Below are 57,671 nucleotides of genomic sequence, written 5' to 3' on the forward strand. Positions count from 1 at the left end.
GGTGGTGCTGTCCGGCTTCGCGGCCATCGCGGCCGCGTTCTGCATCATGCTGCCGGTCGACCGCCCCGCGCGGGAGGCGGTCGCCCCGGCCGAATGACGGTACCGGATCAGGCCAGTGCCTGATCCAGGTCGGCGATGATGTCCATCACGTTCTCGATGCCGATCGACAGGCGCACGACGTCGTCGCCGGCGCCGGCCGCCGCGCGCTGCTCCGGCGTAAGCTGCTTGTGGGTGGTCGAGGCCGGGTGGATGACGAGGCTGCGCACGTCGCCGATATTGGCGAGGTGGGAGAACAGCTTCACGTTCTGGACCAGCTTCACGCCGGCGTCATAGCCGCCCTTCAGGCCGAAGGTGAAGACGGCGCCGGCGCCCTTGGGCGCGTATTTCTCCTGCAGCGCGTGGTACTTGTCGCCCTCGAGCCCGGCATAGGAAACCCAGGCGACCTTGTCGTGCTGGGCCAGATGGCGCGCGACGGCCAGCGTATTGGCGCATTGCCGTTCCATGCGCAGCGCCAGGGTCTCCATGCCGGTCAGGATCATGAAGGCGTTCATGGGCGCGAGCGCCGGCCCGAGATCGCGCAGCCCCAGCACGCGGGCGGCGATGGCGAAGGTGATGTTGCCGAAGGTCTTGCCCAGTTCGAGCCCGGCATAGGACGGGTTGGGCTTCGAGATCAGCGGATATTTGTCGTCCGCCAGCCAGTCGAAATTGCCGCCGTCGACGATCAGGCCGCCGATCGAATTGCCGTGGCCGCCCAGAAACTTGGTCGCCGAATGGACGATCAGGTTGGCGCCGTGCTCGAACGGGCGGACCAGATAGGGCGTCGCCAGGGTGTTGTCGACGATCAGGGGCACATGGTGCTTCCTGGCGATTTCGCCGATCGGGTCGAGATCGGTGATCACGCCGCCCGGATTGGCGATCGATTCGACGAAGATCGCTTTCACGCCCGGCACGAAGGCTCGGTCGAAATTCCGCGGATCCTCGGGATCGACCCAGATCACTTCCCAGCCGAAGGACTTGAAGCTTTCGCCGAACTGATTGATCGAGCCGCCGTAGAGCTTCCGCGAGGCGAGGAACTTGTCGCCCGGCGACAACAGGGTGTGGAACACGAGGAATTGCGCGGCATGGCCCGAGGCGACGGCGAGCGCGGCGGTGCCGCCCTCGAGATCTGCGATGCGCCCTTCGAGCACCGCATTGGTCGGGTTCATGATGCGCGAATAGATGTTGCCGAAGGCCTGAAGCCCGAACAGCGACGCCGCGTGATCGACATCGTCGAACACATAGGAGGCGGTCTGATAGATCGGCGTCACCCGGGCCTTGGTCGCCGGGTCCGGGGCGGCACCGGCGTGGACGGTGCGCGTTTCGAAGGCTGCCTTATGCTCGCTCATTCCTGGTCTCCACCGATAGGACGGGTTTTCTTTTGGGAAGGGCTTCCTGAAGGACGGGCATTCTGGCGAGCCATCGCCGCACCGTCCAGCATTCGCGCGAATGCCGTGCTCAGGAATTTCCTTTACGAAAATTCGGCGTTCAAAGACCGAGGCGGTAGATCTCGATCTTGGGGCAGCGGTCCATCACCACTTCGAGGCCGGCGGCCTCCGCCTTGGCCCGCGCGGCGTCGTCGGCGAGGCCGAGCTGCATCCAGACCGCCTTGGCCTTGATGGCGATCGCTTCGTCCACCACGCCCGCGACGGCGCTCTGCTCGCGGAAGATGTCGACGATGTCGACCGGTTCCGGGATGTCGGCCAGACTGGCATAGACCTTCTGGTCCAGGATGGTCTTGCCGGCCTGGCCCGGATTGACCGGGATCACCCGATAGCCGTGCCGCAGCATGAAGGCCATGACCTCGTTGGACGGACGGTCCGGGTTGGTGCTGGCGCCGACCAGGGCGATGGTGCGCATCTCGGTCAGCAGGCGGCGGATGACGGCATCGTCGTTCGGATAGGGCATGGCGGTCTGGACCTCAGCAGGCGTCGGTGCAGGTCTTGCGGGCCTCGTCCACCAGCTTCTGGAGGGTGGCGAGGTCGACCACGCCGGGCACCAGCGTGTCGCCGATGATGAAGCCGGGCGTGCCGTTGATGCCGAGATCCTGTGCCAGGGCCTTCACGTCGTCGATGTGGCCGGCGATGGCGGGCGAGGCCATGTCCTTCTTCAGACGATCGGTGTCGAGACCGACGGATCCGGCGATGGCCATGATCTTGTCCTCGGGCAGGGCCCCGCGCGAGGCGATCAGCGCCTCGTGGAATTCGCGGTATTTGTCCTGGCCGACGGCGGCGAGGGCGGCATGGCTGGCGAGCACCGAATCCGGGCCGAGAATGGGGAATTCCTTGAGGACGACGCGGACCTTGGGATCGGCCTTGATCAGTTCCATGACGATCGGCTGGGCCTGTTTGCAATAGCCGCAGCGATAGTCGAAGAATTCGACCAGGGTGACGTCGCCGACCGGATTGCCGATCACCGGATCGCGGGCGTCGCGCAGGATCTTGTCCCGCAGTTCGGCGATCTGGCCCTTGGCGTGTTCGGCCTCGGCCGCTTCCTGTCGATCCTGGAGGACCTGGATCGCTTCGACGATCACTTCGGGATGTTCGAGCAGATAGGCGCGGACGATGTCCCGGATTTCCTGCTGCTGGCCGGCATCGAAGCTTTCCGCGTGGGCGGGGGCCAGACCCTGGATCATCATGGCGGCGGCCAGGCCGACGGCGGCGAGGGTGGAACGCATGGCTCGATACTCCATCGGAGGGGCCGCGCGGCGGCCCGTATTCCTATTTCTGGTCGCGCCAGAGGCGCAGGGAGAGGTCGCGGATATCGGCGGCACGCAGCGCGCCGGGCGAGCCGACGGGCAGGGCCGCCTCCGCCCGCTGGGCCTGCTGATAGGCGTCCTCGAGCTTGCCGGTCAGCATGAAGCGCTCCGCCGAGGCCAGCGCCGCCATGCCGATATTGTCCTGCCGGCCATAGGCGATGGCGAGCTGATACCAGGCCATGGAATTGTCCGGATCCTCGCGCGTGGCGATTTCGAGATCGCGGATGGCGGCCGCGGTCTGTTGCGGATCTTCCGTCGCGATCATGGCGCTGGCGAGGCCGACGCGGATCAGCGGTTCCTTCGGCGCCGCGCGGACCGCGAGGCGATAGGGTTCGATGGACTCGGCGATGCGGCCGTTCTCCAGCAGGCCCTGGCCCTTGAGCTCGAGGAAATAGGCATCGTTCGGATAGGACTGAAGCAGAAGATCGACCTCGTGGACGAAGCGCGGCACGTCCGGCTTGCGATAGAGCGCCACCACGCGGGCATAGCGGTCGGCGACGCTGGTCGAGGACGGGGGAATGGCGCGCAGCGTCGTCTCCGGATTGTCGATATAGCCGCGCAGCTTGCCCTGAATGCGCGCCAGCATCTCGACGAAGACGGGCGAGGCGGCGGAATCGCGATAGGGCGATTGTTCGACCCTGGTCGTCAGCGCCGAAATGCGCTCCGGCGTCAGCGGGTGCGTATAGACATAGGGGTTCAGGTCGGAACGGATGCGGAGCGCGTCGCGCTCGATGATCGACAGGAATTCCGCCAGGCCGCGCGCCGTGATGTGGAGCTTGTCGAGAAAGGTGATGGCGGCCTGATCCGCCGCCGATTCCTGGGTCCGCGAATACTTCAGGAAGCTGCGCTGCGCGACCTGGGACCCGCCCATCATGATGGCGGCGCCGGCGTCGCCACCGCCGCCGATCACCGCGATGGCGCCGAGCACGGTCGCGATGATCTGCTGGATCGAGGCATTGCGCAGGGCCTCGGTGCTGCGCACCAGGTGGCCGCCGGCGATATGGCCGGTCTCGTGGGCGATGACGCCCAGCAATTGTTCGGGGGTTTCCACGGCGCGCAACAGGCCTGTGTTCAGGAACAGGTTCTGGCCGCCGGCGACGAAGGCGTTGAGGGTCGGATCCTGGATCAGGATCACGCGCACGGCCGAGGCGTCGAGTCCGGCGGCCTGGAAGATCGGTTCCGCCATGGCGCGGATATAGGCCTCGGTCTCGGCGTCGCGGATCAGGGACAGGGAACGGCCCTGGGCGGCGGCCGACAGCGGCCAGAATCCGGCTGCGGCGGTCGCCAGCGCAGCCATGAGTGCGATCGCGGTCCGCAGGGCCCGTGCGGCCCGAAAGATTCCCGCCCGACGGTCTCGGGTGGGGGCAGACATCGACGTCAAAATGCAGTTCTCCGAATTGTCCGCCCTAGCCCCGGGGGGAAGCTAGCACAAAGAAAAGGGGCGGCCCATGGCGCAATTATGACGCCCTGGACCGCCCCCGGATCGTTGCCGATCTGACGCCGCGCGGCGCCCGCCTCAGGAGTCGAAGCGGCGCTGCCACCAGCCCCGGCGCGGCGCGCGGGGGGCTTCCGTCGCCGGCGCGGTGCCGGCGACGATGGTCTCGACGGGCTTGTTCACAGGCTCTTCCTCGGCCGGCGCGGCGGCGCCATCCGCCTCGACCTCGGGGCTGACGGTCTCGGGGAACAGCGTGTCGGCCGTGGCCGCCGGTTCGGGCGACGGCGATTCCTTGGCCATGGCCGGCTCCGCCGCCGGAATATCCAGCGGGGGTTCCGCCGGCGCTTCCGGAACGGGTTCGGGGGCCGGGGCCTCGGCCACGGTTTCGGCCACGTCGACTTCGGCGGCGACGGCTTCCGCCGCCACCGGCGCGTCGTCCACCCGGGCGGCGGACAGGGCGGCCTCGATGGCGTCCGCGGTCAGGGCGTCGCCCTCGTCGATGATCGGGATATGGGTGACCAGGACGGTCGGATCCTCGGCCTCGGCCTCGGCGTCCGCGTCGGTGCCGGAAGCCGCTGCCTCGTCGCCATCGGTCCGGCGGCGGCGGCCACCACGGCGGCCCCTGCGACGGCGGCGGCGGTTGCCGTCCTCGCCCGTCTCGCCATTGTCGGCGTCGGTCTCGGCGTCACCGTCCGAGCCGTCCTCGCCCTCGGCGCCGCCGGCTTCGCTCTCGCTCTCCGCGTCGCCTTCGGCCGCCTCCTGGGCGCCTTCACCGTTTTCCTTGTCCTTGCCGCGACGACGGCGGCGGCGACGGCGGCGCTTGCTGCCGTCGCCGTTCTCTGCATCGCCGCTGCCCTCGGTCGCGCCTTCGCTCTCGGCTTCGGCGTCCTCCGCCTCGACGTCGTCCTCGACCGGGTCCTCGTCCTCGAGGTCGGGCATGGGGAAGGTGCCGGAGCGGATCGCCAGCACCGCCTCGGGCACCGGGGTGCTGCGGTTGGCCAGGCGCTCGATGCGGAATTCGGGCGCGATCAGGCTCTCGTCGATCTCGATGTAGATCTTGAAGTCGTAGCGTTCCTCGAGGGAGCGCAGCGCCTCGCGCTTGTGGTTGAAGATGTAGAGGGCGATCGCCTCCGGCACCTTGACCGCGATCTTCGAGGCGCGCTCGCGCATGCCTTCGTCCTCGATGCCGCGCAGCACGTGGAGCGCGGTCGATTCCGTCGACCGCACGAGGCCGATGCCCCGGCAATGCGGGCAGGTGACGGTCGAGGCTTCGAGCAGCGACGGGCGCAGGCGCTGGCGCGACATCTCGAGAAGGCCGAAGGGCGAGATGCGGCCGATCTGGATGCGGGCGCGATCCGACTTCAGGCAGTCCTTCATCTTGCGTTCGACCGCGCGGGCATTGCGCTGGTCTTCCATGTCGATGAAGTCGACGACGACGAGGCCGGCGAGATCGCGCAGGCGAAGCTGGCGGGCGATTTCCTCCGCCGCTTCCAGATTGGTCTTGGTCGCCGTCTCCTCGATGTTGTGCTCACGCGTGGCGCGGCCCGAGTTGACGTCGATCGAGACCAGCGCCTCGGTCGGGTTGATGACGATGTAGCCGCCCGAGCGCAGGTGCACCGTCGGGTTGAACATCTGGTCGAGCTGGTTCTCGATCTGGGCGCGGTGGAACAGGGGCACCCGGTCGCGATAGAGCTGCACGTGCTTGGCGTGGCTCGGGATCAGCATGCGCATGAAATCCTTGGCCTGGCGGTAGCCTTCCTCGCCGTCGACCTGGATTTCGTCGATATCCTTCGAATAGAGATCGCGGATCGCGCGCTTGATCAGATTGCCTTCCTCGTAGACGAGGGCGGGGGCCGCCGACTTCAGGGTCAGCTCGCGCACCGAATCCCACATGCGCAGCAGATATTCGTAGTCGCGCTTGATCTCGGGCTTGGAACGGTTCAGGCCGGCCGTGCGCATGATCACGCTCATGCCCTTCGGCACCTCGAGTTCCGAGGTGATCGACTTCAGGCGCTTGCGGTCGGCCGGGTTCTGGATCTTGCGCGAAATGCCGCCGCCGCGCGGCGAATTCGGCATCAGCACGCAATAGCGCCCGGCGAGCGAGAGATAGGTGGTCAGCGCGGCGCCCTTGTTGCCGCGCTCCTCCTTCACGACCTGCACCAGCATGATCTGCCGGCGCTTGATCACTTCCTGGATCTTGTAGGAGCGGCGCGGGCGGAAGCGCGGACGCGCCGGCTGTTCGGCCGCCGTCTCGTCGGCCGTGGCGCTCTCGCCATCCTCGTCGTCGCCGGCCGGGAACACGGGCATGGGATCGAAGGCGGTCGTCTCTTCGGTCTGCGCCGCGTCGTCGGTCCTGGCTTCGACCGGCTCGGCTTCGGCGGGCTCGGCTTCGGTCGTTTCGGCCTGGGGGGCCTCGGCCTGCGGTTCTTCGGCCTGGGCTGCGTCGGCCTGAGCTGTTTCGGCCTGAACTGCTTCGGGCGCCTCGGCGTCCGCCGGCATCTCGATCACGGCTTCGGCTTCCGTTTCGGCCGGGGCCTCGGCGGCGTCTTCCTTCGGCTTGGCGGCGGCGGGGGCAGGGGCCTCGGTGTCGGGCGCATCGCCGTCGGCGGGCATGCCTTCGAGGATGGGGTCCTCGAATTCCGCGTCGGCGGCCATGCGGGAATCGTCGTCTTCGTCGTCGCCGCCGTTCTGATCGTCGTCGTCGTCATCGTCGGCGCCGACCAGCTCGGTCTCGGTGTCGACCTCGACTTCCTCGATCAGGCCATCGTCGTCGCCGTCCTCGTCGTCCGACGATGCTTCGGCGGCGCCTTCACCCTCGGCGCCTTCGTCCTCGTCGTCGTCCTCATCCTCGTCGGCATGGGCGGCGGCTTCCTCCTCGAGGAGGGCCTGCCGGTCCGCGACCGGGATCTGGTAGTAGTCCGGGTGGATTTCGGAGAAGGCCAGGAAGCCGTGGCGGTTGCCGCCATACTCGACGAAGGCCGCCTGGAGCGAGGGCTCCACGCGGGTGACCTTGGCCAGATAGATATTGCCCTTGAGCTGCTTCTTGTTCGCGGACTCGAAGTCGAATTCTTCAAGCCGGTTGCCGCGCACCACGACGACCCGGGTTTCCTCCGGATGCGTGGCGTCGATGAGCATGCGGGTTGCCATCAGGTGACTCTCCTCGACCCCGGACGGACGGCGGATGAGACGCCGGAACCTGTCGCGGGGCGGGTTGGGCACAGACAGCCTTGCACGTGGTCGTCCCCGGGCACGTGGTCGTTCCCGGAACCCGGGCGTTGCGCACGGGTTCGGTCATGAAGCGCGGGGATCGGCAGCCACCGAAGCTACGGCGGCGGGCATGCACGATGCGCAGACCCTGGGCGCTACCGGCAACGGCCCGTCCGGCGGGAGCGCCGGGGCGATTTGCTTCGGAAAGGGCCAACTCTAGGTCTGACGACACGGGCGAAAACTTGTCTGTGCGGGTGAAATTTCGGGATTGAAAGAGCGTTGTCGTAAAGGCGCCTGCCGCCGTCGTTTCCCGACTTCGCCGATCCAGCCCCCCGGACTTCCCAGCCCCAGGGATGCTTTCGCGGTCGGTACGCGACGAATCTTGTCCACTGCGCCAACCGATGAACTGCGGAGTCCCGCGCGGCGGGACCTTACAAGACGGATTCGATTGGCGGATTTCGACCGGTGCCTTAATCGCGACGGCAACAATATGACGCGCGAAACAATACGGCAACGTTTATTCGCGCGCCGGCAGGCGCGCCGGGGCGGGTAAGAGGATAGGGGCGCGGTGCCTCGATGGTGATGCAGCCATGCCACAGCCCCGCCATATTCCTGGACGAAGGTCCGCAATCATCATCAATGGGATATAAGACGGCGCAGACGGGTCCATGCAACGGCGATACATGCGCTTCCTCGGTCTGATTTTCGGAGCTTTCGCGATCCTCGCGGTGGTCGCTCTTCTGGGCGGCCTCTGGGTGGTCCACCACTATTCGCGCGATCTGCCCGACTATCGCCAGCTCGCGGTCTACGAACCGCCGGTCACGACCCGCCTCCACACGGGCGACGGCTCCCTGCTGGCCGAATACGCCCGCGAACGGCGCCTCTTCGTGCCCATTGCGCAGATCCCGCCCCGGGTCATCGGCGCCTTCCTCTCGGCCGAGGACAAGGACTTCTACAGCCACGGCGGCATCGACTTCACCGGCGTGATCCGGGCGATCTTCACCAATCTGCGCAACATCGGCAGCGACCGCCGCCCGGTCGGCGCCTCCACCATCACCCAGCAGGTGGCGAAGAACTTCCTCCTCGGCAATGAAGTCTCCTACGGCCGCAAGATCCGCGAGGCGATTCTGACCTTCCGGATCGAACGCGCCTTCTCCAAGGACCGGATCCTCGAGCTCTATCTGAACGAGATCTATCTCGGCATGGGCTCCTATGGCGTCGCCGCCGCCTCGCTGAATTATTTCGGCAAGGCGCTCGACGAATTGAGCGTGGCCGAGATCGCCTATCTGGCGGCGCTGCCCAAGGCGCCGTCGAACTATCACCCCGTGCGCCGGCGCGAAGCCGCGACGGCCCGGCGCAACTGGGTTCTCGACCGCATGTACGAGGATGGCCGCATCACCCGCACCGAATGGGAAGAGGCGAAGGCGACCCCCCTCGAGACGACCGAGGGGCACCGAGGCAATACCACCAGTGCCGAATATTTCGCCGAGGAAGTGCGCCGCGAGATCGTCTCCCTCTATGGCGAGGACTCGCTCTATGAAGGCGGTCTCAGCGTCCGCACCAGTCTCGATCCCAAGATGCAGGCCATGGCCGACAAGGCCCTGCACGAGGGCATGATCGACTACGACCGGCGCCATGGCTGGCGCGGCCCGATCACCCGCATCAAGCGCGCGGAAGGCACCGACTGGGCGACCGCCCTGGTCGAGGTGCCGGCGCCCGCCGGCCTATCGGCCCCCGGCATCGGGTCCTGGCGCCTCGCCGTCGTCACCGGCGTCGACGGCAATGCCGCCGCCATCACCCTCGCCGACGGCGAGACGGGCCGCGTGCCCATGGCCGAAATGAAATGGGCCCGGGCCGCGACCACGGGCCAGCATGTCGGCCCCGCGCCGCAGAAACCCGCCGACGTGGTCCGCGCCGGCGACGTGATCGCGGTCGAGGCGCTCCAAAAGGCGGGCGACTACGGCCTGCGGCAGATTCCGAACGTCGGCGCCGCCCTTGTCGCCCTCGATCCCCATACCGGCCGCGTGCTCGCCATGGCCGGCGGCTGGTCCTTCGGCGAAAGCCAGTTCAACCGCGCCACCCAGGCCAAGCGCCAGCCCGGTTCGACCTTCAAGTCCTTCGTCTTCGCGACGGCGCTCGAATCCGGCCTCACGCCCTCGACCCTGGTCATGGACGGGCCCTTCACCGCCGACCAGGGCCCCGGCCTGCCGCCGTGGCGCCCGTCGAACTATGCCCATGATTTCCTCGGCCCGATCACGCTCCGGGTCGCGCTCGAGAAGTCGCGCAACCTGGTGACCGCGCGGCTCGCCTACTACCTCGGCATGGACCGGGTGAAGGCGCTGGCCGAGCGTTTCGGCGTGGTCACCGACATGCCGCCCTATCTGGCCATGTCGCTCGGCGCGGGCGAGACCACCTTGCTGCGCATGACCGCCGCCTACGGCGAATTCGTGAACGGCGGCAAGAAGATCACGCCCAGCCTGATCGACCGCATCCAGGACCGGCGCGGCCGCACGATCTTCAAGCACGACATGCGGCCCTGCGACGGCTGCATCGCCGCCAGCTACAACGGCCAGCCGCCGCCGAGCATCCCCGATACGCGGCCCGAGGTGATCGATCCCGGCACCGCCTATCAGATGGTCTCCATCCTTCAGGGTGTCGTCGAGCGCGGCACGGGCGGGCGCGTGCGCGCCGTCGGCAAGCCCCTGGCGGGCAAGACCGGCACGTCCAACGACTACAAGGATGCCTGGTTCATCGGCTTTTCGCCCGATCTCGTGGCCGGCGTCTTCTTCGGCTTCGACCAGCCCCGCTCCCTCGGCCGGGGCGAGGCGGGCGGTTCGGTCGCCGCGCCGGTGTTCCGCGATTTCATGAAACAGGCCCTGGCCGACAAGCCGGCCCTGCCGTTCCGCATTCCGCCGGGGTTGCGCCTTGTGCGCGTCAACCCCAGGACCGGCGCGCCGGCCGCACCCGGCGAGCGCGCCATCTTCGAAGCCTTCAAGCCGGGCACCGAACCCTTCGGCCCGCGCCCCGTGCTGGACGGTTCCGAGGAGGCGGGCTTCCACGGCGGCGGCCTGTTCGACGATCCGCTGGCGAACGACTACATGGGCGCGGGCGGTGTGCCGCCGGTGCTGCCGGGCGCCGTCTCCTCGCCCGCCTCGGCCGGCGATACCTCGACCGGCGGCCTCTATTGAAGTCGGCCGGGTTGTCGGCCGGGGCATAAACCGCTATACCGGCCGCCTTCATTTTTCACGTGTTGGAACCATGCGCGCCGACGTCGAATCCCTGAACGCCGAAATCAAGCAGTCCCTGGAACTGCTGAGGAGGCATCTTTGACTGGGACGTTGCCAACGTCCGTCTCGAAGAACTGAACGCCCGGGTCGAGGATCCGGATCTCTGGAACGATCCCGCGGAAGCGCAGAAGATCATGCGCGAACGCACCCGCCTGGACGACGCCATCGGCGCCTATCGCCGGCTGGAAGCCGAATTGGGCGACACCCTCGAACTCGCCGAAATGGCGGAGGGCGAGGGGGACGAAGCCCTGGTGGACGAAGCCGTCGCCAACCTGAAGCGACTCCGTGACGAGGCCGGCGAGGCCGAGGTCAAGGCCCTGCTCTCGGGCGAGGCGGACGGCAACGACACCTATCTCGAAGTGAACGCCGGCGCCGGCGGCACCGAAGCCCAGGACTGGGCCGAGATGCTGCTGCGCATGTACACCCGCTGGGCCGAGCGCCGAGGCTACAAGGTCGAACTGATCGAGGACAGCCCGGGCGAACAGGCTGGCCTGAAGAGCGCGACCATCCTGGTCAAGGGCCTGAACGCCTATGGCTGGATGAAGACGGAATCGGGCGTGCACCGCCTGGTCCGGATCTCGCCCTTCGATTCCAACGCAAGGCGCCAGACAAGCTTCGCCTCGGTCTGGGTCTATCCGGTCGTGGACGACACGATCGAGGTGGAGATCCTGGACAAGGATCTGCGGGTCGATACCTATCGCGCCTCGGGCGCGGGCGGCCAGCACGTCAACAAGACGGATTCGGCCATCCGCATCACTCACATGCCGACCGGCATCGTCGTCGCCTGCCAGAACGACCGTTCGCAGCACAAGAACCGCTCGACCGCCATGGCCATGCTGAAGGCGCGCCTCTACGAGCGCGAGCTGCAGATCCGCGAGGCGGCGGCACAGGCCCAGGAGGAGACCAAGACGGCGATCGGCTGGGGCCACCAGATCCGCTCCTACGTCCTGCAGCCCTATCAGATGGTCAAGGACCTGCGTACCGGTGTCGAGACGTCGGACACCCAGGGCGTGCTGAACGGCGACCTCGACCGTTACATGGCGGCAGCACTCGCCGCCCGCGTCGAAGGCGGCGGGGCGGAGATCAGCGACCTCGACTGATCGGGACCGTCGGAAAGAAGGCGCCGCCCGTGAGCGGCGCCTTTTTCTGTTTCAGGGATTGCCGGTGACGACGAGGGCGGGTTTCGCGCCCTCAGGCGGCTTGGCCGCTTCCGTCTTCGGCTCGGCCGACTGGTCCTTGGGGGCCGAGCGCGGCTTCAAGTGGCCGTCGATGCGGGCACCGGATTCGACGCCCAGGGTGTCGTGCAGGATGTCGCCGGTGATCACCGCCGTGGCGGCCAGTTCGACCACGGCGGCGACGATCCGGCCGTCGATCCGGCCACGGACGTGAACCGTCTCGGCCTTCACTTCGCCCTTCACCGTGCCGTCCTCGCCCAGCGTCAGGGTCCGGCAGGCGATGTCGCCCTTGACCGTGCCGTCGACCTGAAGGTCTCCGCTGGACGCGAGATTGCCTTCGATCGTCAGATTCTCCGCCAGGACGGAAGGCCGCTGCACCGCGTCAGGGCGCCGGTTCCGGCTTGGCTTCGACTGCTGCTTGCTGCTCTCGCTCTTCTTGAACATGGCGGCCTGCCTCGATGAAGCGGAGGGGGTCACGGGGCACGTCGTCGAACCGTACCTCGTAGTGGAGATGCGGACCGGTGGAGCGGCCCGAATTGCCGAGCTTGCCGACGGTATCGCCGACCTCGACCTTGTCGCCCACCTTCACCGACACGCGGCTGAGATGGGCATAGGTGGTTTCGATGCCGAAGGCGTGGCGCACGCGTACCATGCGGCCATAGGCGCCGGCCCAGCCGGCGCGGATCACTTCGCCCGGCGCGGTGACATGGACCGGCGTGCCGACGGGGCCCCGGAAATCGGTGCCGGCGTGGAAGGCCAGGCGGCCGTTGATCGGGTCGCGGCGATTGCCGAAGCGCGAGCTGATGTCGACCTCGTCGACCGGCTCCGCCAGGGGCATGACCGGCAGGGCGGCGCGCAGCGCGTCGAGGCGCTGGATGCCGGTGGCGAGCGCGGTCAGGCGCGCGTCGACGATCGTCGGACGTTCGTTGTCGGTGAGCGCGATGAAGGGCCCGCCGACTTCCGCGTCGTCCCCGCTGACGAGACGTTCGATGTCGATGCCGATGGCGCCGAGGTGGCCTTCGAGCCGCGCGAGCTGATTGTTGGTGACCGGGGCAAGACGGGCCACGAGCTCGCCCTGGATGAGTTCGAGCGTGGCGATCCTGTCCTTGAGCACCGTCGCCTGACGGTCGCTCGACGCCGCCCTGTCGCGCAGCAGCCCGCCCTGTTCCTCGAGGGCGGCGATGCGGTCTTCCGCGACCTGCAGGCTTTCCTCGACGCGCCAGCGCTTGAGGTAGCTGGTCGCCAATTCGTTCTCCAGCGTCATCGCGACGTCCGAGGTGGCGATGCGGCTCTCCTCGCTGTTCTCGACGATGGTCTGGAGGCGGGACGCGGCGGCCAGGGCCTCGTCGCGTTCCCGCACCCGGCGGGTCAATTCCTTGTCGAGCGAATTGCGGGCGAGAATGGCGCGGTCACGCTCGTCCTGCAGGGCGGCGATGGTGCGCTCTAGGCGTTCCACTTCATCCGACTGCGCGTCGTTGCGGGTCTCGAGGCGCGCGATGGTGGCGTCGCGCGCGGCGATAATGTCCTGTTCGGCGAGGGTGCGATAGGAGGCATGGACGAACCAGCCGAAGGCTGCGAGTCCGACCGCGAGCACGGAGACCTGCGCCCCGCGCGAAACCCTGACCCATCTGACGCCCCAGGGATCGCGGACGGCGATGTCACGCGGCGCGAACCAACCGGTGCGTGAGGGAAGCGTCTTCGGAATCCTGGCGTCGTTCGACATCGACGTCTGTACCTGCCCCTTCTGCACGAGGGGACATAGGCAACAGATTACGTCGCGGATGTCAACGAATGCGGGATTTCTGACGCTAAAACAGGCCGGATTCGCCTGGATTCAGAGGGCGCGGGCCGCCTCCAGCACGGCTTCGGCATGACCCTTCACCTTCACCTTGCGCCACACCCGGGCGATGCGACCCGTGGCATCGATCAGGAAAGTCGCGCGCTCGATGCCCATGTAGGTCTTGCCGTAATTCATCTTCTCGACCCAGACGCCGTAAGCCTCGGTCACCGTGCCGTCGGTGTCGGCGCCGAGCACCACCGACAGCTCGTGTTTCCGGGTGAACTTGTCATGGGCGGCGATACTGTCGCGCGAGACGCCGACGACGGTGGTGCCGGCGGCCTCGAAGTCGGCGGCCATCGCGGTGAAATCCTTCGCCTCGGTGGTGCAGCCCGGCGTGTCGTCCTTCGGGTAGAAATAGAGGACGACCTTCCGGCCCGACAGTCCGGCCAGGGAGACCTCGCCGCCGCCGCCGGTCGGCAGGGTGAAGTCGGGCGCCATGTCGCCCGCGACGGGACCTGTGCTCATGATCAATTCTCCATCGGTCGAAGGCCGCCGGTGCCGGCGCCGCTGTTCGGAACATAGGCGGCGTCGGGATCGCCGACCAGGGCAATGAAACAGGCCCGGGTGCGCGCCTGCAGGTCGTCCAGCGCCGCTTCCAGGGCCGCGAAATCGGCGACCTGGGCGTGACGGACCAGAAGCGCCTGCAAGGGCGCCGGCGCGCCGTCGACGTCGGAGCCGTCGCCCGCCGTCAGGCGCAGCACGGCGGACAGGCCCGCCTGCAGGGCGAGGGCGCGGCGCAACAGGTCGCGCTCGCCGAGCGCCAGCAGGCCCTGCGCGGCCAGGAGTTCGATCATCGCCGCCGTCGCCGTCGGCAGGGGGGCGGGTCCGAGGTCGGGCGCGGCCGCCAGGAACAGGGTCTGGACGATGAATTCGATGTCGATCAGGCCGCCCGGACGCAGCTTCAGGTCCCATCGCCCGCGCGCCGGCCGGTCCTTTTCCATCCGCCCGCGCATCGCTGCCATGTCGAGGCGCAGCCGCTCGGGATCGCGGCGGCGGCGCTTCAGGCCGTCGATCATGCTCTCCGCCTCGGCGGCGAAATCCGCACTGGTGGCGGCGATCAGGCGGGCCCGGCTGAGGGCCAGGTGTTCCCAGGTCCAGGCCTCGCCCTCGTAATATTGCGCGAAGGCGGAGAGACCGGCGACCAGCGGGCCGTGGCTGCCGGCCGGGCGTAGCGCGACGTCGACCTCGTAGAGGCTGCCTTCGGCGGTCAGGGCCGAGAGGGCCGAGATCAGGCGCTGGCCGAGGCGCGTGTAATAGATCCCGGGCGACAGCGGCTTCGGGCCGTCCGATCCCTGGGTGCCGGCCGGCACATGGCACAGGAAGACGAGGTCGAGGTCCGAGGTCAGGGTCATCTCCCGCCCGCCCAGCTTGCCGAAGCCGACGACGGCGAAACTGCCGCCCGGCACGACGCCATGGGCCGCGGCGAACTGGAGGGCCGTGGCGGCGACGAGGCGCTCGATCACAAGATCGGCGACCAGGGAGAGGGCGGCGCCGGCCTCGTCCTGATTGGTCAGGCCGCGCAGCAACTGGATGCCGACGGCGAAGCGCTTGTCGGCGGTCCAGCGGCGCACGGAGTCCAGCAGGTCCTGGTAATCGAGGACATCGCAGAGTGCGGTATCGAAATCGCGGCGGAGATCCGCCGCCGCGTCGGTCAGGGGCCGCAGCGCCTCGCCGGCGGCGACGGAATCGAGCAGGCCGGGCCGGCGCGACAGCACGTCGGCCAGATAGGGCGCCGCGCCCATGATTTCGGCCAGGAGGTCGAGGAGGGCGCGATTGGCGTCGAGCAGGGAGAAGAGCTGGACCCCGGCGGGCTGGCGCGACAGGAACTGATCGAAGCGCAGCAGCGCGAGATCGGGCTCGGCCGATTTTGCCAGCGCCTCGACGATGACCGGCGTCAGGCCGTCGGCCAGCGCCCGCGCCCGTTCGTGGCGGAAGCAGCGATAGCGCCCGACGCGCCAGCCGTGGACGAGGCCGGCGGCCTTCACCGGTTCGCGAAAGCCGAGGTCGGCGAGATGGGCGGCCAGGGCCTCTTCCCCCGGCGGCAGAACCGCTTCCTCGGCGTCGCGGGCGGCATCGGCATCGCCGGCGAAGAGGGCGCCGAAACGGCTCTCGATCGCCGCGAGATGGCCAAGCAGGGCGGCGCGGAAATCCGCCACGTCGTCATAGCCCATGAAACGCCCGATGCGGGCGATGCCGGCGGCGTCGGTCGGCATGCTGTGGGTCTGGGCGTCGTCCACCATCTGCAGGCGGTGTTCGAGGTGGCGCAGGAAGCAGTAGCCGGCGACCAGGACATCGTGATCCTCCGCCGTCAGGCGCTCCATCTCGCGCAGCCGGTCGAGCATGGCGAGTGTGCCGGCCTGGCGCAGTGCCGGCTCGCGCCCGCCGGAGATGAGCTGCTGGATCTGGACGAAGAATTCGACCTCGCGGATGCCGCCGGGGCCGAGTTTCACGTCCTGGCCCTCGACCGCGATTTCGCCGTGGCCGTGGTGGTCGCGGATCCGCTCCTTCATGCGCTGGATGTCGCGGACGGCGGCGAAGTCGAGATGGCGGCGCCAGACGAAGGGGCGGATACCGGCGAGGAAGGCATGGCCGGCCGCCTTGTCGCCCGCGACCGGCTTCGCCTTGATCATGGCCGAACGTTCCCAGTTCTGGCCGAGGCTCTGGTAGTAGATCTCGGCGGCGTCGGTCGAGATCGCCACCGGCATGGCGCCGGGATCGGGGCGGAGCGCCAGATCGACGCGGAAGACGTAGCCGTCCTTCGTGCGCTCCTGCAGGATCTTCACCATTGTCTTGGTGACGCGGACATAGGTTTCCGTCGGCCCGCGCTTCTGGGTGGGGCGCGCGACCTCGCTGTCGTAGAAGACGATGAGGTCGATGTCGGACGAATAATTCAACTCGCCCGCGCCCAGCTTGCCCATGCCGAGGATGACGAGGCCCGATTCCCGCTCCGGATCGTCGTCATGGGCGAGGGTCAGTTCGCCCAGCCGGGCGCCGAGGCGCAGGGCATGGGCGGCCGCGGCCGAAAGGGCCCGTTCGGCGAAGTCGGACAGCGCAATCGTGGTGCGCATCACCGGCCAGCCCTCGACCAGATCGCCATGGGCCGCCGCCAGGGCCAACCGGGCCTTGGCCCGGCGCAGATGGCGCATCAGCGATTCGATGTCGAGGGGGGCGGTCAGGGCGGGCGACATATCGTCCCGCACCCGCGCCAGCAGGGCGTCGGCGCCGCCGTCCGCCAGGATCGCCAGGGCTTCGGGATCGCGCCGCACGATCCCCGTCAGATAGGGGCTGTAGGCGCCGAAGAGGCGCAGAACCGCTTGGAGTCCGGGATGTCCGCCGAGGTCGGGGACGGCGCCTGTCGCGGCGAAATCATCGACCGGGCGGTCCGCCGCGGCGTCGCCCGGGGGCGGGGCGCAGGGCGGTCGGGCGGGCAGTCCGTAATTCACGCTCGCTAAACCTCTAACGTGCTAGGGTCGAACACGCTGCTGTCTTGGGCCATGCGCGTCAAGCGGCGGTGCCATCGTTTTCACCGCCTTCGTTTTCACCGGCATCCGTCATGGGGCCGTCATCCGTCACGGGGATTGGGAATTGGTTCGCCGCGCGTCCCGTGTTGCCGCCCACGTCTTCGGCGCCTTTCTGACCGCCTTTCTGATCGCCGCCGTCGGCATCGCGCTGCGCCTTGCCATGGGGCCGATTTCCCTCGGCTTTCTGTCGCCGATGGTGGAGGACGGTTTCGCCGGCAATCCCGACGGGCTGACGCTCTCGGTGGGCGACACCGTCCTGGCCTGGAACGGTATCGACAACGACATCGCGCTGCAGGTCGTCGGCCTCGAGTTGCGGGACAGGAACGACGCCCTGGTGGCCCGCCTGCCCAAGGCCGACATCAATCTCTCCGCCCGTGCCCTGCTGGAAGGCACGCTGGCGCCGACCGGCGTGGCCGTGCCGGACGCGGAATTGCGCATCCACCGTACCCCGGACGGCGCGGTGCGGATGGGCTTCGGCGGCGGCATGGCGGCGACGCCGCTGCCGATAGACGAACCGGCGGCCGACGTGGCGCCGCTGCGCCCGGTCATGGACCTGCTGCGGCGCGGGCCCGGCAATGCCCCGGCGCTGCGCTGGCTGGAGCGTCTGTCCCTGGAGCGCGCCCGCGTCGTCGTCGAGGACGAGGTGACGGCCCGGCGCTGGATCGCCGGCGATGCCAATGCCGAAGTCCGCCGGGACGCGGATGGCGCCGTCGAGATCGCCGTGCGGGCGGATCTCGCCAGCGCCGGCGAGACGGTGGCGATCCGTGCCCTGGGGCGCATGGCGGCGGGCGACGGGGGCGGCCTTTCCCTCGACGTCGAATTCGCCGGCCTGGTGCCGGCCCTGTTCGATGCCGGCGGCGCCACGCTCGGCCCGGCGGCCGGCATCGTCATGCCGCTGTCCGGCAAGCTCGAAGCCACGGTCGGGGGCGACGGCGAAATCGCCACGGTCGGCTTTATGCTGGATGCCGGGGAAGGCGGCCTCGACCTGCCGCAACTCTTTCCCGAAGGCCTGACCCTCGATTCGATCCGCCTGGCCGGGCGCTACGACGGGCCGGCGGCACTCGTCACCCTGGACGCGCTGGAGGTGACGCGCGGCGACTTTCGCCTGGAGGCGGCGGGCAGCGCCAGCCTCGGGCCCGAGGGCCTCGGTCTCGACATGGAGGTGCGCCTGCCCAATGCGCCGATCGACGATCTGGGCACGGTCTGGCCCGTCGCCATGTCGGTCAACGGCCGGCGCTGGGTGATGCAGAACGTGCGCGGCGGCGCGCTGACCGGCGGCGTCTTCACCGTGAAGCTGCCGCCCGGCGGCCTTGACGCCGAAGAGACGCCGGCGGACCTGCTGTCGGGCGATTTCCGGGTCAAGGGCGCGGCCACCACCTATATCGACGGCCTGCCGCCGGTCGCGGACATGAGCGTGAAGGGCCATGTCACCGCCGACGACCTCACCATGGCGATCGATGGCGGCCGGGTCGACATGGGCGAGGACGGTGTGGTCACCCTCACGGCCGGGGCGGCCAAGGTGACCGAATTCAACGCGCCGGACCAATATGCCGACATCTCCTTCACCGCGACCGGCCCCGTCCGTGCCGCCATGGCGCTGATGAACCGGAAGCCCCTCGGCTATGCCGACAAGATCGGCATGACGCCGGCGGCACTCTCCGGCGTTCACGAGACGACGGCGCGCTTCGTCCTGCCCCTGGTCGCCGATCTCGATCTCGACAATCTGAAGTTCGATACCACCAGCAGGATCGACGGCCTCGGCATCGCCGGCGTCGTCGGTCCGCTCGATCTGACGGCGGGCACGGTCGCCATCAAGGTCGATCAGACCCATGCGGAAGGCACGGGGCGCGCCCAGCTCGCCGGGGCACCGCTCGACCTCGACTGGCGGGAGAGTTTCCGTCCCGGCGCGGACGGCATCACCACGCGGCTTTCGGCGACCGGCACCTTCGACGAGGATCTGCGCCACAAGCTCGGCTTCGATGCCGGCACGCGTCTGACCGGCCCGGTGATGGGTCGGGTGACTCTGGAAGGGCGGGGCCAGAAGATCGCCGCCATCGAAGGCATGATCGATCTGACCAGGGCGGCGATCGCGCTGCCCGAGGCAGGCTACGCCAAGCCGGCCGGGGTGCCGGGCGACGTCTCCTTCCGGGTCGCGCCGGGCAAGGACATGATCCGGGTCGAGAATCTACGGGCCAAGGCGCCGGATCTCGACCTGGTCGGCGCCGCCACCCTGTCGTCCGCCGGCATTCCCCTGAATCTCGTGGTCAGCCGGGTGCGTTTCGGCCGGAACGAATTCTCCCTGAACATGGCGCGGACGGCGGTCGGCCAGCGCTATCAGTTGAGCATGCGGGGCAAGACCCTGGACCTGTCGCCCTATCTGGCGCTGGACGCGCCCGAGCGCCTGCCGGAATCCGAGCGCCCGGACCCGAGCGCGCCGGACCGCATGCCGGACTTCGATTTCGAGTTGGCGCTGGACCGCGTGATCCTGGACGAAGGCACATCGATCACCGCGCTGGAGGCGACGGGCGATCACGGTGCCGGCCTCTGGCGCAGCATCACCGCCAGGGGCGCGCTGGGGCCGACGCGGGCACCGCTGCATTTCCGTCTGATCCCGGGGCAGGGGCGGCGCACCCTCGATGTCGCCGCGGGCGATTTCGGCGCCATCGCCCGCGCCCTGGGCCTCTATTCCGACTTCCTGGGCGGCGATCTCCGCTTCACCGGCGCCATCGACGACACCAGGCCCAACCGGCCTCTGACCGGCAGTCTCGAAGTGAAGAATTTCGAGATCGTGCGGGCGCCGGTGCTCGCCAAGATCCTGACCCTCGGCTCGCTCACCGGCATCGCCGAGACGATCGGCGGCGAAGGCATCAGTTTCGAGGCGCTGCGCGCCGACGTCCGCATGGACAGCGACGTGCTGCGCATCGACAAGGCGCGGGCCTACGGCAATTCGATCGGCATGACGCTGGCCGGGACTTACGACACCTGGGGCCGGTCGGTCAGCGTCGGCGGCACCATCGTGCCGTCCTATGGCATCAACCGTTTCCTCGGCTCCATCCCGCTGGTCGGCGACATCCTGACCGGCGGTGACGGCGGCGGGCTGTTCGCCTTCAACTACAATGTCGTCGGCGCGGTGGAGGATCCGTCGGTCACGGTCAACCCGCTGTCGGCGCTGGCGCCCGGCATCCTGCGCGACATCGTCTCGGCCATCGACGGCACCGACAGCGCGGCGGACGCCGACGCGCCGCCGGTGATCGACGTTCCCCAGAAATAGGCGTTCAGGCGAAGCTGAAGTCGAGGCCGATGTCGAGGGACGGGGCCGAATGGGTCAGCCAGCCGAGCGACAGCATGTCGACGCCGCTGGCGGCATAATCCGCGACCATCTCGGGCCGGATACCGCCCGAGGCTTCGGTGATCATGCGCCCGCCGACCATGGCGACCGCCTGGCGCAGCACCTCCGGGCCCATGTTGTCGAGGAGCACGGCATCGACCGGGCGTTTCATCAGGACCGCGAGCTGGTCGAGGCTGTCGACCTCCACCTGGACCTTCACCATATGGCCGACCCTTCCGCTCTTAAGCCGGTCGAGCACGGCGTCCAGCCCGCCGGCGGCGGCGATGTGGTTGTCCTTCACCAGGATGCCGTCGTCGAGGCCGAAGCGGTGATTGATGCCGCCGCCGACGCGGACGGCATATTTCTCGATCGCGCGAAGGCCCGGCGTGGTCTTTCTGGTGCAGGCGACGCGGGCACCATGGCGGGCGGCGGCCTCGGCGGCGCCGCGCGTCACCGTGGCGATGCCCGACAGGCGCTGCAGGATGTTGAGGGCGACGCGCTCCCCGGTCAGGACGGCGCGGGCCGGGCCCTCGACGACGGCGACGACGTCACCCGCCTTGGCGTCCGATCCATCCGGCAGGCGCACCTCGACCGCGATCTCGGGCGAGACCAGGCGGAAGGTCTCGACGGCCATGGGCAGGCCGGCGACGCGGCCGTCGTGACGGAAGCGAACTTCGGTCCGGGCCCGCGCCGTCGCCGGCACGGTCACTTCCGAAGTGAGGTCGCCGGCAAGGCCCAGATCCTCGGCCAGGGCTGCCTTCAGCAGCGATTCATAGACGAGGAACGGCGGCGGGCTGACGTCGAGCATGAGACTGGATCCGGAAGAGGTCATTCGGCGGCGAGGCGGCTGACCGCCGACAGGCCGATGGTGTCGAGATGAGCGCCCGTCGCGTCGAGGGTCACGGTCTGGCGGCGCAGCCACAGGGGATCGGCCGCCGGATGGTCGATGCGGGCATGCGCGCCCCGGCTTTCGGTGCGCGACAGCGCCAGCAGGGCGACCAGCCGGCCCACGGTGACCAGATTGCGCAGCTCGACGGCGGCCCGGATGGCGGTCAGGTCACCGCCGTCCGTGGACGCGCGCGCCGCGGCGTCGATCTCGCGCGCCAGCCCGTCGAGCCCTTCGAGGGCGCGGCGCAGGCCCGCCTCGTCGCGCAGCATGCCGACGTCCGCCATCATCTGGCGGCGCAAGCGGGCGCGGAGCGGGGTCGCGACGGCGGGCGCGATCGAGGGCGCTTCGGCGACCGGCGGCAGGGTGCGGGCGACGCCCGCACCGTCGACCAGCATGGCAAGCGCGGTACGCCGGCCGGCGACGCAGGCTTCGAGCAGGGAATTGGAGGCGAGACGGTTGGCGCCGTGAACGCCGGTGCCCGAAACCTCGCCGCAGGCATAGAGGCCGGGCAGGGTACTGCGGCCTTCGCCGTCCACCATCACGCCGCCCATGTGGTAATGGGCCGCCGGGGTAACCGGCACGGGATCGGCGAAGGGATCGAGGCCGGCGGCGCGGCAGGTTTCGATCGCCTGCGGGAAATGGGCGGCGCCGTCACCGGCGAGCGCGGGGCGAAGGTCGAGATAGACGCGGCCGTTGGCGCGGATTTCGGCGTCGATGGCACGGGCCACGACGTCGCGCGGGGCGAGATCGCCCTGGGGATGCTTGCCGGCCAGCAGCGGGGTCTTGGCGTCGGCGGCCAGCAGGCGGGCGCCGGCGCCGCGCAGCGCCTCGGTCAGCAGGGGCAGGGGTTCCTGACCATCCGCCAGCAGGGCGGTCGGGTGGAACTGCATGAATTCCAGATCGACCAGGGTGGCGCCGGCGCGGGCGGCCAGGGCCAGGCCGTCGCCCGTCGCCTCCGGCGGATTGGTGGTATGGGCCCAGAGCCCGCCCAGACCGCCGGTCGCCAGCATGACCCGGCGGCAGCGGATCACCATGGCACCTTCGGCGTCCTGGACCGCGAGGCCGGCGACATGGCCGCCGTCGACCAGCAGGTCGGTGGCGATGGTCTCGGCCATGACCGTGATCGAGGGCGTGGCACGGACCCGCGCGGCCAGCGCGGTCACGACGGCACGGCCCGTGCGGTCGCCGTCGGCATGGGCGACGCGGGCGCAGGAATGGGCACCCTCGCGCCCCAGCAGCAGGTCGCCGGTGGCGGGGTCGACGTCGAAGGGCACGCCCAGGTCGCGCAGCACGGCGATGGCCTGGGGGCCGCCGTCGGTCAGGCGCGCGACGGCGACGGGATCGCACAAGCCGTCGCCCGCCGCCATGGTGTCGCGGGCGTGATCGGACGGGCGGTCGCCCGTACCGATCGCGGCCGCGATGCCGCCCTGGGCGTGCAGGCTGGAGCCGCCCTCGATGCCGGCGGTCTTGGTGACCAGCACCACGCGCCGGGGCGCGAGGCTCAGGGCCGCCGACAGGCCGGCGAGGCCGGAGCCGACGATGACGATATCCGCATCGAACTGGCGCATCTCACGCACTCCCGAGACGATGGGCCGGATCAGCGCCGGCCGACAGCGATCATCCGTTCGACCGCCAGGCGGGCGCGATCGGCCACCTGGGGATCCACTTCCACCCGGGGTTCCAGGGTTTCGAGGGAATGCAGGATCTTGGGCAGGGTGATCTTCTTCATGTGCGGGCACATGATGCAGGGGCGGACGAATTCCGTCGTCGGCGAGGCGGCGGCGATATTGTCCGACATGGAGCATTCGGTGATCATGAGGACGCGCGGCGGCTTCTCGTCGCGGACATAGTCGATCATCTTGGCGGTGGAACCGGCGAAATCGGCTTCCGCGATCACCTCGGGCGGGCATTCCGGATGGGCGATGACGATCAGGTCGTCATAGGCGCGGCGGAAGCGGCGGATCTCGGCGGGCGTGAACCGCTCGTGAACCTCGCAATGGCCCTTCCAGGTCAGGATCTTCACCTTGGTCTGGGTCGCGATCCAATTGGCCAGATATTCGTCCGGCAGGCACAGCACGCGCTCCGCCCCCAGGCTCTCGACCACTTCGACCGCATTGCCCGAGGTGCAGCAGATGTCGCTTTCCGCCTTCACCTCGGCCGAGGTGTTGACATAGGTGACCACCGGCGCATCCGGATAGGTTTCGCGCAGCAGGCGGATGTCGGCGGCCGTGATGGATTCCGCGAGCGAGCAGCCGGCGCCCATGTCGGGCATCAGCACGATCTTCTCGGGGTTCAGCAGCTTCGCCGTCTCGGCCATGAAGTGGACGCCGGCCATGACGATCACATCCGCGTCCGTCTCGGCGGCGCGCTTGGCGAGCGCCAGGCTGTCGCCGACGATGTCGGCGACGCCGTGGAAGATCTCGGGCGTCTGGTAATTGTGGGCCAGGATGACCGCGTTCTTTTCCTTCTTCAGGCGGTTGATGCGCGCGATGAAGGGGGCGTGCTGGCGCCACTCGTCCTCCGGCAGGACCCGTTCCATCTTGGACCAGATGCCGGCGGTCGCGGCGGCCACTTCGGGGGTGAAGGGCAGGGCGGTGGCGAATTCGGCCTGAGCATTCATGTTCATGGCGTTCCTCGTCGGAGGGGGCGCTCTTGTCGGGGGCGCAGAGGCGTTTAATGCTCAACTTGAGCATATTCTAGATATGCTCATATCGAGCATAATCAAGCCTGTCAAGAAAATGTCGTCTTGTGGGATGGGCCGCCGGTCAGGGTTTCCGCGGGTGCAGGGCTGAAACGGGAAGGGTGCACCGCACCCCGTCAGGGTGCGGTGCCGAAGATTCAGCTGTAGACGAATTCCGCGCCGTCGAGGTCGATGGCGGGCAGGGTCTTGCGTTCGGTCCAATAGTCCTGGGTGTGCTGCCATTCGGGCTTGTCGCCGCGCTTCGGCAGCAGATGCATGGAGCGCATCAGATAGCCCGGATTGAAATTCTCGTCGTCCATCCACGGCAGCAGCGGCATGTTGGAATCCTGGGGCCGCAGCCTGACCTCGACCTTATGCGCGCCCTTTTCCTTCATGTGGTTCAGCAGCCGGCAGACGAAATCGCCGATCAGATCGGCCCTGAGCGTCCAGGAGGCGCGAAAATAGCCGAAGATCCAGACGAGGTTCGGCAGGCCCGTGAACATCATGCCGCGATAGGTGACGCTCTCGGCGAAATTCAGCGGCGCGCCGTCCACCGTGAAGGCGATGTCGCCGAGGACGCTGAGGTTGAAGCCGGTCGCGGTGACGATGATGTCCGCCTTCAGGTCCTTGCCGGATTTGGTGCGGATGCCGGTCTCGGTGAAGGTTTCGATCTCGTCGGTGACGACGCTGGCCTTGCCCGACTTGATGCCCTGGAACAGGTCGCCGTCGGGCACGAAGGCGACGCGCTGCTGCCATGGCCGGTAGCGGGGCGTGAAGTGCTCCTTCACCGTTTCGTCGTCGAGATAGCCGCGCACGCCGTTGATCAGGAATTCCTTCATGGTGTCCGGCTGTTCAAGGCACAGCCGGGTCAGTTCCGCCTGATCGTGCAGGATCTTGCGCCTCGTGATCTCGTGGATCCAGGCATCATCGACCTCGAGCGCGCGGAGCTGTTCCGCCATGTCGTTGATGTTCTGCGCCGGCACGAAATAGGTGGGGGATCGTTGAAGCAGGGTGACATGCTTCGTCTTGCCGGCGATCGCCGGCACCAGGGTCGCGGCCGTGGCGCCGGAGCCGATGACCAGCACCTCCTTGTCGGCGTAGTCCAGATCTTCCGGCCAGGTCTGGGGATGGACGATGGTGCCCTTGTAGCGGTCCATGCCCGGCCAGTCCGGGGTGTAACCCTTTTCGTGGCGGTAGTAGCCTTGGCACATCCACAGGAACGGCGTGGTGAACCGCAGGCTCTCGCCCGTGTCGCCGCGCGTAACCTCCAGGGTCCAGAGATTGTCGGCGCTCGACCAGCTTGCAGATTTGATCCTGTGGCGATAGCGGATATGGGCGTCGATGGCGTTTTCCTCGATCACCTCGCCCATGTATTTCAGGATTTCCTCGGCGGTGGCGATGGGGGCGCCGGTCCAGGGCTTGAAACGATAGCCGAAGGTGAAGAGATCGCTGTCGGAGCGGATGCCGGGATAGCGGTGCGTGGTCCAGGTGCCGCCGAAGGTGTCGAGACCCTCCAGGATCACGAAACTGGTGCCCGGGCATTGGCTCTTCAGATGATAGGCGCCGCCCACGCCCGAAATGCCCGCGCCGACGATGATGACGTCGAAATGTTCGGCCGGCGCGGTCTCTCGATCGACCGTCCGGGCGAGTGCTGCCGTTGCCATGATCTGGCCCTCCCTCGATATTCTTGTGCGGCGACAAAGGTGACGCCTGCGTCATTTTTATCGGCCGAGCCTAACAGGGGCCATGATCGAGATCAATCGGCGCGGGCGGAGCATGGGCTGGCGGCAAACGCGCACTGGTCATCGGCGCCCGGCTTTGCGGTAATCGGAAGGCCGGTTTCGGTTGGAGAGTCCTCGATGCGTTTTTCCGTCAGCCATGAGACGCGCTACCGCTATTCGGTGCCGGTCGGTTTCGCGCCCCATGTCATCCGTCTGTCGCCGCGCCCCGACAGCGGTACGGTGCTGTTCCAGGCGATCGAGGTCGAGCCATTGCCCCTCGTGCGCGACGATCTGCTGGACCGCTACGGCAATCCCTTCACCCAGGTCAGTTTCGCGGGGCTGGCCGACCTGCTTCGGATCGAAAGCCGCTTCGAGGTGTTGACCGGCCTGTCGCGTCCGCCCGTCGGCCTGCTGCCACCCTTGCCCTGGCCGATCGATTTCGAGGGCGATCTGGCGCCCTATCTGGCGGGCGACGGGATCGAGCATACGGTGCGCCACTTCGCGGCCGAGCTGGCCGGCGCCGCCGGCTGGGACGCCCTCGGCTTCCTGAACCGCCTGACCGAGACCCTGTTCGCCCGGACCGACCGCCACGTCAGGATCGACGGCAACGCCCAGACCCCGGCCCATACGCTGGCGAGCGCGCGGGGCGCCTGCCGCGACCTGACGGTACTGTTCATGGCGGCCTGCCGCAGCCTCGGCATGCCGGCGCGCTTCGTCAGCGGCTATCAGTCGGAGGCGGAGAGTGTCGATGGCCAGCGCCATCTCCATGCCTGGCCCGAGGTACATCTGCCGGGCAGCGGCTGGTACGGCTTCGACCCGACCCATGGCCGCGCGGTCGGCGACGGCTATGTGGCACTCGCCGCCGCCCCGGACCAGGCCGCCACCATGCCGGTCGAGGGCGGCTTCTACGCCAATGGCGTCACCGTCACCCTGGATTACCGGGTGACGATCTCGACCAGCGCCTGAGGCTCAGCCGCTGATCTTGGGCAGGGGCAGGGGGATGCCGACGTCGTGCTTCTCCTGCATGACGTCGCGGCGGAAGCGGTAGGTTTCGGCCGGGCGGCCCCGGCCGGAGGTCTCCAGCTGGCCGGTCGCCTCGACCAATTCGCCGGCGATCACGGTGCGGCGGAAATTCTGCTTGTGGACTTCGATGCCCGACAGCGCCTCCACGACTTTCTGGAGCCGCAGCAGGGTGAATTCGGGGGGCAGCAGGTCGAAGACCACGGGGCGATAGTCGATCTTGCCGCGCAGCCGGCCGAGTGCCGAGGCCAGCACCCGGCGATTGTCCAGCGCCATGGAATGGCCGAGTGCGCGGGCGGCGGCGAGCTGTTCCGGCGGGGTCACGGGCACCGGCGTGCCCTTGGCCTGGGCGACCACCACGCCGTCGCGGATCGCTTCCTTCACGAGGCCTGCGGAATAGAGCAATTCGTAGCGATCGAGGCAGCGCAACAGGTCGAAATGGGCGGTGCCGGCGACCGGGCCGAAGGCGATCGCCGCCCGTTCCATGCGGGCGCGGGCCGTGCGGGCGTCGGGGGCGGCGTCGATCCAGCGGGTCAGGGCCGGGCGGATCACGCCGTCGATGACGTCGGGCCGGCCCTTCCGCCAATCTTCCCACGGCAGGAAGGAATACCACGAGCGCCATTCCGCCTCGCCGCTGCCGGCCAGCGGCATTTCCTGGCCGAGCGCCAGATAGGCGACGGAGACCACGCGGGGGCCGCCCAGCAACTCGCGGGGATCGCGGTTCTCGTTGGCGAAGGTATAGAGCTGTTCGACATAGCGAAGGCCGATACCGGTCTGTTCCGCCACCCATTGCCGAAGCCCGAGTTCGAGGGTGCGGTGGTGTTCCGGCACGAAGGGGCCGAAGGGCAGGGTCTCGGGCGTGTCGAAGGTCGGCGGCAGCAGGCCCTGCTGCGCCGGGGTCGCGAGATCATGGGTCATGCGCCGGGCGACCAGCACGCGCGGATCCTCCTCCGTCACCGCGACGATGACGGCGGTCAGGCCGATGCTGACCCCGCGCTGATTGTGGTCCCCGACAGGGGATTGTTCGACCATGACGAAGCTCCCCTCGACGGAGGGAAGATAGGCGATGGGGCGAAAAAGGAAAGGCGGGTGTCCGCCTTTCCGATCAGCCCGCCACGATCAGGGCGTGGCGCTTCTTGCCGGCCGAAAGTTTCACGCCGGCGCCCGAAACCTCGGTCAGCTTGGCGAACTCGTCGGTCACGGTGACGTCGTCCAGCTTCACGCCCTTGCCCTTGATCAGGCGCCGCGCCTCGCCGTTCGACGATGCCATGCCGGCCTGGACCAGAAGCTCATAGACGTTGATGCCGGCGGCGATCGTGTCCCGCGCCACTTCGACCTTGGGCAGGCTGTCGGCGGCGGCGCCTTCCTCGAAGGTCCGGCGCGCGGTTTCCGCCGCCGCCTCGGCCTCGTCGCGGCCATGGGCCAGCGCCGTCGCCTCGGTCGCCAGGATCTTCTTGGCGTCGTTCAATTCGGCGCCTTCGAGGGTTTCGAGGCGGGCGACCTCGGCTTCCGGCACTTCGGTGAAGAGACGCAGGAAGCGGCCCACGTCGCCGTCCTCGGTGTTGCGCCAGAACTGCCAATAGTCATAGGGGCTGCGGGCGTCCGCGTTCAGCCAGACGGCGCCCGAGGCGGTCTTGCCCATCTTGGCGCCCGACGCCGTGGTGATCAGGGGCGAGGTCAGGCCATAGAGCTGCACGTCGGCGGTGCGCCGGCCGAGATCGACACCCTGAACGATGTTGCCCCATTGATCGGAGCCGCCCATCTGCAGGCGCACGCCATGGTTCCGCGCCAGTTCGACGAAGTCGTAAGCCTGGAGGATCATGTAGTTGAATTCCAGGAACGACAGATTCTGCTCGCGGTCCAGGCGGATCTTCACACTGTCCTGCGACAGCATGCGGTTGACCGAGAAGTGACGGCCATAGTCGCGCAGGAAGGCGATGTAATTCAGCTTCGACAGCCATTCGTCGTTGTCGACCATGACCGCGTCGGTCGGCCCGTCGCCGAAGGTCAGGAACTTGGCGAAGACGCGCTTGATACCGGCCAGATTCTCGGCGATCCGGGCTTCGTCCAGCAGGGGACGGGACTCGTCACGGAACGAGGGATCGCCGATCTTGGTGGTGCCGCCGCCCATCAGGACGATCGGCTTGTGCCCGGCCTGCTGCATCCGGCGCAGCATCATGATCTGCACCAGCGAACCGACATGGAGCGACGGCGCCGTCGCATCGAAGCCGATATAGGCCGCGAAGGGCGTGCGCTCGGCGGCGAGCGCATCCAGCCCTTCGAGGTCGGTGCATTGGTGGATGTAGCGGCGTTCCGTCAGGACCCGCAGGAATTCGGATTTCAAGCTCGTCATGGCGCAGGCGATGTAGCATGAAGGGACGGCGAAGGACAATCGCCCTGGGGGCTTCATTCCAATGCGTCATCCCGGCGAAGGCCGGGATCTTTCGACGCCTTGGAGCGGCGCTTTTCCGTTGGGAGGTCCCGGCCTGCGCCGGGACGACGAGAGGTTTCGGGATCGGAGGAGACTGCTACGGCCATGAAGGCACTCGGGTTGATGAGCGGGACGTCCCTCGACGGGATCGACCTTGCGGTGATCGAGACCGATGGCGAGCGGGTGGTGGCGCTGGGGCCGGTGACCACGGTGGCGCATCTGCCGGCGACGCGCGCGGCCTGTCGCGAGGCGAGCCGGCTGGCGGCGGATTGGCGTAACGGGGATCCGGTGCCGGCTGCGGTCGCGGATGCCGAGGCGCGGATCACGGAAGCCCATCGCCTCGCCATCCATCACTTTCTCGATCAGGCCGGGGCCGGGATCGACGTCATCGGTTTTCACGGCCAGACCATCATGCATCGTCCGGGCGCGGGCCTGACCTGGCAGATCGGCGACGGTCAGGCGCTGGCCGATGAGTTCGGCATCGACGTCGTCGGCCAGATGCGCCTTGCCGATGTCGGCGCGGGCGGGCAGGGCGCGCCCCTGGCACCGCTTTATCACCGCGCTCTGGCGCGCGATCTCGCGGGGCCGGTCGCCGTGCTCAATCTCGGCGGGGTCGGCAACGTCACCTGGATCGGCGAGGGCGAGGCGGAGCCCGTGGCTTTCGATACCGGGCCCGGCAATGCCTTGATCGACGATTGGGCGCTCCAGCACACGGGCGTGCCGGTCGATCGTGACGGGGCACTGGCCGCCGCCGGGCGCGTCCATCACGACGTGCTTTCGGCGATGATGGATCATCCCTTCTTCGATCAGCCGGCGCCCAAGTCGCTGGACCGGGACGATTTCACGCCGGCACCGGCGCGCGGCCTGTCGGCGGCGGATGGCGCGGCGACCCTGACCGCCTTCACGGTGGAGACGGTGGCGATGGCCGGACGGCATTTTCCGGCGCCGGTGACGCGGATGCTGGTCACCGGGGGCGGACGGCTGAACCCTGTCCTGATGGCGATGCTGGAAAGGCGCCTCGGTGTGCCGGTGGAACCGGTGGAGGCGGTGGGCTGGCGCGGCGACAGTCTGGAGGCGGAGGCCTTCGGCTTTCTCGCGGTGCGCAGCCGGATGGGCTTGCCGCTCAGCGTGCCGGGGACGACGGGCGTGCCCCGGCCGCTGACCGGCGGTCAGCTCTTCAGGCCGAGGCGCATGTCGAGATAGGCGCCGACGTGGCCGGTCATCTGGTCCATCTCGTTCTCGAAGAAATGGCCGGCGCCTTCGATCGTCTCGTATTTCACCTTGATGCCGCGCTGGTTGGACAGGCGGGTGGCGAGCTTCGCGACATCCGGTTCCGAAACCACCTGATCGGCGGTGCCCTGGACGATCAACCCGTCGGACGGGCAGGGCGCCAGGAAGGTGAAGTCGTATTTGCTGGCGGGCGGCGAGATCGAGATGAAGCCGTTGATCTCCGGCCGGCGCATCAGGAGCTGCATGCCGATCCAGGCGCCGAAGGAAAAGCCGGCCACCCAGCATTCCGCCGCCGACGGGTTGTAGCTCTGCATCCAGTCCAGCGCCGAGGCGGCGTCCGACAATTCGCCGGCGCCATTGTCGAAGGTGCCCTGGCTGCGCCCGACGCCCCGGAAATTGAAGCGCATCACCGAGAAGCCGCGCGACACGAAGGTGTGGAACAGGTTGTAGACCACCTTGTTGTTCATGGTCCCGCCGAACTGCGGGTGGGGGTGCAGGACGAGCGCGATGGGCGCGCCGGTGCCGGCATGGTGGTAGCGGCCTTCGAGTCGGCCGGCCGGACCGTTGAAGATGATCTCAGGCATTCCGGTTCCTTTGCACCATACCCGATCTCTGCACTCGGTTTTTAAGCGGACCGGAAGGGCCATCGCATTGAGACATGGCCCCAATGTCCGCTCAAATACTTGACTAGCACAGTCGGACAACCTAAATCTGACCTCGGAAGTCGGGCTTTGCGGAACCCGGCGCCGAAAGGCTTGGCGGGGCGGGTTTATACACGGCCGGCTTTCGCCGATGCAAGAAAACTCGCGATTCGAGGCGCCTGGCGCGCCCGGAATGCGGTCGAACAGGAGGATGCGGATGTTCGCACGCCTGAAGGACGAGATCGACAGCTACATCGCGCGCGACCCGGCGGCCCGGTCGCGCGTCGAGGTTCTGCTGTCCTACCCGAGTTTTCATGCGATCGCCCTGCATCGCGTGTCCCACTGGCTGTGGCTGCGGCGCTGGCGCCTGACAGCGCGCTGGCTGTCCTATGTCGCGCGGCTGTTCACGGGGATCGAGATTCACCCGGGCGCCAGGATCGGCCGGCGGTTCTTCATCGATCACGGCCTGGGTGTCGTCATCGGCGAGACGGCGGAGATCGGGGACGACGTCACCCTCTATCACGACGTCACCCTGGGCGGCCTGCTGCCCTCCGTGAATTCCCGCTCCCAGGTCGGGGTGAAGCGCCATCCGACGCTGCGTGACAGGGTCATCGTCGGCTCCGGCGCCCAGATCCTGGGCCCGATCACGGTTGGCGAGGATGCCCGCGTCGGCGCCAATGCGGTCGTCGTCACGGATGTCGTGCCGGGGACCACGGTGGTCGGCATTCCGGCGAAGGCGACGGGCGCGCCGCGTCTCGTCGATCGGGCGCTGGACTTCTGCGCCTATGGCACGGAAGGCGGGCGCATGCCCGACCCGACCGAGGAAGAGATCGAGAATCTGGTGGCCCGCATGCAGGCCCTGTCCGCCCGCGTGGCGGAACTGGAGGCGCGCCTCGACGGCGGCGCCGAAAGTCGCGGCGAAGTGGTGGAGGGCCCGCGTGCCGCCACCCGGAACCCGCCCGCCAGAAGCCGGAATTGAGGAGGCGGTTCGATGAAACTATCCACGCGCGGTCGCTACGCCGTCATGGCGATGGTCGATCTCGCCGCCCATGCCGAGGACGGCAAGCCGGTCTCGCTGGCCGATATCGCCGAGCGGCAGGAAATCTCGCTGTCCTATCTCGAGCAATTGTTCGGCAAGCTGCGCCGTGGCGGCCTGGTGAAGAGCGTGCGCGGGCCGGGCGGCGGCTATGTCCTCGGCCGCGTGGCGGAAGAGACACGGATCGCCGACATCGTGCTGGCCGTCGACGAGCCGATCACCGCGACCCGCTGCCAGCTCGGGACCTCGGTCGGCTGCCGGGGCAACCGCAGCCGCTGCGCGACCCATGATCTCTGGGAAGAGCTGAGCCATCAGATCCATCTCTATCTGTCCAGCGTGTCGCTGGCCGACGTGGTGGCCCGCCGGGTTCTGGGCGGCCTGCGCAAGGCGCCGGCCCAGGACACGGTCGAATGGGTCGCCTGAGCGACCACCCTGAGAGACCTCAAGGAGTAGACGAACGCCATGACCAATGTCGCCACCTATCTCGACTACAACGCGGGCGCCCCGGCGCGCCCGGCGGTGGTCGATGCCGTGGTGGCGGCGCTGGCGATCGGCGGCAATCCCTCCTCGGTCCATCGCGCCGGACGGCTGGCGCGCCGCGCGATCGAGGATGCGCGCGAGACGGTGGCGGAAACGGTCGGCGCCGAGGCGTCGGAAGTGATCTTCACATCGGGCGGCACGGAAGCGAACAACCTCGCCCTGCTGGGCGCCGTGCGCCGGGGCCTGGCGGCGCGCCTGATCGTCTCGGCGATCGAACATGATTCCATCCGCGCGGCGGCGGAAGGGGCGGGCGTTCCCGTCGCCCTCGTGCCGGTCGATCGCGACGGTGTCGTCGACCTCGATGCCCTGGACCGCCTGCTGGCGGACGGGCAGGGGCCGGCGCTGGTCTCCGTCATGCTGGCGAACAACGAGACCGGCGTGATCCAGCCGGTGGCCGAGGTCGCGCGCATCGCCCGCGGCCACGGCGCCCTGGTCCACAGCGACGCGGTGCAGGCGCTGGGCAAGGGCGCGGTCGATTTCTCGGCGCTGGACGTCGACATGATGACGGTCTCCGCACACAAGATCGGCGGGCCGGCCGGTGTCGGCGCCCTGGTGAAGCGCGCCGGGATCGACCTTTTGCCGCTGTCGCTGGGCGGTGGCCAGGATTATGGCCGTCGGCCGGGAACCGAGAATCTGGCGGGTATCGCCGGCTTCGCGGCGGCGGCGAAATGCCTCGGCGGTGACGCGGACGTGACGGCGCTGCGCGACCGGCTGGAGCGCGAAGTGCTGGCCCAGGTGCCCGGCACGCGGATCTTCGGGGCGGGGGCCGCGCGGGTCGGCAATACCGCCTGCATCGGTCTTTCGAACGTCAAGGCGGAAACCCAGGTCATGGCGCTCGATCTTGCCGGCGTGCTGGTCGGCGCGGGATCGGCCTGTTCGTCGGGCAAGGTCCGGCCGAGCCCGGTTCTGACCGCCATGGGGGAAAGCGAAGCGGTGGCGCGCAGCGCCATTCGCGTCAGTCTCGGCTGGGCTTCGGTCGCGGGGGATGTCGACCGCTTCCTGGCCGCCTATATCGAGTTCGCGGGCCGCGCCTTGCAGGCACGGGCCGCCGTTGTGCAAAAGGAAAGCAATCATGGCTGATGGAAACGGCGCGCGGGGCACGGCGGATGTCCGCCCCAACATCCAGCTTCCCATCTATCTGGATTATCAGGCGACCACGCCGCTGGACCCGCGCGTGCTCGACGCCATGATGCCCTATTTCACCACCAAGTTCGGCAACCCCCACAGCCGCAGCCACAAGTTCGGCTGGGAAGCCGAGGAAGGGGTGGAAGAAGCAAGGGGCGAAGTGGCGAAGCTGATCGGCGCCGACCCGCGCGAGGTGATCTTCACCTCGGGCGCGACGGAGTCCAACAATCTCGCGATCAAGGGCGTCGCCCTGTTCAACAAGGACAGGAAGAACGAGATCGTGACCGTGGTGACCGAGCATAAATGCGTGCTCGACACCTGCCGCCACCTGGAACAGGAAGGCTTCAAGGTCACCTATCTGCCGGTCGGCGAGAACGGCCTGATCGATCTCGACCAGCTCCGCGCGGCGGTGACGGACAAGACCGCTCTGGTCTCGATCATGGCCGTCAACAACGAGATCGGCGTCATCCAGCCGATCGCCGAGGCGGCCGCGATCGCCCATGAGAAGGGCGCCCTGTTCCATACCGACGCCGCGCAGGCCGCCGGCAAGATCCCGCTGGACGTGAACGCCATGGGCATCGACCTGATGTCCATCTCCGGCCACAAGCTCTATGGGCCGAAGGGCGTGGGCGCGCTCTATGTCCGGCGGAAGCCCCGCGTGCGCCTGGTCGCCCAGATGAACGGCGGCGGGCAGGAGCGCGGCATGCGTTCAGGCACCCTGGCGCCGCCGCTCTGCGTCGGTCTGGGTGAAGCGTGCCGCATCGCCCGCGAAGAAATGATCAAGGACAATGCGCGCATCAAGGCGCTGTCCGAGAAATTCTATGAGACCGTGAAGGCCAAGCTGCCGGACGTCTTCCTGAACGGCGACAAGGACCGGCGCTATCCCGGCAACCTGAACCTGTCCTTCGCCTATGTGGAAGGCGAATCCCTGATCATGGGGATCAAGGATCTGGCGGTCTCGTCCGGTTCCGCCTGCACCTCGGCATCGCTGGAGCCGTCCTATGTGCTCCGTGCGCTCGGCGTCGAGGAAGAGCTGGCGCATACCTCCATCCGGTTCGGCTTCGGTCGCTTCACGACCGAGGCGGAAATCGACTACGCCGCCGACACGATCGTCAATCGTGTCAGCAAGCTGCGGGAAATGAGCCCGCTCTGGGAAATGGTCCAGGATGGTATCGACCTCAAGTCGATCCAGTGGTCCGATCACTGAGCGGCAGAACACAGGAGATTACACCATGGCCTATAGCGACAAGCTGGTCGATCACTACGAGAACCCCCGCAACGTCGGCTCCTTCGCCAAGGGCGACGAGGGCGTGGGCACCGGTCTGGTCGGCGCGCCGGCCTGCGGCGACGTCATGAAGCTGCAGATCAAGGTCAGCCCCGAGGGCCTGATCGAGGACGCCAAGTTCAAGACCTTCGGCTGCGGCTCGGCGATCGCGTCGTCCAGCCTCGTCACCGAATGGGTGAAGGGTAAGAGCCTGGATGAAGCGGCGACGATCAGGAACACCGACATCGCCAAGCACCTGGCCCTGCCGCCGGTGAAGATCCATTGCTCCGTGCTGGCCGAAGACGCGATCAAGGCCGCCATCGCCGACTACAAGGCGAAGCACGAGAAGGCGTAAGGAGTAAGGCGATGGCAGCCCTCGCGCGCCAGATCATGGAAGTGACCGAGCCGGCGGCGGCCCGGGTGAAGGAATTGCTGGAAAAGCGCGGCAAGCCTTCGGTCGGGGTGCGCATCGGCGTGCGCACCGCCGGCTGTTCGGGGATGCAGTACACGCTCGAATACGCCGACGAGAAGGGCAAGTTCGACGAGGTGGTGGAGGACAAGGGCGTCACCATCCTGGTCGAACCCAAGGCGGTGATGTTCCTGATCGGCACCAAGATGGATTTCGAGCAGGACAAGCTGAAATCCGGTTTCACCTTCATCAACCCGAACGAGAAGGCCCGCTGCGGCTGCGGCGAATCCTTCCACGTCTGATGTGATGATGGTGGAGCCGGCCGAACGCCCGATTTCCTGCGCGTCCTGCGGCGGCGAGGTGGCGGATGCGATCTGCGCCGCCTGCAATGCGTTGCAACCGCCGGGCCAGATCGACCATTTCGCGCGCCTCGGTGTCGACCGCTCCTATGCCGTCGATCCGGCGGCGCTGGAACGGGCCTATTTCGCGGCTCAGCGCCGCTTTCACCCCGATCGCTTCGCCGGGCGCGGGGCGAAGGAGAAGACTTTCTCCCTTCAGCACGCGACCCTGATCAACGAAGCCTATGAGACGCTGCGCGACCCTTTGGCGCGCGCGCGTTACCTCCTCGAACTCGAAGGGCGGCCCCTGCCGGGCGGTGACGGCCAGACCATCGCCGATCCCGAATTGCTGATGGCGGCCATGGAATGGCGCGAGGCGCTGGAAGAGGCGGAGACGCCGGACCAGATCGCCGACATCGCCAGACGGCTTGTCGCCGAGACGGGCGAGGTCGAAGCCGCCCTCGGCACGGCTTTCGCCGCCCATGACCTGGACAGCGCGATCCATGAGGCCCTGCGCCTGTCCTATCTCGTCAAACTAGGGAGCGAGTTGAAGCGCCGCCGCGCGCCCGGACTCGCAAGGATCTGATGCTTCTCGACATTCACGAACCCGGACAGACCCCGCTGCCCCACGCGGGCGAGTCCGATACCGCGGCCGTCGGCATCGACCTCGGCACCACCAATTCCCTCGTCGCCCTGTCCCTGGACGGCAAGCCGGAGATCCTGCGCGATGCGCTGGGCGACGGCATCGTGCCTTCCGTCGTCGCCTATCTGGAAGGCGAGGACGAGCCGGTGGTCGGCCGCGTCGCCATGCGGATCATGGAGGCCGAGCCCGAGGCCGTCGTCGCCTCGGTGAAGCGCCTCATGGGTCGTGGCACCGGCGATGTCGCCGTATTGGGCGGCCATCTGGCGCAGAAGATCCATGATGACGGCCCCGGCGATGGAACCGAAGGCGGCATGGTGAAGCTGGACGTCGGCGGGCGCGTGGTCTCGCCGGTCGAGGTTTCGGCGGAAATTCTGCGCACGCTGCGCCAGCGCGCCGAAATGGCGCTGGGCAAGGGCGTGGACCGGGCCGTGATCACGGTGCCGGCCTATTTCGACGACAGTGCGCGCACCGCGACGCGGGATGCCGCGCGTCTCGCCGGTCTCGAGGTGCTGCGCCTCGTCAACGAGCCGACGGCGGCGGCGCTGGCCTATGGTCTCGATCGCGGGGCGGAGGGGCTCTATGCCGTCTATGATCTCGGCGGCGGTACCTTCGACGTCTCGCTCCTGAAGCTGGAAAAAGGCGTGTTCCAGGTTCTCGCCACGGGCGGCGACGCGGCGCTTGGCGGCGACGATCTCGACCGGGCGCTGGCCCAGCATCTGATCGACGCACGCGGCGATGCCATCGCGGCCGGGGACGTGAAGCCGGTATTGGCCACGGCACGGCGGGCCAAGGAAATGCTGACCGATGCGGAGAAGGTCGAGGTCGACCTCGACTTCGGCGGCAAGGCCACGCGCCATGTGGTGACGCGGGCCGAATTCGAGGCGCTGATCGCGCCCCTGGTGGCGCGCACGACCGAGGCGGCGGGGGCGGTGCTGCACGACGCGGGTGTCGAGGCCGGGGCGCTTTCGGGCGTGGTGCTGGTCGGCGGCTCCACCCGGGTGCCCCTGGTGCGGGCGGAAGTCGCGCGCGTCTTCGGGCGCGCGCCCCTGGGGGACATCGACCCGGACGAGGTGGTGGCGCTGGGGGCCGCGCTTCAGGCGGAGGCGTTGACGCGGGGTTCGGACACGTTGCTGCTGGACGTGGTGCCCCTGTCGCTGGGGCTGGAGACCATGGGCGGATTGATCGAGAAGGTGATTCCGCGCAATACGCCGATCCCGGTCTCCCGCGCCCAGGATTTCACCACCTATCAGGACGGCCAGAGCGCCATGGCGATCCATGTCGTTCAGGGCGAACGCGAGATGGTCGATCAGAATCGCTCGCTGGCGCGCTTCGTGCTGGCCGGGATTCCGCCCATGGTGGCGGGGGCCGCGCGTATCCGCGTCACCTTCACCGTCGATGCCGACGGCCTGCTGACCGTCACCGCGAGGGAGGCGGGGACGGGCGTGGAAGCCCATGTCGAAGTGAAACCATCCTATGGTCTTTCGGAAGAGGAGATGGGCGACATGCTGCGCGCCTCCCTCGAAAACGCCCGGGCGGACGTCACCACGCGCCTGTTGGCGGAAGCCCGTGTGGATGCAAGGCGCTTGATCCTGGCCCTCGAATCGGCACTGGCGGTCGACGGCGACCTGTTGTCCGCCGAGGAACGGGGCGGGATTGATGATGCCCGCGCGGCATTGGAAACCGCCATGGCGGGCGAGGACCGGGAGACGGTGATCGCCGCGACCGAGGCGCTGGAAACCGCCGGCCGGCCCTTCGCCGAGCGGCGCATGGACCGCAACATTCGCCGCGCGCTTTCGGGTGTGGAGGTCAGCCGGCTTGAATCGCGGCTGCAGGCGGGCTAAAGCCTGCGATCGGATTTCTGGAGTTATGCATATGCCCAAGATGGTCTTCATCAGCCCCGACGGCAAGACACGGACCGAGGTCGACGCCCCGGTCGGCCTTTCGGTGCTGGAGATCGCCCACCGCAACAAGATCGACCTCGAGGGCGCCTGCGAAGGCTCGCTCGCCTGTTCGACCTGCCATGTGATCGTGGACCCTGAATATTTCGGGGCCCTGCCCGAGGCGACGGAAGAGGAAGAGGACATGCTGGACCTGGCCTTCGGTCTGTCCCATACCTCGCGCCTCGGCTGCCAGATCATCATGTCCGAGGATCTGGACGGTCTGGTGGTGTCGCTGCCGGCGGCCACCCGCAACATGATGGTCGACAAATAGGGCACGCTCATGCGCTGGACCGACGTCTATGATATCGCCGCCGGGCTCGAGGATGCGCACCCGGACGTGGACGTCGTGAATCTGCGCTTTACCGACCTGCACAAATGGGTACTGGCGCTGGACGGCTTCTCGGACGATCCCGAGCGTTCGAACGAGAAGATTCTCGAAGCCATTCAGGCCGCCTGGATCGAGGAACGCGAATGACCACCCTGTTCGACCGGCTGCGCGATGGCGCGGCCGAGGATTGGCACGCCTATTTCGCCCATCCCTTCGTGGACGGCTTGGCCCATGGCACGCTGCCCGAGGCGGCCTTTCGCCATTATCTGGTGCAGGACTATCTGTTCCTGATCCATTTCGCGCGGGCCTATGGGCTGGCCGTCGTCAAGGCCGACGATCTGGCCGCCATGCGCGCCGCGACGGCGACGCTGGATGCCCTGATCAATCATGAAATGAAGCTGCACGTTGATTTCGCGGCGGGCTGGGGCATTTCGCCGGAAGAGATGGAACAGGCCCCCGAGGCGCCGGAATGCATGGCCTATACCCGCTATGTCCTGGACCGGGGGCTGGCCGGGGACGTGCTGGACCTCAAGGTGGCGCTGGCGCCCTGCGTCGTCGGCTATCGCGAGATCGCGCAGGCGATCGCGGCGCGGCCCGATTATGTCGCCGACGGCAATCCCTATGCCCCCTGGGTGGCGATGTATGCCGGCGCCGAATATGCCGCTGTCGCCGATGCCGCCGTCGCCGAACTCGACCGTCTGGCCGCGGCCCGGCTGACCGAGGCGCGCCTGCCCGCGCTGACCCGCACCTTCGCCGAAGCCTGCCGCCTCGAAGCCGGCTTCTGGGAGATGGGCTGGCAGGCCGGGCAGGGGGACAAGCCACCCCGCTTCTGGTCCAAGCTGTTCCGCAAGCGCGGGTGACCGGCTCCGCCCTTTATTCCGATCCGGCGCTCGCCCGGTTCTACGACCTCGAAAATGGCTGGGGCGCGGACTTCGATTTCATTCGCGCGACGGCCCGGCCCGGCTCTTCCGTGCTGGATCTCGGCTGCGGCACCGGCGAACTGGCGGCCGGGCTCGCCGAGACCTGCCGGGTCACGGCCGTCGATCCGGCCCCGGCCATGCTGGACATCGCCCGGGCGCGGGACGGGGGCAGGGCGCGGGGCGGAGGTGGGGCGGTCGACTGGCGCCTGGGCGATGCCCGCGTGCTCGACCTCGACCAGAGGTTCGATCTCGTGGTGCTGACCGGGCACGCCTTCCAGGTGTTCCTGACGCCGGGCGATCAGGCCGCCGTGCTCGCCACCATCGCCCGTCATCTGGCGCCCGGCGGACGTTTCCTCTTCGACAGCCGCAATCCGAAGGTCGCCGCCTGGCGGCGCTGGACACCCGAAGCCTCGCGCCGGACGATCGTGGACCCGGTACTGGGCGAACTCGTGGCCTGGAACGACGTGCGTCAGGATCCGGCAACCGGGGTGGTCACTTACGAGACATTCTACCAGGCAGGCGACCGGCGTCTCGCCGCCAGCGCCGATCTCCGCTTCTCGACCCAGGCGGAACTGGCCGATCTGATCGCGGCGGCGGGCCTCGGCGTCGAACGCTGGCTCGGAAACTGGACGGGCGCGCCCTTCACGCCGGACGCGCCCGAAATCATCCCGATCGGCGCTGCCCCTCACCCCAGCCCTCTCCCCAAAGGGGCGAGGGGGCAGAGCGAGCCCTGACCGGACTCCCTCGCCCCGTAAGCGGGGGGAGGGTTGGGGTGAGGGGTGAGACGCTGCCTTTTACTTCCCGGCGAAATGCGCCGGGCGCTTCTGCAGGAAGGCGGCGACGCCTTCCTGGAAGTCGGCGGTCTGGCCGGCGGCACGCTGGAGCTGGCGTTCGAGGTCGAGCTGCTGGTCGTAGCTGCTCTCCAGGCTCGCCTGCATCATCTTGCGGATCATGCCCAGCGTCTTGGTCGGGCCCTTGGCCAGCCTGCCAGCGATCTCCATCGCCGTCGGCATCAGGTCGGCGTCCTCGACCACGCGGTTGATCAGGCCCCATTCGAGCGCCTTCTCGGCCGGCAGCTTCTCGGCCATCAGGGCAAGCTCGATGGCCCGCGCGCGTCCCACGAGGCGCGGCAGCAGCCAGGACGAGCCGCCGTCCGGCACCAGGCCGATCTTGGCGAAGGCCTGGAGGAAGCTGGCGGATTTCGCCGCGATGACCATGTCGCCCATCAACGCGAAGCTCATGCCGACACCGGCGGCGGCGCCATTGACGGCGGTGACGATGGGCACGCGCAGGTCGCGCAGGCGCTTGAACAGCGGATTGTAGAATTCCTCCAGCACCCTGCCGACGTCGGGCACGCCGTCGCCGAGCAGGGCGCCGGGGTCGGACAGATTGGCGCCGGCGCAGAAGCCCCGGCCCGTGCCGGTGATCACCAGGGCGCGCACGCCCTGGGCCGCATCCTCGACAATGGCGATGGCGGCGCCCAGCTCGCGCACCATCGACGTGGTGACCGCATTCATGGCGGCGGGATCATTGAAGGCGATGACCATCACGCCGTCTTCGATGGTGACGGTGATCTTCTCGAACGCATGGGCCATGGCGTCAGGCTCCGGTAAAGACGGGTTTGCGTTTCTGGAGGAAGGCGGCCACCCCCTCCATCGTGTCGTTTGTGTTGAAGGCGATGCGCTGGCTCTCGGCCTCGAGGGCGAGCTGGGCCGCGAAGTCATTGCCCTCGGAAGCCGTCAGTGCCTTCTTGATCAGGCCGAAGCCGGTGGTGGGGCCGGCGGCCAGGCGATCGGCCAGGGCACTGGCGGTCGCCATCAATTCGGCGTCCTCGACCGCCTGCCAGATCAGGCCCCAGTCGGCGGCCTTGTCGGCCGGCAATTTCTCGCCGAGGAGGGCAAGTCCCATGGCCCGCGCCCGGCCGACCAGGCGCGGCACCAGCCACGTGCAGCCGATGTCCGGCACGATGCCGAGATTGGGTCCGAAGACTTGGATGAAACTCGCGGATTTCGCTGCGACGACGATGTCGCAGGCGAGCGCGACGCCGACACCGCCGCCGGCGACGACACCGTTCACGGCGCAGACCACCGGCTTTGGCAGGGCCGCGATGCGGGCCACCATCGGGTTGATCAGGGCGTGCATCGTGTCGGCCACGGCATCGCCGAGGGTGCCGCCCTCGGGGATCGGGCGGGGGCGCGCCAGATCGGCGCCGGAACAGAAGGCGCGCCCGGCGCCGGTCAGCAGGACGGCGCGGATCCCGGGATCCGCCGCCGCGTCGTCGAACACGAGGGTGAGTTCACGATACATCGGCTCGTTGAGGGCGTTCAGCACCTCCGGCCGGTTCAGCGTGATCTGGGCAACTCCCCCCCGGCGCTCGTACAGGAGCGTTTCGTATGTCATGCGGTCCTCGTTGGCTGGGACCGTATGATTATGACCGTGACGGAACGGAAGTGAACCCCGTTCACTTAAGCCGAGGATGCCGCGACGGCAATCACCCCTTGCGGCGCTTGCGCGGGCGCCGGGAATCGCCGGATTCGACCGGCCAGTCGGGATCGGGCAGGGCTTCGAAGGCACTGCGGATCCCCTTCGACCAGCCTTCCGAGAGGGCCTGCATATAGGGATCGTTGCGCGGGATGCGGCGGTAGAAGCCGGCCTTCAGGCTGTCGCGCTCGTAGAGCATGACGTCGAGCGGCATGGCCACCGAGACGTTGGAGCGCATGGTCGAGTCAAAGGAGATCAGGGTGCATTTGGCGGCGACGGAGAGCGACGTCTCGGGCCGCACGATGCGGTCGATGATCGGCTTGCCGTATTTCGTCTCGCCGATCTGGAAATAGGGCGTGTCGACGCCCGCCTCGATGAAATTGCCGGCGGCATAGACCTGGAACAGGCGCGGGGCCTCGCCGCCGATCTGGCCGCCCAGGATGAACATGGCGTTGAAGTCGGCGCCGTGGGCGGTCAGATGCTCGCCATCCAGGGCGTGGACCTCGCGCAGCGCCGCGCCGACGATGCGCGCCGCCTCGAACATGGTCTCGGCGCGCAGGATGGCGCGGTTGGCGCGCACCGCGCGGCCGCCGCGCGTCTTCGGCTGGGCCGCGTTCCAGGCGTGGAGCTGGCTGACCACCGATTGGGTGATGGCGAGATTGCCGGAGCCCATGAGCACGATCATCCGCTCCCCCGGGACCTCGAACACGGTCATCTTCTTGAAGGTGGAGACATGGTCGACACCGGCATTGGTGCGGGTGTCGGACGCGAAGACGATTCCGGCGTCGAGGAGCAGGCCGACGGCATAGGTCATGGAGGCGGGATCCGGGGGTAGGGGCGGAACGGGACGTGGACCCCCAAAGCAAAAGGGGGCGGTGAAAACCGCCCCCTGATACCACGCCTGATGGCGTAAATTAAGCGGCCGTGCGGCGCTTCTCGATTTCGGTCGCCAGGGCCGCGAAGCGGCTGTGCAGCGGCTCGATGGTCGAGCGGACGGCCGAAGCGGTGGTCTCGGCGATCTTCTGGGTATGGGCCAGATAGAGGTCGAGGGCGGTCTTGGTGTACTTGTCCTGGAGCTCGACGGCCTCGCCCAGGGATTTCACGGCCCACAGCTTCTTGGCGGTCTCGACATTCTCCTCGGCGGCGATCTTCACCGCTTCCGCGACGGCTTCGCCGACCGACTTCAGGCCTTCGGCGGCAGCCTTGCCCGAGGCGACGACGTCGGTGGCCGAAGCCTTGCCGAACTCGGTCACTTCGGCGTAGTCGGCCTTCAGCTTCTCGTAGCGGCTGCGGGTCCAGTCCTGCGCCTTGGTGAGGTTGCTCTTCGCCTCGGCGACGGCCTTCTTCGCGTTCTCTTCGACCTTGGAGGTCACTTCGGTCATCTGCTCACGGCCCCAGGCAACGGCCTTCTCGAGCTGGCTGGACGCGTCGTCCAGGGCGCTCTCGACGGCTTCGCCGGCCTTGGCGGTGGCTTCTTCAACGGTCTCGACGGACTCGACGACGGTTTCCATCACCTCACCGGCCACGTCTTCGGCGGCGGTGGTCGTCTTCTTCCTGGGGGCCATCATACTCTCCTGATCATGCGCATTTGCGTAAGAGGGTTGGTCCGATACGCTTGTACCTAGCGGCTGGCCAACGTTCGATTGTGCGCCGCAACATGAAGCGTAGATACGGCGAGTCCGGCTCGCCGTCAACAGGGTTTTTCCGCACTGCACAAAAACGTCATGTTGCACTGGCGGTGAAAACATTGCGGGGAGGCGTGCCCCGTCGCATAATCTTTCGATCAATCGGCGAAAACGCCCGCGTTCGAGGAGAGGGAACATGAGTTTGGCGGAAAATCGATTCGAGCCCGAAGGCGCGGCCGACATCGACACCGCGTTGCGTGACGTTCTGGACCGTCAGCGGCGCGACTTCATCAAGGCCGGCCCCCCCGATGCCGCGCTGCGGCGCGATCGCCTCGCACGCCTGAAGAAGGCGCTGATGGACAATAAGGACGCTTTCCTCGAGGCGGTCTCGGCCGACTTCGGCCATCGCTCGAAACACGAGACCCTGCTGACCGACTTCGTCGTCACGGCCGAGGGCATCAAGCACATGGCCAAGCATGTGGCCAAGTGGATGAAGCCGGAAAAGCGCCCGACCTCGATCAATTATTTCCCGGCGTCCAACCGCATCGTCTTCCAGCCGCTCGGCGTGGTCGGCATCATCTCGCCCTGGAACTATCCGATCCAGCTCGCCTTCGGTCCGGCGGCGGCGGCGCTGGCGGCGGGCAACCGGGTCATGCTGAAGCCGTCGGAATTCACGCCGCGAACCTCGGAACTGATGGCCAAGGTGATCGCGCAGAATTTCTCGGAGCTGGAATTCGCCGTCTTCACCGGCGGGCCGGAAGTGGGCGTCGCCTTCTCGCGCGTGCCCTATGACCATCTGATGTTCACGGGCGCGACCTCCATCGGCCGCCACGTGATGCGGGCGGCGGCGGAGAATCTGGTGCCCGTCACCCTGGAACTGGGCGGCAAGTCGCCGACCATCGTCGACCGCAACATGCGCATGGACGCGGCCGTCGGCAGCATCGTGCAGGGCAAGTGGCTGAATGCCGGCCAGACCTGCGTGGCGCCCGACTATGTCTTCGTGCCGGACGACAAGCGCGACGAATTCGTCGGCAAGCTCCAGAAGCAGGTGGCGAAGTCCTATCCGACCCTGAAGAACAATGACGATTACACCTCTGTCGTCAATCAGCGCCACTACGACCGCCTGCGCGGCCTGATCGCCGATGCCGAGGCCAAGGGCGCCAAGGTGATCGAGGTCAATCCGGGCAAGGAGAATTTCGATCAGCAGCCGGCCCACAAGATCCCGCCGACCCTGCTGATGGACGTCACCGACGACATGAAGGTGATGCAGGACGAGATCTTCGGCCCGCTGCTGCCGATCAAGACCTATCGCCAGATCGACGAGGCGATCGACTACGTCAACGATCATCCGCGGCCCCTGGCGCTCTACATCTTCTCGGACGACAAGGCGACCCAGGACAAGGTGATGAACCGCACCACCTCGGGCGGGGCCTGCATCAACGAGACGGTGATGCATGTCGCCCAGGAAGACCTGCCGTTCGGCGGCGTCGGCCCCTCGGGCATGGGCGCCTATCACGGCCACGACGGTTTCCTCGCCTTCTCCCACAAGAAGGCGGTGATGCATCAGGCGAAGTTCAATCTTCTGTCCATGATGCGTCCGCCCTATGGCAAGACCATCGACCGGATGCTCGGCTTCCTGCTGAAGTAACCGCTTCGAGACGGGCCCGAAAGAAAACGCGCCGCGGGATCCGCGGCGCGTTTTTTGATGGGAAAGGGGGCGAGAGGAGGGAGGCGAGGGGAGGGAGGCTCAGGCCTCCGCCACCATCCGCTCCTTCTGGGGATAGACCGGGCGCAGGATGAAGGCCGGCACATGGTCGCCGAAGCCGATCACGCTGGGGCCCAGATCGTCGTCGCGCCGGCCCCGGCGGTCGCGGCCGCGCTGTTCGTCGCGCGGGCGGTCATCACGCGACCGATCATCACGGGAGCGATCGTCGCGGAAGGACGGGGGCGCGGACGGCTGGGCCTCGCGGGGGGCGCCGTCGTCGCTCCTGCGCTTGCCGCGGGGGCTGCGCTGGCGGGTGTCCTCGGCGGCGGGAGCGTCACCCTCGGCGGGTTTGCCCTTGCCGAGCTTCACGCCCTTCAGGGTCGCCGCCGGCTTGCCGCGACCGCGGCCCCGGCGCTTCGCCTTGGCTTCGGCGTCGGACAGGAGTTCGCAGGGCTCGAAACCGTCGATGGTCAGGCGATCGATCGAATGTTTGGTCAATTCCTCGATCGCCTTGACGAATTTGGTGTCATAGGGGCTGGCCAGGGTGAAGGCCTTGCCCTCGCGACCGGCGCGGCCGGTGCGGCCGATGCGGTGGACGTAGTCTTCCGCGTGGATCGGCACGTCGAAATTGAAGACATGGCTGATCTCGGCGACGTCGAGGCCGCGCGCGGCGACGTCGGACGCGACGAGGATCGGCACTTCGCCGGCCTTGAAACGCTCGAGGACCACGATGCGCTCGCTCTGCGCCATGTCGCCGTGCAGGGCGGCGGCATTGAAGCCGTGCCTCTTCAGCGACTTGCCGACGATGTCGACATCACGCTTGCGGTTGCAGAAGACGATGGCGTTGCGGATCTCTTCCGAGCGCAGGAGCTGGCGCAGCGCCTCGCGCTTGTCCTCTTCCTCGACCACGGTCAAGGCCTGGGTGATGGTCGTCGCGGTGGAGGAGGGACGGGCGACCGAGATCTCGACCGGCAGGGTCAGGAACTTGTCGGCCAGGCGCTTCACCTCGGGCAGCATGGTCGCGGAGAAGAACAGGGTCTGGCGGTTCGCCGGCAGCAGGCCGCAGATCCGCTCCAGATCCGGAATGAAGCCCATGTCGAGCATGCGGTCGGCTTCGTCCACCACCAGGACCTTGATGCCCTGCATCATGATGCGGCCGCGCTCGAAATGGTCGAGCAGGCGGCCCGGGGTGGCGATCAGCACGTCGACGCCGCGATCCAGCTTCTTGGTCTGTTCGTCCATCGAGGTGCCGCCGATCAGCAGCGCCATGGAGAGCTTGTGATACTTGCCGTATTTCTCGAAATTCTCGGCGACCTGGGCGGCGAGTTCGCGCGTCGGCTCCAGGATCAGGGAGCGCGGCATGCGCGCCTTGGCGCGGCCGGCGGCCAGGATGTCGATCATCGGAAGGGTGAAGGAGGCCGTCTTGCCGGTCCCGGTCTGGGCGATGCCCATGACGTCCCGGCCCTGCAGCACCTGAGGAATGGCCTGGGCCTGAATCGGCGTGGGTTCGGCATATCCGGCCTCGGCCACTGCCCGCAGCACCTCGGTGCCGAGGCCCAGTTCTTCAAAACTCATCGACCCCTGTTCCGCTTCCTGTGGCATCGGCATCGCCCGACCATCGGGCTCCGGCGGGCCCTGGGATCCTTGCGATCCGTCGGGCATTTCTCGCTGCGATGCACAAAATATAGTCGGCGAGACGATAGCCGAATGAACGATCAAGTCAACCGCCGCCCGGGCAGGGCCGGCATGCGCCGGGCCATCCGTGGCAATTCAGTCACCCTCGGGGCGCCGGTCAGAGCAGGGGCAGGTCGATCGGCACGGTCAGCGGCATGACCACGAGAAGGAGCTGCTGGACCATGTCGGCATAGGCCGGATCGCCGGTGCCGGCCGGCGCCGGCCCCCGCCCGAGGGCGGAGGACAATTGCGTCGACCCCCGGCACAGAATGGCCTGTACCGAAAGACCCTCGCCGCCGGCCGGGCCGGCCAGGGCGGCGAGTGGCGGGGTCGGGCCGCACATCTCGCCGCTGGATGCCGGCCGCGCCGGATGGAACAGCAGGACGAGGCGGGTGCCGCCGGCGCCTTCGGGCGCGGGCGACAGGTGGTCGGCGGCGACCGACGAAGGCGGCTTCAGGGGCGCGAGGGCGGCTTCCGGCCCGACGTCCGGGAACGGCGCGCCGACCACCACGGTCGGTACGCCGCCGTCGACCACGGCGGCGTTGATGGCGCCCGGACGGTAGAAGTCCTCGGCCAGATATTCATGGGTGATCACCATCGGCGTCAGGGCGCAGGCCCCGCCGAGCAGCGCGAGGGCGATCGCCGGCAGAATCTTGGGCACGAAGGACGTCATGGCTTCACCTCGTTCAGATGTCGAGATCCGTGGCGCGGGCGGCGTTTTCCTGGATGAAGGCGAAACGGGTCTCGGCCTTCTTGCCCATCAGGCGCTCGACGAGACCGCCGGTGTCGCCTTCCTCGCCCTCCATCACGGTGACGCGCAGCAGTGTACGCTTGTTCCGGTCCATCGTGGTCTCCCGCAATTGCGCGGGAGGCATCTCGCCGAGGCCCTTGAAGCGGCTGACCTCGATCTTGCCGCTGCCCTTGAAGTCAGCCTTCAGGCGGCGCTCCTTGTCCTCGTCGTCCATGGCATAGACGGTCTTGGCGCCCTGGGCGATCCGATAGAGCGGCGGCATGGCGAGGTAGAGATGGCCGGAGCGGATCAGCCCAGGCATCTCGCGCCAGAAGAAGGTCATCAGCAGCGAGGCGATATGGGCGCCGTCCACATCGGCATCGGTCATGATGATGATGCGCTCGTAGCGCAGGTCCGTTTCCCGAAACCGGCTGCCCATGCCGCAGCCGAGGGCCAGGGCGATGTCGGACAGTTCCTGGTTCGCCTCCATCTTGCCGGCGGCGGCGGAGGCGACGTTCAGGATCTTGCCGCGCAGCGGCAGGATCGCCTGGGTGGCGCGGTCGCGCGCCTGCTTGGCGGAGCCGCCGGCGGAATCGCCCTCGACCAGGAAGATCTCGGTTCCCGAAGACTGATCGCGCGAGCAGTCGGACAATTTGCCGGGCAGGCGGAGCTTCCGCGTCGCGGTCTTGCGGCTGGTCTCCTTGTCCGCCTTCTTCTTCAGCCGCTCCTCGGCCCGCGCCACGACATGATCGAGCAACGCGCCGGCGGCCGCGGGATCGGAGGTCAGCCAATGTTCGAAGCGGTCCTTGATCGCCGCCTCGACGAGGCGCGAGGCTTCGGGGTTCGAGAGCTTTTCCTTGGTCTGGCCCTGGAACTGCGGTTCCGGGATGAACAGGGAGAGCAGGATGGTGGCGCCGCCGATCACGTCGTCCGCCGTGATCTGGCCGGCCTTGCGATTGTTGGTCAACTCGCCGAAGCCCTTGAGGGCGCGGGCGAGGGCCGCCCGCAGGCCCGCCTCGTGGGTGCCGCCTTCGGGCGTCGGGATGGTGTTGCAATAGGAATGGACGAAGGCGTCGCCGTCGAGCGACCAGGCGATGGCCCATTCGACCTCGCCCGCCTCGCTGCCTGGCAGGCGGGCCTGGCCGGTGAAGGGCAGGGGCGTGACCGTCGGCTGGCCGTCGATCGAGGCCGCCAGGAAATCCGCCAGACCGCCCGGGAAATGCAGCACGTCCTGCGCCGGCGTGGGATCGCCCACGGGGATCAGTTCCGGCGCGCAGGACCAGCGGATCTCGACTCCCCGGAACAGATAGGCCTTGGAGCGCGCCATGCGATAGAGGCGCGCGGCCTTGAAATGCAGATGAGTGCCGAAGATCACCGGGTCGGGCTTGAAGGTGATGGCGGTGCCGCGCCGGTTGTGCACCGGTCCGAGAGACTGGAGCGGGGTCTGCGGTTTGCCCTGGGCATAGGTCTGGCGCCAGAGCTTGCGGTCGCGGGCGACTTCGATGGTCAGTCGTTCCGACAGGGCGTTCACCGCCGAGGAGCCGACGCCGTGCAGGCCGCCGGAGGTGGTATAGGCCTTGCCCTTGAATTTGCCGCCCGAATGCAGCGTCGTCAGAATGACCTCGAGGGCGGATTTGTCGGCGAACTTGGGATGCGGATCGACGGGGATGCCGCGCCCGTTGTCGCGCACCGTCAGGCTGCCGTCGGCGGCGAGCTCCATCTCGATGCGGCTGGCGTGTCCCGCCACCGCCTCGTCCATGGAATTGTCCAGAATCTCGGCCGCAAGATGGTGATAGGCGCGCTCGTCCGTGCCGCCGATATACATGCCCGGGCGCAGGCGCACCGGCTCCAGCCCCTCCAGTACCTCGATGTCCTTGGCGGAGTACTCGTCGTTGGGTTCGGGCGAATCGAACAGGTCGGCAGATTTGCTCATCGTCACGCTTTGGCTGATGGTTACCGCAGTATAGGGTATCGATCACCCTACGGCTAACCTACATCTTGGGGCCTGTCCATGAGCAAGGAAAACCCGCCACCCGTCCATCCGGCCGAACGCGGACTGGTTCCCGTCATCCGCACGGTGCCGCTGTCGAAGGACGTGAACGGCAACGGCGACATCTTCGGCGGCTGGATCCTGAGCCATATGGACATCGCCGCCGGCGTCGTCGCGGCTCAGCGTGCCCAGGGCCGGGTGGCCACCGTGGCCATCGACGCCATGACCTTTCACCGGGCCGTCTTCATCGGCGATCTGGTGTCGATCTATGGCGAAATCGCGAGCGTCGGCCGGACCTCGATCCGCGTCAAGCTGGAGACCTGGGTCGAGCGCCACCGCAAGCGGAACGGCGAACCGGCCCCGCCCGAGAGCGTGCATGTGACCGAAGGAACCTTCGTCATGGTCGCCATCGACGGCGAGGGACGTCCCCGTCCGGTCCCGGCGGGATAACAGGCGACCGTGTCCCGGTGCCCGCCGGCGGGGGGAGGCCGGCGGGCGTAGACGGCATATGGGGGGACCATGCCGTCCGGCGGGAGGTGTGGGGTCCTCCCGTCGCTTAGATAGACCATTTGAAACCGGATTGCGCGGGCCGCAGCCTGTCGTCGCGCACATTGTTGGTGTGCAATTTGACGATGGCTGTTTCGTGAAGGAAATATGACATTGAAACTAATGACTTAGCGCAAGGCACCGTCGCGCGGCAGCGTATCAAATGACCTTGATCCGGGGCGTATCGCCCGGAGGAGGATGTGACGTGACGGCAAAATTGGAAATCGTGGAGCGCCTTGGCGAGCATGCCGTGCTGCTGCCCGGGCTGATCGCCAAGGGACTCGCGGCGAACGACCGGCTGAAGCTGCGCCTCAGCCTGCTGCAGGAAGCCGCCATGCAGGCGCGGGCGCCATCGATCGCGCCGCGCCGCTTCGAGGAGGAGCGCCGCAGCGCCGGTCTCGACGATCCGGCGTTCGACCGCCTGGTCGCCGACGCGCGCGCGATCGAACCGGGGCGAATCCACCTGCCGGGTGTCAGCGCCCTGCTGGCGGGCGTGGCGGGCGATCTGGAGGCCATGCTGGAGCCGCTGTCGGCGGGCGGTAGCGGCACGGCCGACGAATTGGCCGCGCGCCTGGCGCGCCTCGTCGCCGACCTGCCGGACGGCGGGGACGACATGCTGGCGCCCGCCGCCATCGAGGCCCTGGCCGCCGCCAGCCGCGACGGACGCGATACGGTCCACCTGCTGGTCATGGACCTGCACAAGGCGCTGAACCGCCTGGCCGCCGAGACGGCGGCGGAGGAATTGGACGGTGCCCGCGTCCACGGCCTCGACGACGAGAGCCGGGGGGCGGTGCGTGCCTTCATGCGCGGCCTGAACCGTACCAAGCCGCTCGCCTTTGGCCATCCCGGCCTCGACACCACGGCGGTGAAGGCGGGCGAGCGCCTGACCATCCAGAACGACATCGGTACCACCGACGCCCATGTCCTGGTCGTGCATGTCGATCCCGGCAGCGTCACCGTCACCTATACCGACATCCACCGCCAGCGCGCGAAATTCTTCATGTCGCTGTTCGAGGGGCGGGGCGTCACCTGGTCGCCGATGGCGGAACAGCGCGGCGACGGCCTGTCGGAAGACGTGTTCTATCTGATGACCGGCCGCCATGGCGCGGCCGATGCCGTGGATCGCGACACGTTCCTCGAATTCCTCGGCTCGCGCATCGTTTTCCTGATCGACTGGAACAAGGCCCGGAAGGCGTTGCAGGCTTTCGTCGGCCGCGCGGTCGCCATCGACCTGCTGACCTATGGCGCGCGCGAGGATTTCGGCCATCGCGCCTTTCTCGAACTCGGCGGCGGCAGTCTGATCCACGAGGCGGTGCACCGCATCGCCGCCGGCCGGATCCCTTACGGCGTCCGCCTCGACAGCGCGCTGGGAGAGGAGGCCTGCGCCGAATTCCTGCGCAACGTGCTGCGCGACACCGCTCAGGGGCTTTCGGCCGGCCGCACCTCGCGCCTCATCCGCGACGAGATACAGGCCGATCTGTCGCGCCGATTCGAGACGGCGGAAGGCGCGGTGCTCACGGTCCTGGTGCGCCATCTGGGCCTGACCCGGATGCTGGCGTCCTCGATCGCCGACGTCGTCGCCGCGCCCGGTCTCGGCACCGCCGGCGAACGTCGCGATCTCGCGCTGCGCGGCAAGCGGCTGGAGGAAAAGGCGGACGGCCTGACCGTCGCCGCGCGCGAAGTGGCATCGCGCCTTCGCGAGGCGGATGCGCTCCGCCCCGTGATCGACCAGATCGAGGATGCCACCGACTGCCTGGAGGACGGCGCCTTCCTGATCGGTCTGGTGCCGCCGGATCTCGCCGCCGCGCTGGCTTCGCCGGCGCTGGCCCGGCTCGCCGACATCGTGACCGACAGTTGCGGCCAGATGGTGCGGGCGGTCGAGGCGGCGACGCGGCTGCCCCAGGGCCAGCGCGCGGATGCCCTGGCGGCGCTTCAGGCGATCGACGCCGTCGCCATGGCGGAGCGCGCCGCCGACGTCGCGGAACGGGAATGTTACGCCAGCCTGGTTTCGGTGCCGTCCGGCGATGCCCGCGTCCTGCTGCTGGGGCGCGATGTCGCCCGCGCGCTCGAAACCGCGACCGACCAATTGCTGCATGCCGCGCTTGCGCTCCGCGACCGCGTGCTCGAGGAGCTTTCGGCATGAACGCCTATGCCCCCCTCTATATCGGCACCGCCGGGGCCGACGTCGAACTGACGCCCGAGGCGGCCGGCGGCAAGGCCGCGCTGCTGTGGCGCATGAGCCGTCTCGGCCTCGACGTGCCGCCCGCCTTCGTCCTGCCGACCACCCTGTGCCGCGCCGTCAACGCCGGCGACGCGGAAGCGATCGCGGCCATGGAGCGGGGTCTCGCCGAGGGCATCGCCCGCCTGGAGGCGGCGGTGGAGCGGCGTTTCGGCGATGCCCGGGCGCCGCTGCTGGTCTCCGTCCGCTCCGGCGCCGCGAAATCCATGCCGGGCATGATGGAGACCATCCTCGACGTCGGCCTGAATGGCGAGAGCCTGCGCGGCCTGATCGCCCTGACCGGCAATCCGCGCCTCGCCTTCGACAGCTACCGCCGCCTGATCCAATTGTTCGGCGAAGTGGTGGAGGGCGTGCCCGCCGCCGCCTTCGAGGAACGGCTCGGCGCCATGCTGCTGTCCGAACAGGTCACGGGGGAGGCGGACCTCGATCCCGAGGCGCTGGAGCGTCTGGCCCACGACTATCTCGCGGTCTTTTCGCGTTTGACCGGCCATGCCATGCCGGTGGATCCCATGCGCCAGCTGCTTTCGGCGACACGGGCCGTGTTCCGGTCCTGGGACGGCGACAAGGCGCGCGAATACCGGCGTCTGAACGGGCTGGAAAGCCTGGAGGGCACGGCCGTGACGGTCCAGGTCATGGTCTTCGGCAATGCCGGCGGGCGTTCGGGGGCCGGGGTCGCCTTCTCGCGCAATCCGGCGACCGGCATGCCCGGGCTCTATGCCGATTTTCTGTTCGATGCCCAGGGCGAGGATGTGGTGGCCGGACGCCGCGTGCCCGGCAACGTCGACTTGCTGACGCGCCGTCTGCCCGATCAGGCGGCGGCGCTGCGCCGGGGCGCGGAGCGCCTGGAGCGCGCCTTCGCCGACATGCAGGACATCGAATTCACCATCGAGGAGGGACGCTTGTGGTTTCTCCAGACGCGGTCCGCCAAAAGGACGCCGCGCGCCGCGCTGCGCATGGCCGTCGATGCCGTTAGCGAGGGCCTGATCGACGAGGCGACGGCGCTCGAGCGGGTGGCGGGGATCGACCTCGCCGCCGCCGCCGTCGGCCGTTTCGCCGAACCGGCCGAAGCGGTGGCGACGGCGGTGCCGGCATCGCCGGGCGTCGCCTGCGGACGCGTCGCCTTCGACAGTGCGAAGGCTGCCGCCATGGCCGAGGCGGGGGGACCGGTGATCCTGGTCCGCCACGACACCTCGACCGACGATGTCGCGGGTTTCGCCGTTGCCGCCGGCATCTTGACCGCCGTCGGCGGCCGCACCGCCCATGCCGCCGTCGTCGCCCGCCAGATGGGCAAGCCCTGTCTTGTCGGCTGCGCCGGCCTCGTGATCGGTGAGACCGCGACGATCGGCGGCAAGCCGCTTCGCGAAGGGGATTGGCTCTGCCTCGACGGCGAAACGGGAGAGATTACCCTGGGCCGGCGCGAGATCGTGACCGAGAAGCCCGAGGAAGCGCTGGCGATGATCGAAGGCTGGCGCAAGGCCGGCTGAATTTCCTTACCTTCTGCCTGGACGACGGGGGTTCTCAACGAAACGAAAGAGGGGCGGCATTGCTGCCGCCCCTCGAACCTTGCCGATTTCCGGAGAAATCAGGCGGTGTAATACATGTCGAACTCCACCGGATGCGGGGTGTGTTCGTAGTTGTAGACTTCTTCCATCTTCAGATCGATGTAGGCATCGATCAGGTCGTCGGTGAAGACGCCACCCTTGGTCAGGAACTCGCGGTCGGCGCTCAGGCTCTCGAGGGCTTCACGCAGCGAGCCGCAGACGGTCGGGATGTCCTTCAGCTCTTCCGGCGGCAGGTGATAGAGATCCTTGTCCATCGGGTCGCCCGGATGGATCTTGTTCAGGATGCCGTCGACGCCGGCCATCAGCATGGCCGAGAACGCGAGATAGGGGTTCGCCAGCGGGTCGGGGAAGCGCACTTCGACGCGCTTCGCCTTCGGGCTGGTGCCATAGGGGATACGGCAGGAGGCCGAACGGTTGCGGGCCGAATAGGCCAGCAGCACGGGGGCCTCGAAGCCCGGGATCAGGCGCTTGTAGGAATTGGTGGTCGGATTGGTGAAGGCGTTGATGGCCTTCGCGTGCTTGATGATGCCACCGATGTAGTAGAGGCAGGTCTCCGACAGGCCGGCGTATTTGTCGCCCGCGAAGGTCGAATTGCCGTCTTTCCAGATCGACTGGTGCACGTGCATGCCCGAACCGTTGTCGCCCTTGACCGGCTTCGGCATGAAGGTCGCGGTCTTGCCGTACTGGTAGGCGACGTTCTGGACGACATATTTGTAGATCTGGATGAAGTCGGCGGCGCGCACCATGGTGCCGAACTTGATGCCCAGCTCGTGCTGCGAAGCGGCCACTTCGTGGTGGTGCTTCTCGATCGGCAGACCCATCTCGCCCATGACCGACAGCATTTCGCCGCGCATGTCGTTCAGGGTGTCGACCGGGGGCACCGGGAAGTAGCCGCCCTTGACCGCCGGACGATAGCCGAGGTTGCCGCTTTCATACGACTTGTCGGAATTGTAGGGGCCTTCGATGTCGTCGATCTCGTAGGAGACCTTGTTCATCGCGACCTTGAACTTCACGTCGTCGAACACGAAGAACTCGGCTTCCGGACCGACATAGACGGTGTCGCCGAGGCCGGTGTAGGAGACATAGGCTTCGGCGCGCTTCGCGACCGAACGCGGGTCGCGGGTATAGCCTTCGCCGGTCGCCGGCTCGATGATGTCGCAGAAGATGACCAGGGTCGGCTGGGCGCAGAACGGATCGACGACAGCGGTCGACGGATCCGGCATCAGGATCATGTCGGACTCGTTGATCGCCTTCCAGCCGGCGATCGAGGAACCGTCGAACATGGTGCCGTCGGTGAACAGATCCTCATCGACCGCGCTCTCGTCGAGCGCCAGATGCTGCCACTTACCCTTGAAGTCGGTGAAACGCAGGGAGACGTACTTGATCCCCTTGTCCTTGATGGTCTGAAGGACGGTCTTGGCGTCTGACATGATCTCAGGTCCCGTTTCGTGGTTGGACTGATTGGAACGCGGTGAAGGGTGTTCAGATGGCGTCCGAGCCGGCTTCGCCGGTCCGGATGCGAATGGCCTGCTCGACAGGGCTGACGAAAATCTTGCCGTCGCCGATACGGCCCGTGCGGGCCGCGGTCTGAATGGCCTCGATCGCGCGGTCGACGAGTTCGTCTTCCAGCACGATCTCGAGTTTCACCTTGGGAAGAAAGTCGACGACGTATTCGGCGCCGCGATAGAGCTCCGTATGGCCCTTCTGGCGACCGAAACCCTTGGCCTCGGTCACGGTGATGCCCTTGAGCCCCACTTCGTTCAATGCCTCTTTCACTTCGTCGAGCTTGAAAGGCTTGATGATTGCCTCGATTTTTTTCATCGCACCTGGGTCGCTATGGCAGGTCTTGTACGGTCGGAAGGACCGCTCCGCTACATATGCATGGGGCGTGCCAAATCGGCGCCCGAGCCTGCCCGTCGGTGGTTCCGCCCGGAAATCCGTTTCGAAAATACGCGGGAACGTGGCCTTTGCGCGACGGCTGACGCGTGCAACTGTCTAGTGATTGTTCAGATTGATCAAAGATTGGGCATTTCGCGGACACTGGCGGGGGCGTCGCCCCACGCTTATGATCGCCGCACCATGCGTTCCTTCAATGCCAGCTTCGCCGGCCTCGGCACGACGATCTTCTCCGTGATGTCGGCCCTCGCGGTCGAGCATGACGCCATCAACCTGGGCCAGGGCTTCCCGGACGAGGACGGTCCCCCGGACATCCGCGACGCCGCCGCGCGGGCGACGGTCGACGGTCCCAATCAATATCCGCCGATGATGGGCCTGCCCGCATTGCGCCAGGCGCTTGCCGCGCACGAGCGGCGCTTCTACGGCCTCGACTACGACTGGGCGACCGAGACCCTGGTGACGTCCGGCGCGACCGAGGCACTGACCGCCGGCCTGCTCGCCCTGCTCGAGCCGGGGGACGAGGTGGTGCTGTTCGAGCCGCTCTATGATTCCTATCTGCCGATCGTGCGCCAGGCGGGTGCCGTGCCGCGTCTCGTGCGGCTCCAGCCCCCGGACTGGACGATTCCCGAGACGGCACTCCGCGACGCCTTCGGCCCAAGGACCAAGCTCGTCGTCCTCAACACACCCATGAATCCGACCGGCAAGGTCTTCTCCGCCGACGAACTGGCGATGATCGCCGGTCTCGCCCGGGCTCATGATGCTTATGTGCTTTGCGACGAGGTCTACGAGCATCTGGTGTTCCCGGGCCGCCGCCATGTTCCCATGGCCTGCCTGCCCGGGATGCGGGAGCGCGTGGTGCGCGTCGGCTCCGCCGGCAAGACCTTCTCCCTGACCGGGTGGAAGGTCGGCTATCTGACCGGACCGGCGGCGATGATCGGGGTGATCGCCAAGGTCCATCAGTTCCTGACCTTCACCACGCCGCCGGGCCTGCAGGCCGGCGTCGCCCATGGTCTTGCCAAGGATGACGCCTTCTTCGCCGGTCTGGGGGCCGCCCTGGCGGCGAAATGCGCGCGGCTTTCGGCGGGGCTCGATTCGCTCGGCTTTTCGTGCCTGCCGGTCGATGGCGCCTATTTCGTCTCGGCCGATATTTCGGGGGTCGGCCCCGATCTCGACGACACCGATTTCTGTCGCTGGCTGACGGTGGAGGCGGGAGTCGCTGCGGTCCCGGTCTCCGCCTTCTACGACGGCGGGGCAGGGGTGCCCCGGCACCTGATCCGCTTCTGCTTCTGCAAGAAGGACGCGGTCCTCGACGCCGCCGTCGACCGCCTGCGCCGGAAATTGCGCCCGGCGGCCTGAAGGACGTCTCGGCGGCTTGACGAGCGGGGCCGGGGGGCGTATACGCACGGCCTCTGTGGCGGGTGTAGCTCAGTTGGTTAGAGCGCCAGATTGTGGCTCTGGAGGTCGCCGGTTCGAGACCGGTC

The 57,671-nt window shown here is 67.9% G+C and carries 48 protein-coding genes and 1 tRNA gene (2 of these 49 cut by a window edge); 24 read left to right on the forward strand and 25 right to left on the reverse strand.

Annotated features, from left to right (window positions below; translation table 11 throughout):
• Positions 1-97, forward strand: the 3' end of a protein-coding gene (locus L2U69_RS02435; protein ID WP_236104755.1) for an MFS transporter. It extends 1,127 nt beyond the left edge of the window; only the last 97 of its 1,224 coding nucleotides appear in the window; its start codon lies beyond the left edge, outside the window; the stop codon is at positions 95-97.
• Between the two features lie 10 nt (positions 98-107).
• Here L2U69_RS02435 and L2U69_RS02440 read toward each other — a convergent pair whose 3' ends face one another.
• The 5 genes from L2U69_RS02440 to L2U69_RS02460 all read right to left on the reverse strand — a co-directional run bounded on the left by L2U69_RS02440 (position 108) and on the right by L2U69_RS02460 (position 7,376).
• A complete protein-coding gene (locus tag L2U69_RS02440; RefSeq protein WP_236104756.1) occupies positions 108-1,385 on the reverse strand; it encodes an O-acetylhomoserine aminocarboxypropyltransferase in 1,278 nt (425 codons plus the stop codon).
• Between the two features lie 139 nt (positions 1,386-1,524).
• Complete coding sequence (locus L2U69_RS02445) at positions 1,525-1,944, reverse strand: CoA-binding protein (protein ID WP_236104757.1); 420 nt, start codon at positions 1,942-1,944, stop codon at positions 1,525-1,527.
• Between the two features lie 13 nt (positions 1,945-1,957).
• Positions 1,958-2,713 (reverse strand): DsbA family protein, encoded by a 756-nt coding sequence (locus L2U69_RS02450; protein ID WP_236104758.1) that lies wholly within the window; start codon positions 2,711-2,713, stop codon positions 1,958-1,960.
• 43 nt (positions 2,714-2,756) lie between these two features.
• Complete coding sequence (locus L2U69_RS02455) at positions 2,757-4,091, reverse strand: M48 family metalloprotease (protein ID WP_236104759.1); 1,335 nt, start codon at positions 4,089-4,091, stop codon at positions 2,757-2,759.
• Between the two features lie 219 nt (positions 4,092-4,310).
• The gene (locus L2U69_RS02460) at positions 4,311-7,376 is read right to left on the reverse strand and encodes an Rne/Rng family ribonuclease (RefSeq protein WP_236104760.1); all 3,066 of its coding nucleotides are present in this window, start codon (positions 7,374-7,376) and stop codon (positions 4,311-4,313) included.
• 728 nt (positions 7,377-8,104) lie between these two features.
• On the opposite strand from L2U69_RS02460, the gene L2U69_RS02465 reads away from it, so the two are divergent.
• Both L2U69_RS02465 and prfB read left to right on the forward strand, forming a co-directional pair.
• The gene (locus L2U69_RS02465; protein WP_236104761.1) at positions 8,105-10,624 is read left to right on the forward strand and encodes a penicillin-binding protein 1A; all 2,520 of its coding nucleotides are present in this window, start codon (positions 8,105-8,107) and stop codon (positions 10,622-10,624) included.
• 70 nt (positions 10,625-10,694) lie between these two features.
• Positions 10,695-11,823 (forward strand): peptide chain release factor 2 gene (gene prfB, locus L2U69_RS02470; RefSeq protein WP_236104762.1). Its coding sequence is split into 2 segments (ribosomal slippage): positions 10,695-10,763 and positions 10,765-11,823, totalling 1,128 coding nucleotides; the frame shifts between segments, so codons are not numbered across the junction.
• A 51-nt stretch (positions 11,824-11,874) separates the two neighbouring features.
• Here prfB and L2U69_RS02475 read toward each other — a convergent pair.
• The 4 genes from L2U69_RS02475 to L2U69_RS02490 form a co-directional block, all read right to left on the reverse strand.
• The gene (locus L2U69_RS02475) at positions 11,875-12,342 is read right to left on the reverse strand and encodes a bactofilin family protein (RefSeq protein ID WP_236104763.1); all 468 of its coding nucleotides are present in this window, start codon (positions 12,340-12,342) and stop codon (positions 11,875-11,877) included.
• Complete coding sequence (locus L2U69_RS19220; RefSeq protein ID WP_236104764.1) at positions 12,281-13,492, reverse strand: M23 family metallopeptidase; 1,212 nt, start codon at positions 13,490-13,492, stop codon at positions 12,281-12,283. Before L2U69_RS19220 ends, L2U69_RS02475 begins: the two co-directional genes overlap by 62 nt.
• 240 nt (positions 13,493-13,732) lie before the next feature.
• Positions 13,733-14,203 (reverse strand): peroxiredoxin, encoded by a 471-nt coding sequence (locus L2U69_RS02485; protein ID WP_236104765.1) that lies wholly within the window; start codon positions 14,201-14,203, stop codon positions 13,733-13,735.
• A gap of 2 nt (positions 14,204-14,205) precedes the next feature.
• Entirely contained in the window at positions 14,206-17,181 is a 2,976-nt protein-coding gene (locus tag L2U69_RS02490; protein ID WP_236104766.1) for a bifunctional [glutamine synthetase] adenylyltransferase/[glutamine synthetase]-adenylyl-L-tyrosine phosphorylase, read from the reverse strand.
• 142 nt (positions 17,182-17,323) lie between these two features.
• On the opposite strand from L2U69_RS02490, the gene L2U69_RS02495 reads away from it, so the two are divergent.
• Positions 17,324-20,530, forward strand: a complete 3,207-nt coding sequence (locus tag L2U69_RS02495; protein WP_236104767.1) for a DUF3971 domain-containing protein — start codon at positions 17,324-17,326, stop codon at positions 20,528-20,530.
• Between the two features lie 4 nt (positions 20,531-20,534).
• Here L2U69_RS02495 and nadC read toward each other — a convergent pair whose 3' ends face one another.
• The 4 genes from nadC to L2U69_RS02515 form a co-directional block, all read right to left on the reverse strand.
• Entirely contained in the window at positions 20,535-21,395 is an 861-nt protein-coding gene (gene nadC, locus L2U69_RS02500; protein ID WP_236104768.1) for a carboxylating nicotinate-nucleotide diphosphorylase, read from the reverse strand.
• 20 nt (positions 21,396-21,415) lie between these two features.
• A complete protein-coding gene (locus L2U69_RS02505) occupies positions 21,416-23,044 on the reverse strand; it encodes an L-aspartate oxidase (RefSeq protein ID WP_236104769.1) in 1,629 nt (542 codons plus the stop codon).
• 29 nt (positions 23,045-23,073) lie between these two features.
• The gene (nadA, locus tag L2U69_RS02510; RefSeq protein ID WP_456243232.1) at positions 23,074-24,102 is read right to left on the reverse strand and encodes a quinolinate synthase NadA; all 1,029 of its coding nucleotides are present in this window, start codon (positions 24,100-24,102) and stop codon (positions 23,074-23,076) included.
• Between the two features lie 212 nt (positions 24,103-24,314).
• The gene (locus tag L2U69_RS02515; RefSeq protein WP_236104770.1) at positions 24,315-25,820 is read right to left on the reverse strand and encodes a flavin-containing monooxygenase; all 1,506 of its coding nucleotides are present in this window, start codon (positions 25,818-25,820) and stop codon (positions 24,315-24,317) included.
• A 195-nt stretch (positions 25,821-26,015) separates the two neighbouring features.
• Between L2U69_RS02515 and L2U69_RS02520 the strand changes: the two genes are divergently transcribed.
• Entirely contained in the window at positions 26,016-26,843 is an 828-nt protein-coding gene (locus L2U69_RS02520; RefSeq protein WP_236104771.1) for a transglutaminase family protein, read from the forward strand.
• 3 nt (positions 26,844-26,846) lie between these two features.
• On the opposite strand, the gene L2U69_RS02525 is transcribed toward L2U69_RS02520, so the two are convergent.
• Together L2U69_RS02525 and tyrS are read right to left on the reverse strand one after the other, a co-directional pair.
• A complete protein-coding gene (locus L2U69_RS02525; RefSeq protein WP_236104772.1) occupies positions 26,847-27,929 on the reverse strand; it encodes an NUDIX hydrolase in 1,083 nt (360 codons plus the stop codon).
• A gap of 73 nt (positions 27,930-28,002) precedes the next feature.
• Complete coding sequence (gene tyrS, locus L2U69_RS02530) at positions 28,003-29,250, reverse strand: tyrosine--tRNA ligase (protein ID WP_236104773.1); 1,248 nt, start codon at positions 29,248-29,250, stop codon at positions 28,003-28,005.
• 183 nt (positions 29,251-29,433) lie between these two features.
• On the opposite strand from tyrS, the gene L2U69_RS02535 reads away from it, so the two are divergent.
• Positions 29,434-30,531, forward strand: coding sequence for an anhydro-N-acetylmuramic acid kinase (locus L2U69_RS02535; protein ID WP_236104774.1), 1,098 nt, complete (start codon positions 29,434-29,436; stop codon positions 30,529-30,531).
• On the opposite strand, the gene L2U69_RS02540 is transcribed toward L2U69_RS02535, so the two are convergent.
• A complete protein-coding gene (locus L2U69_RS02540) occupies positions 30,498-31,142 on the reverse strand; it encodes an alpha/beta hydrolase (protein ID WP_236104775.1) in 645 nt (214 codons plus the stop codon). The genes L2U69_RS02535 and L2U69_RS02540 overlap by 34 nt on opposite strands.
• Positions 31,143-31,416: 274 nt before the next feature.
• On the opposite strand from L2U69_RS02540, the gene cysE reads away from it, so the two are divergent.
• Genes cysE through L2U69_RS02600 form a run of 12 tightly spaced genes read left to right on the forward strand, consistent with a single transcriptional unit; the run spans position 31,417 to position 40,476 of the window.
• Entirely contained in the window at positions 31,417-32,178 is a 762-nt protein-coding gene (gene cysE, locus L2U69_RS02545) for a serine O-acetyltransferase (protein WP_236104776.1), read from the forward strand.
• Between the two features lie 12 nt (positions 32,179-32,190).
• Positions 32,191-32,658, forward strand: a complete 468-nt coding sequence (locus tag L2U69_RS02550; RefSeq protein ID WP_236104777.1) for an Rrf2 family transcriptional regulator — start codon at positions 32,191-32,193, stop codon at positions 32,656-32,658.
• Positions 32,659-32,697: 39 nt separating this feature from the next.
• Positions 32,698-33,855 (forward strand): cysteine desulfurase family protein, encoded by a 1,158-nt coding sequence (locus L2U69_RS02555; RefSeq protein ID WP_236104778.1) that lies wholly within the window; start codon positions 32,698-32,700, stop codon positions 33,853-33,855.
• The gene (locus tag L2U69_RS02560) at positions 33,848-35,107 is read left to right on the forward strand and encodes an IscS subfamily cysteine desulfurase (RefSeq protein WP_268967204.1); all 1,260 of its coding nucleotides are present in this window, start codon (positions 33,848-33,850) and stop codon (positions 35,105-35,107) included. The genes L2U69_RS02555 and L2U69_RS02560 overlap by 8 nt, the downstream gene beginning before the upstream one ends.
• A gap of 25 nt (positions 35,108-35,132) precedes the next feature.
• Positions 35,133-35,519 (forward strand): Fe-S cluster assembly scaffold IscU, encoded by a 387-nt coding sequence (gene iscU, locus L2U69_RS02565; protein ID WP_236104779.1) that lies wholly within the window; start codon positions 35,133-35,135, stop codon positions 35,517-35,519.
• Positions 35,520-35,530: 11 nt separating this feature from the next.
• A complete protein-coding gene (locus L2U69_RS02570; protein WP_236104780.1) occupies positions 35,531-35,875 on the forward strand; it encodes a HesB/IscA family protein in 345 nt (114 codons plus the stop codon).
• Between the two features lie 7 nt (positions 35,876-35,882).
• Positions 35,883-36,497 (forward strand): Fe-S protein assembly co-chaperone HscB, encoded by a 615-nt coding sequence (gene hscB / locus L2U69_RS02575; RefSeq protein WP_236104781.1) that lies wholly within the window; start codon positions 35,883-35,885, stop codon positions 36,495-36,497.
• Positions 36,497-38,395 (forward strand): Fe-S protein assembly chaperone HscA, encoded by a 1,899-nt coding sequence (gene hscA / locus L2U69_RS02580; RefSeq protein ID WP_236104782.1) that lies wholly within the window; start codon positions 36,497-36,499, stop codon positions 38,393-38,395. Before hscB ends, hscA begins: the two co-directional genes overlap by 1 nt.
• Before the next feature lie 31 nt (positions 38,396-38,426).
• Positions 38,427-38,765, forward strand: coding sequence for a ferredoxin family 2Fe-2S iron-sulfur cluster binding protein (locus L2U69_RS02585; RefSeq protein WP_236104783.1), 339 nt, complete (start codon positions 38,427-38,429; stop codon positions 38,763-38,765).
• 9 nt (positions 38,766-38,774) lie between these two features.
• Positions 38,775-38,969, forward strand: coding sequence for a Fe-S cluster assembly protein IscX (gene iscX / locus L2U69_RS02590; protein ID WP_236104784.1), 195 nt, complete (start codon positions 38,775-38,777; stop codon positions 38,967-38,969).
• Positions 38,966-39,682: a thiaminase II gene (gene tenA / locus L2U69_RS02595; protein WP_236104785.1), complete on the forward strand. Its 717-nt coding sequence runs from the start codon at positions 38,966-38,968 to the stop codon at positions 39,680-39,682. Before iscX ends, tenA begins: the two co-directional genes overlap by 4 nt.
• The gene (locus tag L2U69_RS02600) at positions 39,679-40,476 is read left to right on the forward strand and encodes a class I SAM-dependent methyltransferase (protein ID WP_236104786.1); all 798 of its coding nucleotides are present in this window, start codon (positions 39,679-39,681) and stop codon (positions 40,474-40,476) included. The genes tenA and L2U69_RS02600 overlap by 4 nt, the downstream gene beginning before the upstream one ends.
• Positions 40,477-40,536: 60 nt before the next feature.
• Here the strand turns inward: L2U69_RS02600 and L2U69_RS02605 are convergent, their stop codons facing one another.
• The 4 genes from L2U69_RS02605 to L2U69_RS02620 form a co-directional block, all read right to left on the reverse strand.
• On the reverse strand, positions 40,537-41,337 hold the full coding sequence (locus L2U69_RS02605; RefSeq protein WP_236104787.1) for an enoyl-CoA hydratase/isomerase: 801 nt from the start codon (positions 41,335-41,337) through the stop codon (positions 40,537-40,539).
• A 4-nt stretch (positions 41,338-41,341) separates the two neighbouring features.
• On the reverse strand, positions 41,342-42,142 hold the full coding sequence (locus L2U69_RS02610; protein ID WP_236104788.1) for an enoyl-CoA hydratase-related protein: 801 nt from the start codon (positions 42,140-42,142) through the stop codon (positions 41,342-41,344).
• Positions 42,143-42,233: 91 nt separating this feature from the next.
• A complete protein-coding gene (locus tag L2U69_RS02615) occupies positions 42,234-43,037 on the reverse strand; it encodes a proteasome-type protease (RefSeq protein WP_236104789.1) in 804 nt (267 codons plus the stop codon).
• Between the two features lie 100 nt (positions 43,038-43,137).
• Positions 43,138-43,788, reverse strand: a complete 651-nt coding sequence (locus L2U69_RS02620) for a phasin family protein (RefSeq protein WP_236104790.1) — start codon at positions 43,786-43,788, stop codon at positions 43,138-43,140.
• A gap of 256 nt (positions 43,789-44,044) precedes the next feature.
• On the opposite strand from L2U69_RS02620, the gene L2U69_RS02625 reads away from it, so the two are divergent.
• Entirely contained in the window at positions 44,045-45,496 is a 1,452-nt protein-coding gene (locus L2U69_RS02625) for a coniferyl aldehyde dehydrogenase (protein ID WP_236104791.1), read from the forward strand.
• A 99-nt stretch (positions 45,497-45,595) separates the two neighbouring features.
• Here the strand turns inward: L2U69_RS02625 and L2U69_RS02630 are convergent, their stop codons facing one another.
• From L2U69_RS02630 to parE, 3 genes are all read right to left on the reverse strand, one after another.
• Positions 45,596-47,128 carry a DEAD/DEAH box helicase gene (locus L2U69_RS02630; protein WP_236104792.1) on the reverse strand — a complete coding sequence of 511 codons (1,533 nt, stop codon included), beginning with the start codon at positions 47,126-47,128 and terminating at the stop codon, positions 45,596-45,598.
• 217 nt (positions 47,129-47,345) lie between these two features.
• Complete coding sequence (locus tag L2U69_RS02635; RefSeq protein ID WP_236104793.1) at positions 47,346-47,900, reverse strand: hypothetical protein; 555 nt, start codon at positions 47,898-47,900, stop codon at positions 47,346-47,348.
• Positions 47,901-47,913: 13 nt separating this feature from the next.
• Positions 47,914-49,890: a DNA topoisomerase IV subunit B gene (gene parE / locus L2U69_RS02640; protein ID WP_236104794.1), complete on the reverse strand. Its 1,977-nt coding sequence runs from the start codon at positions 49,888-49,890 to the stop codon at positions 47,914-47,916.
• 78 nt (positions 49,891-49,968) lie between these two features.
• Here parE and L2U69_RS02645 point away from each other — a divergent pair, with 78 nt between their 5' ends.
• The 3 genes from L2U69_RS02645 (at position 49,969) to L2U69_RS02655 (ending at position 54,216) form a co-directional block, all read left to right on the forward strand.
• Complete coding sequence (locus L2U69_RS02645; RefSeq protein WP_236104795.1) at positions 49,969-50,397, forward strand: acyl-CoA thioesterase; 429 nt, start codon at positions 49,969-49,971, stop codon at positions 50,395-50,397.
• A 301-nt stretch (positions 50,398-50,698) separates the two neighbouring features.
• The gene (locus L2U69_RS02650) at positions 50,699-52,636 is read left to right on the forward strand and encodes a hypothetical protein (RefSeq protein WP_236104796.1); all 1,938 of its coding nucleotides are present in this window, start codon (positions 50,699-50,701) and stop codon (positions 52,634-52,636) included.
• The gene (locus tag L2U69_RS02655; RefSeq protein WP_236104797.1) at positions 52,633-54,216 is read left to right on the forward strand and encodes a PEP/pyruvate-binding domain-containing protein; all 1,584 of its coding nucleotides are present in this window, start codon (positions 52,633-52,635) and stop codon (positions 54,214-54,216) included. Before L2U69_RS02650 ends, L2U69_RS02655 begins: the two co-directional genes overlap by 4 nt.
• 98 nt (positions 54,217-54,314) lie before the next feature.
• Here the strand turns inward: L2U69_RS02655 and glnA are convergent, their stop codons facing one another.
• Entirely contained in the window at positions 54,315-55,724 is a 1,410-nt protein-coding gene (gene glnA / locus L2U69_RS02660) for a type I glutamate--ammonia ligase (RefSeq protein ID WP_236104798.1), read from the reverse strand.
• 52 nt (positions 55,725-55,776) lie between these two features.
• Entirely contained in the window at positions 55,777-56,115 is a 339-nt protein-coding gene (locus L2U69_RS02665; RefSeq protein ID WP_236104799.1) for a P-II family nitrogen regulator, read from the reverse strand.
• Between the two features lie 258 nt (positions 56,116-56,373).
• Between L2U69_RS02665 and L2U69_RS02670 the strand changes: the two genes are divergently transcribed.
• On the forward strand, positions 56,374-57,546 hold the full coding sequence (locus tag L2U69_RS02670) for an aminotransferase (protein WP_236104800.1): 1,173 nt from the start codon (positions 56,374-56,376) through the stop codon (positions 57,544-57,546).
• A 58-nt stretch (positions 57,547-57,604) separates the two neighbouring features.
• Positions 57,605-57,671, forward strand: a tRNA-His gene (locus L2U69_RS02675); it runs 10 nt beyond the window's last position.

Origin of the sequence: Zavarzinia marina, assembly GCF_021568905.1 — a bacterium.
GTDB lineage: Bacteria > Pseudomonadota > Alphaproteobacteria > Zavarziniales > Zavarziniaceae > Zavarzinia > Zavarzinia marina.

Coding starts and splice junctions, on each gene's coding strand:
- iscX (WP_236104784.1), top strand. CDS start 38,775: ATGCGCTGGACCGACGTCTATGATATCGCCGCCGGGCTCGAGGATGCG.
- hscB (WP_236104781.1), top strand. CDS start 35,883: ATGGTGGAGCCGGCCGAACGCCCGATTTCCTGCGCGTCCTGCGGCGGC.
- L2U69_RS02525 (WP_236104772.1), bottom strand. CDS start 27,929: ATGGTCGAACAATCCCCTGTCGGGGACCACAATCAGCGCGGGGTCAGC.
- nadC (WP_236104768.1), bottom strand. CDS start 21,395: ATGCTCGACGTCAGCCCGCCGCCGTTCCTCGTCTATGAATCGCTGCTG.
- hscA (WP_236104782.1), top strand. CDS start 36,497: ATGCTTCTCGACATTCACGAACCCGGACAGACCCCGCTGCCCCACGCG.
- L2U69_RS02605 (WP_236104787.1), bottom strand. CDS start 41,337: ATGGCCCATGCGTTCGAGAAGATCACCGTCACCATCGAAGACGGCGTG.
- L2U69_RS02610 (WP_236104788.1), bottom strand. CDS start 42,142: ATGACATACGAAACGCTCCTGTACGAGCGCCGGGGGGGAGTTGCCCAG.
- L2U69_RS02555 (WP_236104778.1), top strand. CDS start 32,698: ATGACCAATGTCGCCACCTATCTCGACTACAACGCGGGCGCCCCGGCG.
- L2U69_RS02615 (WP_236104789.1), bottom strand. CDS start 43,037: ATGACCTATGCCGTCGGCCTGCTCCTCGACGCCGGAATCGTCTTCGCG.
- L2U69_RS02670 (WP_236104800.1), top strand. CDS start 56,374: ATGCGTTCCTTCAATGCCAGCTTCGCCGGCCTCGGCACGACGATCTTC.
- L2U69_RS02540 (WP_236104775.1), bottom strand. CDS start 31,142: ATGCCTGAGATCATCTTCAACGGTCCGGCCGGCCGACTCGAAGGCCGC.
- L2U69_RS02655 (WP_236104797.1), top strand. CDS start 52,633: ATGAACGCCTATGCCCCCCTCTATATCGGCACCGCCGGGGCCGACGTC.
- L2U69_RS02560 (WP_268967204.1), top strand. CDS start 33,848: ATGGCTGATGGAAACGGCGCGCGGGGCACGGCGGATGTCCGCCCCAAC.
- parE (WP_236104794.1), bottom strand. CDS start 49,890: ATGAGCAAATCTGCCGACCTGTTCGATTCGCCCGAACCCAACGACGAG.
- L2U69_RS02455 (WP_236104759.1), bottom strand. CDS start 4,091: ATGGCTGCGCTGGCGACCGCCGCAGCCGGATTCTGGCCGCTGTCGGCC.
- nadA (WP_456243232.1), bottom strand. CDS start 24,102: ATGAACATGAATGCTCAGGCCGAATTCGCCACCGCCCTGCCCTTCACC.
- cysE (WP_236104776.1), top strand. CDS start 31,417: ATGTTCGCACGCCTGAAGGACGAGATCGACAGCTACATCGCGCGCGAC.
- L2U69_RS02585 (WP_236104783.1), top strand. CDS start 38,427: ATGCCCAAGATGGTCTTCATCAGCCCCGACGGCAAGACACGGACCGAG.
- L2U69_RS02550 (WP_236104777.1), top strand. CDS start 32,191: ATGAAACTATCCACGCGCGGTCGCTACGCCGTCATGGCGATGGTCGAT.
- glnA (WP_236104798.1), bottom strand. CDS start 55,724: ATGTCAGACGCCAAGACCGTCCTTCAGACCATCAAGGACAAGGGGATC.
- iscU (WP_236104779.1), top strand. CDS start 35,133: ATGGCCTATAGCGACAAGCTGGTCGATCACTACGAGAACCCCCGCAAC.
- L2U69_RS02620 (WP_236104790.1), bottom strand. CDS start 43,788: ATGGCCCCCAGGAAGAAGACGACCACCGCCGCCGAAGACGTGGCCGGT.
- L2U69_RS02485 (WP_236104765.1), bottom strand. CDS start 14,203: ATGAGCACAGGTCCCGTCGCGGGCGACATGGCGCCCGACTTCACCCTG.
- L2U69_RS02625 (WP_236104791.1), top strand. CDS start 44,045: ATGAGTTTGGCGGAAAATCGATTCGAGCCCGAAGGCGCGGCCGACATC.
- L2U69_RS02520 (WP_236104771.1), top strand. CDS start 26,016: ATGCGTTTTTCCGTCAGCCATGAGACGCGCTACCGCTATTCGGTGCCG.
- L2U69_RS02505 (WP_236104769.1), bottom strand. CDS start 23,044: ATGCGCCAGTTCGATGCGGATATCGTCATCGTCGGCTCCGGCCTCGCC.
- L2U69_RS02570 (WP_236104780.1), top strand. CDS start 35,531: ATGGCAGCCCTCGCGCGCCAGATCATGGAAGTGACCGAGCCGGCGGCG.
- L2U69_RS02515 (WP_236104770.1), bottom strand. CDS start 25,820: ATGGCAACGGCAGCACTCGCCCGGACGGTCGATCGAGAGACCGCGCCG.
- L2U69_RS02630 (WP_236104792.1), bottom strand. CDS start 47,128: ATGAGTTTTGAAGAACTGGGCCTCGGCACCGAGGTGCTGCGGGCAGTG.
- L2U69_RS02535 (WP_236104774.1), top strand. CDS start 29,434: ATGAAGGCACTCGGGTTGATGAGCGGGACGTCCCTCGACGGGATCGAC.
- tenA (WP_236104785.1), top strand. CDS start 38,966: ATGACCACCCTGTTCGACCGGCTGCGCGATGGCGCGGCCGAGGATTGG.
- L2U69_RS02665 (WP_236104799.1), bottom strand. CDS start 56,115: ATGAAAAAAATCGAGGCAATCATCAAGCCTTTCAAGCTCGACGAAGTG.
- L2U69_RS02465 (WP_236104761.1), top strand. CDS start 8,105: ATGCAACGGCGATACATGCGCTTCCTCGGTCTGATTTTCGGAGCTTTC.
- L2U69_RS02635 (WP_236104793.1), bottom strand. CDS start 47,900: ATGACGTCCTTCGTGCCCAAGATTCTGCCGGCGATCGCCCTCGCGCTG.
- L2U69_RS02645 (WP_236104795.1), top strand. CDS start 49,969: ATGAGCAAGGAAAACCCGCCACCCGTCCATCCGGCCGAACGCGGACTG.
- L2U69_RS02475 (WP_236104763.1), bottom strand. CDS start 12,342: ATGTTCAAGAAGAGCGAGAGCAGCAAGCAGCAGTCGAAGCCAAGCCGG.
- tyrS (WP_236104773.1), bottom strand. CDS start 29,250: ATGACGAGCTTGAAATCCGAATTCCTGCGGGTCCTGACGGAACGCCGC.
- L2U69_RS02445 (WP_236104757.1), bottom strand. CDS start 1,944: ATGCCCTATCCGAACGACGATGCCGTCATCCGCCGCCTGCTGACCGAG.
- L2U69_RS02460 (WP_236104760.1), bottom strand. CDS start 7,376: ATGGCAACCCGCATGCTCATCGACGCCACGCATCCGGAGGAAACCCGG.
- L2U69_RS02440 (WP_236104756.1), bottom strand. CDS start 1,385: ATGAGCGAGCATAAGGCAGCCTTCGAAACGCGCACCGTCCACGCCGGT.
- L2U69_RS02450 (WP_236104758.1), bottom strand. CDS start 2,713: ATGCGTTCCACCCTCGCCGCCGTCGGCCTGGCCGCCGCCATGATGATC.